General features: G+C 67.9%; 63 protein-coding genes (1 of these 63 cut by a window edge). 33 read left to right on the forward strand and 30 right to left on the reverse strand.

Annotation, left to right across the window (positions count from 1 at the left end; all coding sequences use genetic code 11):
- Positions 1-156 precede the first annotated feature (156 nt).
- The 4 genes from NQ204_RS08080 to NQ204_RS08095 all read right to left on the reverse strand — a co-directional run bounded on the left by NQ204_RS08080 (position 157) and on the right by NQ204_RS08095 (position 3,285).
- Complete coding sequence (locus tag NQ204_RS08080) at positions 157-762, reverse strand: HutD/Ves family protein (protein ID WP_256643545.1); 606 nt, start codon at positions 760-762, stop codon at positions 157-159.
- 34 nt (positions 763-796) lie between these two features.
- Entirely contained in the window at positions 797-1,519 is a 723-nt protein-coding gene (locus NQ204_RS08085) for a murein L,D-transpeptidase catalytic domain family protein (protein WP_116862993.1), read from the reverse strand.
- Between the two features lie 17 nt (positions 1,520-1,536).
- Positions 1,537-2,604: a L,D-transpeptidase gene (locus NQ204_RS08090; RefSeq protein WP_116862992.1), complete on the reverse strand. Its 1,068-nt coding sequence runs from the start codon at positions 2,602-2,604 to the stop codon at positions 1,537-1,539.
- Positions 2,605-2,958: 354 nt separating this feature from the next.
- Complete coding sequence (locus NQ204_RS08095) at positions 2,959-3,285, reverse strand: ComEA family DNA-binding protein (protein ID WP_256643546.1); 327 nt, start codon at positions 3,283-3,285, stop codon at positions 2,959-2,961.
- Between the two features lie 202 nt (positions 3,286-3,487).
- Here NQ204_RS08095 and NQ204_RS08100 point away from each other — a divergent pair, with 202 nt between their 5' ends.
- The 4 genes from NQ204_RS08100 (at position 3,488) to murU (ending at position 7,115) form a co-directional block, all read left to right on the forward strand.
- The gene (locus NQ204_RS08100; protein WP_116862990.1) at positions 3,488-4,981 is read left to right on the forward strand and encodes a M20 family metallopeptidase; all 1,494 of its coding nucleotides are present in this window, start codon (positions 3,488-3,490) and stop codon (positions 4,979-4,981) included.
- A gap of 68 nt (positions 4,982-5,049) precedes the next feature.
- The gene (locus NQ204_RS08105) at positions 5,050-5,319 is read left to right on the forward strand and encodes a GlsB/YeaQ/YmgE family stress response membrane protein (protein ID WP_079220926.1); all 270 of its coding nucleotides are present in this window, start codon (positions 5,050-5,052) and stop codon (positions 5,317-5,319) included.
- A 60-nt stretch (positions 5,320-5,379) separates the two neighbouring features.
- Positions 5,380-6,405: an aminoglycoside phosphotransferase family protein gene (locus tag NQ204_RS08110; protein ID WP_116862989.1), complete on the forward strand. Its 1,026-nt coding sequence runs from the start codon at positions 5,380-5,382 to the stop codon at positions 6,403-6,405.
- Positions 6,405-7,115 carry an N-acetylmuramate alpha-1-phosphate uridylyltransferase MurU gene (murU, locus tag NQ204_RS08115; protein WP_116862988.1) on the forward strand — a complete coding sequence of 237 codons (711 nt, stop codon included), beginning with the start codon at positions 6,405-6,407 and terminating at the stop codon, positions 7,113-7,115. Before NQ204_RS08110 ends, murU begins: the two co-directional genes overlap by 1 nt.
- A 549-nt stretch (positions 7,116-7,664) precedes the next feature.
- On the opposite strand, the gene hda is transcribed toward murU, so the two are convergent.
- The 3 genes from hda to NQ204_RS08130 are packed head-to-tail and all read right to left on the reverse strand — an operon-like array spanning position 7,665 to position 10,668.
- The gene (gene hda, locus NQ204_RS08120; protein ID WP_116863017.1) at positions 7,665-8,372 is read right to left on the reverse strand and encodes a DnaA regulatory inactivator Hda; all 708 of its coding nucleotides are present in this window, start codon (positions 8,370-8,372) and stop codon (positions 7,665-7,667) included.
- A complete protein-coding gene (locus NQ204_RS08125; protein ID WP_256643547.1) occupies positions 8,372-9,544 on the reverse strand; it encodes an AI-2E family transporter in 1,173 nt (390 codons plus the stop codon). Before NQ204_RS08125 ends, hda begins: the two co-directional genes overlap by 1 nt.
- Positions 9,541-10,668, reverse strand: coding sequence for a DUF2066 domain-containing protein (locus tag NQ204_RS08130; protein ID WP_243402659.1), 1,128 nt, complete (start codon positions 10,666-10,668; stop codon positions 9,541-9,543). Before NQ204_RS08130 ends, NQ204_RS08125 begins: the two co-directional genes overlap by 4 nt.
- A 112-nt stretch (positions 10,669-10,780) precedes the next feature.
- Here NQ204_RS08130 and purM point away from each other — a divergent pair, with 112 nt between their 5' ends.
- The 5 genes from purM to NQ204_RS08155 all read left to right on the forward strand — a co-directional run bounded on the left by purM (position 10,781) and on the right by NQ204_RS08155 (position 14,591).
- Positions 10,781-11,839, forward strand: a complete 1,059-nt coding sequence (purM, locus tag NQ204_RS08135; protein ID WP_108768048.1) for a phosphoribosylformylglycinamidine cyclo-ligase — start codon at positions 10,781-10,783, stop codon at positions 11,837-11,839.
- A gap of 20 nt (positions 11,840-11,859) precedes the next feature.
- Positions 11,860-12,351 carry a hypothetical protein gene (locus NQ204_RS08140; protein ID WP_116862985.1) on the forward strand — a complete coding sequence of 164 codons (492 nt, stop codon included), beginning with the start codon at positions 11,860-11,862 and terminating at the stop codon, positions 12,349-12,351.
- Positions 12,352-12,370: 19 nt separating this feature from the next.
- The gene (gene purN / locus NQ204_RS08145) at positions 12,371-13,024 is read left to right on the forward strand and encodes a phosphoribosylglycinamide formyltransferase (RefSeq protein ID WP_116862984.1); all 654 of its coding nucleotides are present in this window, start codon (positions 12,371-12,373) and stop codon (positions 13,022-13,024) included.
- Between the two features lie 68 nt (positions 13,025-13,092).
- Positions 13,093-13,905 (forward strand): DUF3108 domain-containing protein, encoded by an 813-nt coding sequence (locus NQ204_RS08150; protein ID WP_116862983.1) that lies wholly within the window; start codon positions 13,093-13,095, stop codon positions 13,903-13,905.
- Between the two features lie 2 nt (positions 13,906-13,907).
- Positions 13,908-14,591, forward strand: coding sequence for a DUF3108 domain-containing protein (locus NQ204_RS08155; RefSeq protein WP_116862982.1), 684 nt, complete (start codon positions 13,908-13,910; stop codon positions 14,589-14,591).
- Between the two features lie 128 nt (positions 14,592-14,719).
- Here NQ204_RS08155 and NQ204_RS08160 read toward each other — a convergent pair whose 3' ends face one another.
- The 3 genes from NQ204_RS08160 to NQ204_RS08170 are packed head-to-tail and all read right to left on the reverse strand — an operon-like array spanning position 14,720 to position 16,557.
- A complete protein-coding gene (locus tag NQ204_RS08160; RefSeq protein ID WP_256643548.1) occupies positions 14,720-15,037 on the reverse strand; it encodes an EF-hand domain-containing protein in 318 nt (105 codons plus the stop codon).
- Positions 15,034-16,305, reverse strand: coding sequence for a UDP-N-acetylglucosamine 1-carboxyvinyltransferase (murA, locus tag NQ204_RS08165; protein WP_256643549.1), 1,272 nt, complete (start codon positions 16,303-16,305; stop codon positions 15,034-15,036). Before murA ends, NQ204_RS08160 begins: the two co-directional genes overlap by 4 nt.
- Before the next feature lie 21 nt (positions 16,306-16,326).
- Positions 16,327-16,557, reverse strand: a complete 231-nt coding sequence (locus tag NQ204_RS08170; RefSeq protein ID WP_053519423.1) for a BolA family protein — start codon at positions 16,555-16,557, stop codon at positions 16,327-16,329.
- A 54-nt stretch (positions 16,558-16,611) separates the two neighbouring features.
- Between NQ204_RS08170 and NQ204_RS08175 the strand changes: the two genes are divergently transcribed.
- From NQ204_RS08175 to NQ204_RS08255, 17 genes are all read left to right on the forward strand, one after another.
- Positions 16,612-17,613, forward strand: a complete 1,002-nt coding sequence (locus tag NQ204_RS08175; RefSeq protein WP_256643550.1) for a KpsF/GutQ family sugar-phosphate isomerase — start codon at positions 16,612-16,614, stop codon at positions 17,611-17,613.
- Between the two features lie 65 nt (positions 17,614-17,678).
- Positions 17,679-18,227 carry a KdsC family phosphatase gene (locus NQ204_RS08180; RefSeq protein ID WP_108746100.1) on the forward strand — a complete coding sequence of 183 codons (549 nt, stop codon included), beginning with the start codon at positions 17,679-17,681 and terminating at the stop codon, positions 18,225-18,227.
- Positions 18,224-18,799, forward strand: coding sequence for an LPS export ABC transporter periplasmic protein LptC (gene lptC / locus NQ204_RS08185; RefSeq protein WP_116862978.1), 576 nt, complete (start codon positions 18,224-18,226; stop codon positions 18,797-18,799). The genes NQ204_RS08180 and lptC overlap by 4 nt, the downstream gene beginning before the upstream one ends.
- Positions 18,800-18,903: 104 nt before the next feature.
- The gene (lptA, locus tag NQ204_RS08190) at positions 18,904-19,422 is read left to right on the forward strand and encodes a lipopolysaccharide transport periplasmic protein LptA (protein WP_108768038.1); all 519 of its coding nucleotides are present in this window, start codon (positions 18,904-18,906) and stop codon (positions 19,420-19,422) included.
- On the forward strand, positions 19,422-20,141 hold the full coding sequence (gene lptB, locus NQ204_RS08195) for an LPS export ABC transporter ATP-binding protein (protein WP_108768037.1): 720 nt from the start codon (positions 19,422-19,424) through the stop codon (positions 20,139-20,141). The genes lptA and lptB overlap by 1 nt, the downstream gene beginning before the upstream one ends.
- A gap of 40 nt (positions 20,142-20,181) precedes the next feature.
- Positions 20,182-21,618: an RNA polymerase factor sigma-54 gene (locus tag NQ204_RS08200; RefSeq protein WP_116862977.1), complete on the forward strand. Its 1,437-nt coding sequence runs from the start codon at positions 20,182-20,184 to the stop codon at positions 21,616-21,618.
- A 58-nt stretch (positions 21,619-21,676) separates the two neighbouring features.
- Entirely contained in the window at positions 21,677-21,994 is a 318-nt protein-coding gene (gene hpf, locus NQ204_RS08205) for a ribosome hibernation-promoting factor, HPF/YfiA family (protein WP_079220898.1), read from the forward strand.
- A gap of 21 nt (positions 21,995-22,015) precedes the next feature.
- Positions 22,016-22,468 carry a PTS sugar transporter subunit IIA gene (locus NQ204_RS08210; RefSeq protein WP_116862976.1) on the forward strand — a complete coding sequence of 151 codons (453 nt, stop codon included), beginning with the start codon at positions 22,016-22,018 and terminating at the stop codon, positions 22,466-22,468.
- A complete protein-coding gene (gene hprK / locus NQ204_RS08215) occupies positions 22,465-23,415 on the forward strand; it encodes an HPr(Ser) kinase/phosphatase (protein ID WP_108764291.1) in 951 nt (316 codons plus the stop codon). Before NQ204_RS08210 ends, hprK begins: the two co-directional genes overlap by 4 nt.
- A 23-nt stretch (positions 23,416-23,438) precedes the next feature.
- The gene (rapZ, locus tag NQ204_RS08220) at positions 23,439-24,323 is read left to right on the forward strand and encodes an RNase adapter RapZ (RefSeq protein WP_256643551.1); all 885 of its coding nucleotides are present in this window, start codon (positions 23,439-23,441) and stop codon (positions 24,321-24,323) included.
- Between the two features lie 123 nt (positions 24,324-24,446).
- A complete protein-coding gene (locus NQ204_RS08225; RefSeq protein WP_010483657.1) occupies positions 24,447-24,839 on the forward strand; it encodes a PTS sugar transporter subunit IIA in 393 nt (130 codons plus the stop codon).
- On the forward strand, positions 24,832-25,101 hold the full coding sequence (locus tag NQ204_RS08230; protein ID WP_079220894.1) for an HPr family phosphocarrier protein: 270 nt from the start codon (positions 24,832-24,834) through the stop codon (positions 25,099-25,101). The genes NQ204_RS08225 and NQ204_RS08230 overlap by 8 nt, the downstream gene beginning before the upstream one ends.
- A 2-nt stretch (positions 25,102-25,103) precedes the next feature.
- Positions 25,104-26,873: a phosphoenolpyruvate--protein phosphotransferase gene (gene ptsP / locus NQ204_RS08235; protein ID WP_256643552.1), complete on the forward strand. Its 1,770-nt coding sequence runs from the start codon at positions 25,104-25,106 to the stop codon at positions 26,871-26,873.
- A gap of 137 nt (positions 26,874-27,010) precedes the next feature.
- Positions 27,011-28,372 carry a magnesium transporter gene (gene mgtE, locus NQ204_RS08240; RefSeq protein WP_116862974.1) on the forward strand — a complete coding sequence of 454 codons (1,362 nt, stop codon included), beginning with the start codon at positions 27,011-27,013 and terminating at the stop codon, positions 28,370-28,372.
- Positions 28,373-28,443: 71 nt separating this feature from the next.
- A complete protein-coding gene (locus NQ204_RS08245) occupies positions 28,444-28,710 on the forward strand; it encodes a hypothetical protein (RefSeq protein ID WP_116862973.1) in 267 nt (88 codons plus the stop codon).
- A gap of 70 nt (positions 28,711-28,780) precedes the next feature.
- On the forward strand, positions 28,781-29,578 hold the full coding sequence (locus tag NQ204_RS08250) for a carboxylesterase family protein (protein ID WP_256643553.1): 798 nt from the start codon (positions 28,781-28,783) through the stop codon (positions 29,576-29,578).
- Between the two features lie 191 nt (positions 29,579-29,769).
- Positions 29,770-30,102 (forward strand): hypothetical protein, encoded by a 333-nt coding sequence (locus NQ204_RS08255; protein WP_343238470.1) that lies wholly within the window; start codon positions 29,770-29,772, stop codon positions 30,100-30,102.
- A 203-nt stretch (positions 30,103-30,305) separates the two neighbouring features.
- On the opposite strand, the gene NQ204_RS08260 is transcribed toward NQ204_RS08255, so the two are convergent.
- From NQ204_RS08260 to NQ204_RS08270, 3 genes are read right to left on the reverse strand one after another with little or no spacing between them, the layout of a single operon-like run.
- Complete coding sequence (locus NQ204_RS08260) at positions 30,306-31,256, reverse strand: aspartate carbamoyltransferase catalytic subunit (RefSeq protein WP_256643554.1); 951 nt, start codon at positions 31,254-31,256, stop codon at positions 30,306-30,308.
- 15 nt (positions 31,257-31,271) lie between these two features.
- Entirely contained in the window at positions 31,272-31,766 is a 495-nt protein-coding gene (gene ruvX, locus NQ204_RS08265; RefSeq protein ID WP_256643555.1) for a Holliday junction resolvase RuvX, read from the reverse strand.
- Positions 31,759-32,325, reverse strand: a complete 567-nt coding sequence (locus NQ204_RS08270; protein ID WP_116862969.1) for a YqgE/AlgH family protein — start codon at positions 32,323-32,325, stop codon at positions 31,759-31,761. Before NQ204_RS08270 ends, ruvX begins: the two co-directional genes overlap by 8 nt.
- A 78-nt stretch (positions 32,326-32,403) precedes the next feature.
- On the opposite strand from NQ204_RS08270, the gene NQ204_RS08275 reads away from it, so the two are divergent.
- Positions 32,404-32,949: a DNA-3-methyladenine glycosylase I gene (locus tag NQ204_RS08275; protein ID WP_116862968.1), complete on the forward strand. Its 546-nt coding sequence runs from the start codon at positions 32,404-32,406 to the stop codon at positions 32,947-32,949.
- 60 nt (positions 32,950-33,009) lie between these two features.
- On the opposite strand, the gene NQ204_RS08280 is transcribed toward NQ204_RS08275, so the two are convergent.
- On the reverse strand, positions 33,010-33,717 hold the full coding sequence (locus NQ204_RS08280) for a YitT family protein (RefSeq protein ID WP_108768023.1): 708 nt from the start codon (positions 33,715-33,717) through the stop codon (positions 33,010-33,012).
- A gap of 350 nt (positions 33,718-34,067) precedes the next feature.
- Complete coding sequence (locus NQ204_RS08285) at positions 34,068-34,280, reverse strand: DUF4287 domain-containing protein (protein ID WP_256643556.1); 213 nt, start codon at positions 34,278-34,280, stop codon at positions 34,068-34,070.
- A gap of 329 nt (positions 34,281-34,609) precedes the next feature.
- Between NQ204_RS08285 and NQ204_RS08290 the strand changes: the two genes are divergently transcribed.
- Positions 34,610-35,506 (forward strand): LysR family transcriptional regulator, encoded by an 897-nt coding sequence (locus tag NQ204_RS08290; protein WP_116864783.1) that lies wholly within the window; start codon positions 34,610-34,612, stop codon positions 35,504-35,506.
- A 71-nt stretch (positions 35,507-35,577) separates the two neighbouring features.
- On the opposite strand, the gene NQ204_RS08295 is transcribed toward NQ204_RS08290, so the two are convergent.
- The 5 genes from NQ204_RS08295 to NQ204_RS08315 form a co-directional block, all read right to left on the reverse strand.
- Entirely contained in the window at positions 35,578-36,561 is a 984-nt protein-coding gene (locus NQ204_RS08295) for an aldo/keto reductase (protein WP_116864782.1), read from the reverse strand.
- 91 nt (positions 36,562-36,652) lie between these two features.
- Complete coding sequence (locus tag NQ204_RS08300; protein ID WP_133249440.1) at positions 36,653-37,231, reverse strand: hypothetical protein; 579 nt, start codon at positions 37,229-37,231, stop codon at positions 36,653-36,655.
- A 106-nt stretch (positions 37,232-37,337) separates the two neighbouring features.
- Positions 37,338-37,541 carry a hypothetical protein gene (locus NQ204_RS08305; protein ID WP_133249439.1) on the reverse strand — a complete coding sequence of 68 codons (204 nt, stop codon included), beginning with the start codon at positions 37,539-37,541 and terminating at the stop codon, positions 37,338-37,340.
- Between the two features lie 301 nt (positions 37,542-37,842).
- Positions 37,843-38,994 (reverse strand): PilT/PilU family type 4a pilus ATPase, encoded by a 1,152-nt coding sequence (locus tag NQ204_RS08310; protein WP_116864779.1) that lies wholly within the window; start codon positions 38,992-38,994, stop codon positions 37,843-37,845.
- Positions 38,995-39,090: 96 nt separating this feature from the next.
- Positions 39,091-40,128: a type IV pilus twitching motility protein PilT gene (locus NQ204_RS08315; RefSeq protein WP_004147099.1), complete on the reverse strand. Its 1,038-nt coding sequence runs from the start codon at positions 40,126-40,128 to the stop codon at positions 39,091-39,093.
- Between the two features lie 87 nt (positions 40,129-40,215).
- Here NQ204_RS08315 and NQ204_RS08320 point away from each other — a divergent pair, with 87 nt between their 5' ends.
- Positions 40,216-40,893, forward strand: a complete 678-nt coding sequence (locus tag NQ204_RS08320; RefSeq protein ID WP_256643557.1) for a YggS family pyridoxal phosphate-dependent enzyme — start codon at positions 40,216-40,218, stop codon at positions 40,891-40,893.
- A gap of 16 nt (positions 40,894-40,909) precedes the next feature.
- Positions 40,910-41,731, forward strand: a complete 822-nt coding sequence (gene proC, locus NQ204_RS08325) for a pyrroline-5-carboxylate reductase (RefSeq protein ID WP_116864777.1) — start codon at positions 40,910-40,912, stop codon at positions 41,729-41,731.
- Between the two features lie 54 nt (positions 41,732-41,785).
- Here proC and NQ204_RS08330 read toward each other — a convergent pair whose 3' ends face one another.
- Positions 41,786-42,661: a LysR family transcriptional regulator gene (locus NQ204_RS08330; RefSeq protein ID WP_116864776.1), complete on the reverse strand. Its 876-nt coding sequence runs from the start codon at positions 42,659-42,661 to the stop codon at positions 41,786-41,788.
- A gap of 96 nt (positions 42,662-42,757) precedes the next feature.
- Here NQ204_RS08330 and NQ204_RS08335 point away from each other — a divergent pair, with 96 nt between their 5' ends.
- Positions 42,758-43,360, forward strand: coding sequence for a short chain dehydrogenase (locus NQ204_RS08335; protein ID WP_116864775.1), 603 nt, complete (start codon positions 42,758-42,760; stop codon positions 43,358-43,360).
- 46 nt (positions 43,361-43,406) lie between these two features.
- Here NQ204_RS08335 and soxR read toward each other — a convergent pair whose 3' ends face one another.
- The gene (gene soxR / locus NQ204_RS08340; protein WP_116864774.1) at positions 43,407-43,841 is read right to left on the reverse strand and encodes a redox-sensitive transcriptional activator SoxR; all 435 of its coding nucleotides are present in this window, start codon (positions 43,839-43,841) and stop codon (positions 43,407-43,409) included.
- Positions 43,842-43,870: 29 nt separating this feature from the next.
- Between soxR and NQ204_RS08345 the strand changes: the two genes are divergently transcribed.
- A complete protein-coding gene (locus tag NQ204_RS08345) occupies positions 43,871-45,292 on the forward strand; it encodes an MFS transporter (RefSeq protein WP_116864773.1) in 1,422 nt (473 codons plus the stop codon).
- 33 nt (positions 45,293-45,325) lie between these two features.
- Here the strand turns inward: NQ204_RS08345 and NQ204_RS08350 are convergent, their stop codons facing one another.
- Together NQ204_RS08350 and NQ204_RS08355 are read right to left on the reverse strand one after the other, a co-directional pair.
- Complete coding sequence (locus NQ204_RS08350) at positions 45,326-47,347, reverse strand: esterase/lipase family protein (protein ID WP_256643558.1); 2,022 nt, start codon at positions 47,345-47,347, stop codon at positions 45,326-45,328.
- A complete protein-coding gene (locus NQ204_RS08355; protein WP_256643559.1) occupies positions 47,344-48,321 on the reverse strand; it encodes an Lnb N-terminal periplasmic domain-containing protein in 978 nt (325 codons plus the stop codon). Before NQ204_RS08355 ends, NQ204_RS08350 begins: the two co-directional genes overlap by 4 nt.
- A 172-nt stretch (positions 48,322-48,493) precedes the next feature.
- Here NQ204_RS08355 and NQ204_RS08360 point away from each other — a divergent pair, with 172 nt between their 5' ends.
- Positions 48,494-48,898, forward strand: a complete 405-nt coding sequence (locus NQ204_RS08360) for a GFA family protein (protein WP_116864770.1) — start codon at positions 48,494-48,496, stop codon at positions 48,896-48,898.
- Here the strand turns inward: NQ204_RS08360 and NQ204_RS08365 are convergent.
- The 6 genes from NQ204_RS08365 to NQ204_RS08390 all read right to left on the reverse strand — a co-directional run.
- Positions 48,895-49,068, reverse strand: coding sequence for a hypothetical protein (locus NQ204_RS08365; RefSeq protein ID WP_164073627.1), 174 nt, complete (start codon positions 49,066-49,068; stop codon positions 48,895-48,897). The genes NQ204_RS08360 and NQ204_RS08365 overlap by 4 nt on opposite strands.
- Positions 49,069-49,166: 98 nt before the next feature.
- A complete protein-coding gene (locus NQ204_RS08370) occupies positions 49,167-49,292 on the reverse strand; it encodes a hypothetical protein (RefSeq protein ID WP_256643560.1) in 126 nt (41 codons plus the stop codon).
- A 532-nt stretch (positions 49,293-49,824) separates the two neighbouring features.
- Positions 49,825-50,712 (reverse strand): LysR family transcriptional regulator, encoded by an 888-nt coding sequence (locus NQ204_RS08375; RefSeq protein WP_116864769.1) that lies wholly within the window; start codon positions 50,710-50,712, stop codon positions 49,825-49,827.
- A gap of 37 nt (positions 50,713-50,749) precedes the next feature.
- Entirely contained in the window at positions 50,750-51,628 is an 879-nt protein-coding gene (locus NQ204_RS08380) for an SDR family NAD(P)-dependent oxidoreductase (protein WP_116864768.1), read from the reverse strand.
- A gap of 353 nt (positions 51,629-51,981) precedes the next feature.
- Positions 51,982-52,629, reverse strand: coding sequence for a SmQnr family pentapeptide repeat protein (gene smqnr, locus NQ204_RS08385; RefSeq protein WP_116864250.1), 648 nt, complete (start codon positions 52,627-52,629; stop codon positions 51,982-51,984).
- Between the two features lie 119 nt (positions 52,630-52,748).
- Positions 52,749-53,329, reverse strand: partial view of a PepSY domain-containing protein gene (locus NQ204_RS08390; protein WP_116864231.1) — the 3' portion only. The gene runs 925 nt beyond the window's last position; 581 of the gene's 1,506 nt are visible here — the last part of the coding sequence; its start codon lies off the right edge, out of view — the gene reads right to left on this strand; it ends in the stop codon at positions 52,749-52,751.

Here is a 53,329-nt window from a genome sequence, read left to right on the forward strand (position 1 = left end):
GGGCGGGGGGGGGGGGCGCCGGCCAGAGCGCGGGGGGGGTGGGGGGGGGTGTAGGCGGGGGTGGTTTTTTGCACCCCCGGGGGGGGGGGGGCGGGGGGGCGCGCCGCGGGGGCCCCCCCCCCCAACCGCATCCATCACGCCGGGCATGGCCCGGCGCTACCCGGCGGTCGTTACCCGTATGGCCAACAACTCGCCGCCGCCCTGCAATGCATGCCGCTGCCTTACACCGGCGGCCAACCATGCGGTATCTCCTGCCTGCATCGGCGGCAGCCCGCTGTCCGCGCCGAACTCTGCATGCCCGGCCAGCAGGTACAACGCCCAGGCCACGCCCGGTTCGCAGAAGAAGAACATCGACCCCACCAGCGGCCGGTGCAGCAGCTCGGCCTGCAGCTGCTCCCGCTTCCACATCAGGTTGAAATCGTGGGTGGTGCCATCGACGAGCTCGCCGTCCAGCGCTTCCTCGCCGGCAAAGCGCACGCGACCGTGTGGCGGCAGCACCTCGGCCACGCGGCCATCGGCGAAACGCAGGCGCACGCCATTGCCCTGCAGCAGCACCAGCTCGCGCTCCACGCCGGGGAACGCCGAAAACGCGGCGTCCTGTTCGATCTCGGCCACCGACAGGCGCAGCGCCCAGTCATCGCCCTGCGCGGGAAGGCGCAGGATCTCGCGGGTCCAGCCCAGGCCATTGCGCCAGCGTTCGCGGCGGTAGTCCAGGCTGGAAATCACCTGGCTCGGGGTGCGCAGCAGAGCTTCTATGTCCATGCGCGCATTGCATCATGCCGCGCGCGTTCGCGCATCACCGCGCAGCCACGCCTGCCTCACCGCACTGCGGCGCCAACAGCCTCGAATGCTGCAGCCATTGCGGATCAGGGTAATAGGCAAACACCAGGGTGCCGCCGCGCAGCGAATCGATCAGCGGCCGCGATACCGACAGGCGCACCGCCGGGCAGCCGAGGCTGCGGCCGAGCCGGCCCTGCAGCCGGGCCATGGTCGGGTTCACGTAGGCCGCGCCGTGAATGACGATGGCACGGCCGCGCGCCTTGTCGTTGAAGCCCGGCTCCAACCCGTCCAGGCGCAACGAATAGCCGTTGCCGCCCATGTAGGTTTCCTGCGCGGTGAACGCACCGATGCTGGACATGAAGCTGCCATCGCGGTTGGAGAAGTGCTCGGTGCGGTTGCCGCCACTATTGCGACCATGCGCCACCCATTCCTCGAACAACAGCCGCTGCCGTGCCAGGTCGAACACCCACAGGCGCTGCTCTGTGGACGGCCGCGAATAATCGATCACCCCCAGCCGCTCGGCCTTGATGCCCAGTTCCGGCCGCTGCAGGGCGCAGCGGAGTGCCGTAGCCGCCAGCTTCAAAACGTGGCGGTCGGCGTTGGGCGCCGTGCGCGCCAGCAGCGCGGTCAGGTCGTCGGTGCTGGCGGTGGCCGGCTGTGCCGCCGCCACCGCGCCACCTGCGGCAAGAAGTGCAAGCAGGCCCCAGGCGGCCTGCCAGCGCGTGCGTGAAGCAATCATGGGCACACGGTATTCACTCAGGACTTCTTCGAGGTGGGCGTGGCCGGCTCGGATTCCAAGACCGGCTGCAACCCCGATTCAGCCGCGCTTGGGCGCACCGCCGGCAGCGAGGTGACCAGCAGGGTCGTGCCCGGCACCAGCACCTGGTACAACTGGCGTGCGAAATCAGTCGGCAGCGCCATCGGCAGCGACGGCGTCGCCAGCAGGTCCGGGGTGGCCTGCGCGCGGTCCTGGCCCAGCAGCGGGTAGGCGGTCCACTGGTGCAGGCGCTGCTGGGTGTCCAGCGGGCTCGGCGTTTCGCTGAAGCCCTGCCCCATCACGAACAGGGTCGTGCCCTGGAACGCCGGCAGCGCATCGGCGCGCAGCGGCGATTCGCCGATCATCACGCCATCGCGCAGCACGTACAGGCGCTGGTCGTGCAGGCTGACCAGGATGCCGACCTGGCCGCTGGGCGCGGCCGCATCATCCCACCAGGCCTTGGCCGGGCTGGCGCCTTCGGTTTCCGGCAGCGCCTGGCCGCGCGCGTTCACCGGTGCCAGCACCGCCGGGTACGCCAGGGTCATCGGCGCGCTTTTGGCGTCGGCCACCACCACCGTATCGCCGCGCTGGGTTTCACTGAACAACTTCTGCGCGAAAGCCTGCGGCAGGCGCACGCAGCCGTGCGAGGCCGGGTGCCCGGGCAGGCTGCCGCCGTGCAGGGCGATGCCGTCCCAGGTCAGCCGCTGCATGTAGGGCATCGGCGCGCTGTTGTAGAGGTTGGATTTGTGGTCCTTGTCCTTCTGCAGGATCGTGAACACGCCGGTCGGCGTTTCATGGCCGGCCTTGCCCGAGCTGATCGTGCTCAGGCCGATGGCGATGCCGTTGCGGTACACGTAGGCGCGCTGCTCATCCAGGCTGACCACCAGCACGATCGGGCCGGCTGGCGACACTTCCGGGTGCCACAGGTATTCACCGGGTTTGAGATCGGTCGGGCCGCGCACTTCGGCGGTGGCGGTGGTGCTCTTGGCGGCAGGCGTCGCGGCCTGCGCCACCAGCGGCAGGGCCAGGGCAAGTGCGAGCATCAGGGGAAGACGGGGCAGGCGCATCCAGCAGATTCCAATCCGTGGGGAACCCTCAACCTACACCATCGGCGGTGAGGCGCCACGCCACATTCTGCATCTGCCAGAAAGAGAAATGCCCGGCGACACAGCCATGTGTCGTACCGGGCACTCGTTACGTCCTTGTCGGCCTGCTGCCACCCCCTCGCATCCTGCGCTGTGGGGGCGGCGTTGCATCCTGCACGCGGCCGCATTCGTCCTGTTTATATCTCAGCCCCTTCCACAGGTCTGTGATGCCACCATCCTGGTGATTGGTGCCGCATCCCTGCGACGGTCGGTGGGCACGGCCTTCCTGTCCGTGTCCGATGAACCAGCCTCCTGCCGGTCCCGACGATCCTGCTGTCAACGCCTGGGTACAGAGCGCACCGGTACCGATCCGGGTACCGGATCCGCTGGCAACATCGTGTTGCCGACGGTGATCCGCTGTCGATTCCGTTCGACGATTGCTGTCCCTATCCCCTTCACCTGCGTCAGGTCCTCGACGCGATGAAACGGGCCATGTCTGCGCCGGTGCTCGACGATTGCCGCGGCCTTTACGGCCCCGACCATCGCCAGTCCCTGCTGAAGCGCCTGGGCATCGGCCCGGTTGATGTCGATCGGCTCGGCGGCTTGCGCCCCCACCACCCACATCACCAGCACCAACGCCCTGAACACGACTGACCAAGGCACGACGTGTATCTCCTTGTGGTTCTGGCCGTCCCGACCGGCAATCCCGTCGGTCGAAACAGTGTCCGCCACCACATGTGCACAGCCTATCGGTTTCGGCGATTTCTAAAAGCCAGCCAAATACCCGACGTGCTGTAGGAAAAACCCTACCCCCGGCACAGGCGTAGAATGGCGGCATCACATGCCCATGCAACCGGAGTTTCAGATGGACAGCGCCAAGCTCGGCCAATTCGTCAATGACAAGTGGGACAGCGAGATCGTCCCGCAGTTGGTCGACTACATCCGCATCCCCAACAAGTCGCCGATGTTCGACGCCAATTGGGTACAGAACGGCTACATGGAACAGGCGGTCACCCTGATGGAAAACTGGGCCAAGGCCCAGCAGCTGCCCGGCCTGAAGGTCGAGGTGGTGCGCCTCGAAGGCCGCACCCCGCTGATTTTCCTGGAAATTCCCGCCACCGGCGCCGAGACCGGCGACGACACCATCCTGCTGTACGGGCATCTGGACAAGCAGCCGGAAATGACCGGCTGGGATGACGACCTCGGCCCGTGGACCCCGGTCCTGCGCGGCGACAAGCTGTATGGCCGCGGCGGCGCCGACGACGGTTACGCCATCTTCGGCTCGCTGGCCGCGGTGCTGGCCCTGCAGGCCCAGGGCCTGCCGCACGCCCGCTGCGTGGTCCTCATCGAAGCCTGTGAAGAGTCCGGCAGCTACGACCTGCCAGCCTACGTCGACCACCTGGCTGACCGCATCGGCAAGCCGTCGCTGGTGGTCTGCCTGGATTCGGGCTGCGCCAACTACGACCAGCTGTGGTGCACCACCTCCCTGCGTGGCCTGACCGGCGGCAACTTCACGGTCAAGGTGCTCAACGAAGGCGTGCATTCCGGCGATGCCTCCGGCGTGATCCCGTCCAGCTTCCGCCTGCTGCGGCAGATCCTGTCGCGCATCGAGGACCAGGAGACCGGCCGCATCCTGATCGACGGCATGAACGTGGAGATCCCGGCCGAGCGCCAGGCCCAGGCCAAGCGTGCCGCCGAAGTGGTTGATACCGAGATCTTCGAGAAGTTCCCGATGGTCGACGGCCTGCGCCCGATGAACGAGGACCTGACCGAGCTGGTGCTCAACCGCACCTGGCGCCCGGCGCTGTCGGTCACCGGCGTGGGCGGCATGCCGCCGCTGGAATCGGCCGGCAACGTGCTGCGCCCGCAGACCTCGGTAAAGCTGTCGCTGCGCCTGCCGCCGACCGCCGACGGCAAGACCTGCGGCGAACTGCTGAAGGAAGCACTGCTGCGCGATCCGCCGAACGGCGCCCAGGTCACCCTGGACCTGGAAAAGGCCTCCACCGGCTGGAATGCCCCGGCCATGGCGCCGTGGCTGACCCAGGCCATCGACGACGCCAGCCAGGCCTTCTTTGGCAAGCCGGCGATGTACATGGGCGAAGGCGGCTCGATCCCGTTCATGGGCATGCTGGGTGAGAAGTTCCCGGGCGCCCAGTTCATGATCACCGGCGTGCTCGGCCCGCACTCCAACGCGCACGGTCCGAACGAATTCCTGCACATCCCGATGGGCAAGAAGGTCACCGCCTGCGTGTCGAAGGTCATCAGCGAGCACTACGCCGCCAGCCTGCGTGGCGAGACCAGCGGCTCGCCGGTGGCTGCCGACAGCGGCACCCGCCACGGCGACCACGGCTGCTGCTGATCGCACACCCGTGACGGACGCAGCCTGGCCTTGCTAGGCTGCGTCCACCCCAAGCGGAACGCATGCACATGAATGGTCTGTTCGGCAGCAGCAGCTGGCTGTACATCCTGCTGGTCGGTTTCTTCGTCGGCCTGCTCGGGCGTTTCTTCATGCCCGGCAACAACCGCATGGGCTGCCTGCTGACCATCGTGCTCGGCATCGTCGGCGCCCTGGTGGCCGGCTGGTTCGGCCAGTACATGGGCTGGTATTCCCCCGGCGAGCCGGCGGGTTTCCTCGGCGCGGTGGTCGGCGCGGTGGCCGTGCTGGCGCTAATGCGGCTGTTCACCCCACGCCGCTGATACCCCTCTTCCCTCTTTCCCCCTGAGCTTGGCGCGTCCGTGGCGCCCGGAACTGCCTGCATGACCGAACCTGCTTCCGATCCCCAGCGCAGCGCGCAGCGCCTGCAGTGGGCCCGCACCCAGCTGGACGATGCCAACGCGGTGGTCGAACGCGCCTCGGTCGACGCCGGCCTGCGCAGCTACTGGCGCACCACCAGCACGCGCGGCAGCCACATCGTGATGGATGCCCCGCCCGCTCTGGAAGACCCGCAGCCGTGGCTGCGCATGCGCGGCCTGCTGCACGACCACGGCCTGCGCGTGCCTGCCCTGCTGGCCGGGGATCTCGAAGCCGGTTTCCTGCTGCTGGAAGATCTCGGTGGCCCGACCCTGGCCAAGGTGCTGGACGAGCGCAATGCCGATGCCTGGTTCAGCCGTTCCATCGACCAGCTGCTGCGCCTGCAGGCGATTCCGGTGCCCGACGATTTTGGCCGCTTCGGCGAAGCGCTGCTGCAGCGTGATGCCGGCCTGTTCGACGAATGGTTCCTGCAGCGCCACCTCGGCATCACCCTCGACGGCGCCGAGGCCGAGGGTCTGCAGCAGGCACAGCGCCTGCTGATGGACAACGCGCTGGGCCAGCCCCAGCTGATGACCCATCGCGACTACATGCCGCGCAACCTGATGCCGGTCGACGATGGTCCGGCCATCCTCGATTTCCAGGACCTGGTGCGTGGCCCGATCGCCTACGACGCGGTGAGCCTGTTCAAGGACGCGTTCCTGAGCTGGCCGCTGCCGCGCGTGGATGCCTGGCTGGCGCAGTACCACCAGCGCGCGCTCGACGCTGGCCTGCCGGTACCCGACCGTGCCACCTTCCTGCGCGATGCCGACTGGATGGGCATCCAGCGCCACCTGAAGTGCCTGGGCATCTTCAGCCGCCTGCGCTACCGCGACAACAAGGGCCACTATCTGGACGACGTGCCGCGCTTCATCGGCTACCTCGATGAAGTACTGCCACGCTACTCCGAACTGGCCGCGCTGCAGCAGCTGCTGGACGAACGCATCAAGCCGGCACTGGCCGACCTGGCCGCACCGATGCGCGTGGTGCGCTGATGAAAGCGCTGATCTTCGCCGCCGGCCTCGGCGAGCGCATGCGCCCGCTGACCCTGCACACGCCCAAGCCGCTGCTGGCAGTGGCCGGCAAGCCGCTGATCGTGTGGCACCTGGAGCGGCTGGCCGCGCTGGGCATACGCGAGGTGGTGGTCAATACCGCCTGGCTGGCCGAGCAGTTCCCGGCCACGCTGGGCGATGGCAACCAATGGGGCCTGCAGCTGCACTTCGTGCACGAAGGCGAAACCCCGCTGGAAACCGGCGGCGGCATCCTCAATGCCCTGCCGCTGCTGGGCGATGCGCCGTTCCTGGTGGTCAACGGCGATATCTGGACGGACTTCGATTTCGCCACCCTGCCCGCCGAACCGCAGGGCAAGGCGCATCTGGTACTGGTGGACAACCCGGCGCAGCACCCCGAGGGCGATTACCGCCTGGATGCGCAGGGCCTGCTGCACCACGACCGCACCGGGCCGTGCCTGACCTACGCTGGCATCGGCGTGTACCGGCCGTCGATCGTGGCGGACTGGCGCGCGGTGATCGGCGATGCGCCGGGCAGCGAACGCGTACCGCCGAAGTTTTCGGTGGTGCCGCTGCAGAAGCATTTCATGGCGCAGGGGTTGATGACCGGGCAGCACCATCGCGGGCGCTGGACCGATGTCGGGACAGTGGATCGGCTGCGCGCGCTGGATACGGAGTTGGCAGCGAACCGCTGAGCCCCTCGTGGCTGGATGCCTGATTGGTAGAGTCGAGCTTGCTCGACTGCAAAGCCGTGCTTGGCCGGGCAGGATGGGTACGGACAATTTCCGTGCGCGTCCAGCCACGGAAAAGAAAACGAAAAGCAAAAGCGGATCGCGTCGCTACGCTCGCTCACTTGCTCCTGTAGAGCCGAGCCCGCGCTCGGCTGCCTTTGGCCGTCCGCCAGAATTCAAGAAAGCCGAGCATAGGCTCGGCTCTACAGAAACAAATCATCCACGCATGGCGTGGATCTACTGTGTCGACCAAGGTCGACACCCACCAAGAGCGGAGCACATCAGATCCGAGGTCGAATTCCGAGGCCACCGGCCAACTGTCGAAGGCGGGGCGCTGTGGGCTTGCGGGTGTGAGCCGCATGGATGCGGCGATCAAGCCCCCGTGGATGGGTTTACGGCGTCCCCGCAAGCCCACAGCGCCCCACCTCCCCTCAGGAAGCCAGCACTTGATTTTGACGTTGCTCTGGCTTGCAGCGGGTGCAGGGCAGCAGCCCTGCAAAGAAAACCCCACCCTCAGTACCGGGGCCGGCCTTCTTCCAGCACCTGGCGCAGGAACGGCACCGTGATCCGCCGCTTCGCCGCCAGCGACTCCCGGTCCAGCCAGTCCAGCAGCGTGATCAGCCCACCCAGCTCGCGCCCGGTGTGCGACAGCAGCCACTCGATGGCCGCCTCGTCGATAGCCAGCCCGCGCCGCAGCGCGCGCTCGCGCAGCACCGCCGCCCGGCCTTCCTCGTCCAGCGGCTGCAGCAGCACCCGCACGCACTGGCCCAGCCGCGAACGCAGGTCCGGCAGCACCAGGCCCAGTTCGCCCGGCGCGTGCTGCGCCGTGTACAGCACTGCTACCCCCGCCGCGCGCGCGCGGTTGTGGAAGTCGAACAGCGCGATCTCGTCCTCGCGGTGGCCCGCCACCGCATCCAGGCCGTCCAGCGCCACCAGCTCGCGCTGCTCCAGGCCATCCAGCGCCGCCGCCACCCGGCCGACCGCGCCGGCCAGCGGCACGTAGGTCGGCAGGCGCCCGGCCTGCTGCGCGCTGGAACACATCGCCAGCGCCTGGTGGGTCTTGCCAGTGCCCGCCGCACCTTCCAGGTAGACCCAGTCATGGCTGGCGCCCACCGCGATCGCACGCAGCTGCGCCAGCGCGCCATCCGGCGCGCCGATGAAGGTCTCCAGGCGCTGGTCCCGCGGGTAATGCAGGGCCAGCGGAAGTTGCGGCACACCAATCACTTCGGGTCCGGGCCGTGCTCGTAGGGGTCGAGGATGATATGGGGTGCGTCGATCACGCCATCAAGCACGATGGCCGGCTTTTCGCCGACGTACAGCTCGCTCTGCCGGTAGCGCTGGTGCGCATAGCGCAGCAGCACGTTGCTGACCGCCGCTACCGGCAGCGCCAGCAGCATGCCGAGGAAGCCGAACAGCTGGCCACCGGCCATCACCGCGAAGATCACCGCCACCGGGTGCAGGCCGATCTTGTCGCCGACGATGCGCGGGGTCAGGACGTAGCTTTCCAGCAGCTGGCCCACGGTGAACACCACGCCCACCAGCAGCAGCAGCTTCAGGTCGATGCCCTGCGCCTGCACCAGCGCCGCCACCACCGCCATCACGATGCCGGTGGTCGCGCCCAGGTACGGGATGAAGCTGATCAGGCCGGCCACCAGGCCGATCAACAGGCCCAGCTTCAGGCCGACCAGCGACAGGCCGGCAGCGTAGATCACGCCCAGCGCCACCATCACCAGGAACTGGCCACGGATGAACGCACCCAGCACCTCGTTGGATTCGCGCGCCAGGTTGGTGATCGTGCCGATGTGGTTGCGCGGGATCACCGAGGCGACGCGCTCGACCAGCTTGTCCCAGTCACGCAGGAAGTAGAACGCCAGGATCGGCAGCAGCGCCAGGTTGACCATCCAGGTCACTACGGTGAAGCCCGAGCGCGAGACGTAGCCCATGAAGGTCGTGGCGAAGCCGCCGGCCTGCTGCCAGTGGCTGCGCACCCACTCGATCAGCCGGTCCGGGTCCATCCACTGCATCACTTCCAGGCCGGTCTTCTGCTCGAACCACGGGATGGCGGTCTGCATCAGCCAGGCCTGCGCCTGCGGCACGGCGGCCATCAACGTGGTGATCTGGCGCTCGATCATCGGCACCAGCACCAGCAGCAGCGCGGTCACCACCAGCACCATCGCCACGAACACCAGCACCACGCCGGTGTTGCGCGAGCGGCCGGTGGCCTCGATGCGGTCGACCAGCGGGTCACCCAGCCAGGCCAGCGCCAGGGCCAGCACGAACGGGGTCAGTATGGGGGCCAGCAGCCCCACCACCCAGCCGATCAGCAGGGCGACGGCCACGTACTTCAGCCGTCGCAGGAACTGCGCGATTTCCGCCTCCGGGGATTGGATCATCGCAGTCTGTACTCGTTGCTGACCTGGGCCGGCTGCGGTGCGCCGGTGCTGTCATCGATCGGCGCCGGCAAGGCCGGCAGGGTTGCCGACGGCACCAGCACGCCGTTGTCGCCCAGCATGCGGTTGAAGCCGGCCAGACCGGTGGTCATTTCCAGGTTCAGCTCCAGGTGGTCGGCCGTCGCCCGCAGCGGGGTGACGTTGCGCACCACCGGCACCTCGCGCAGGCCGGCGGCCAGGCGCAGGTATTCATCGGTGCTGTTGATGCCGGTCACCACCACACGGTAGGTACCGGCCGCACCGGTGGCCGCGCCCGCCTTCGCGTAGCGCTTGACCAGGGCATCGGCGGCGCCGTCGGCACCGGCGGCCATGGCGCGCATGGCGTTGGCGTCCTTGGTGGTCCACTTGTTCAGCTCGCGGCCGTTGTCGACGAACACCCAGTCCGCCTGCCAGCCGCCATTGGCGCGGTACAACTTGCCGATCAGCTGCATCGGCGGCGAGTAGCGCGACGAAGCACGGGACACCGCTGCGCTGTCCTGGCGCCAGATGGCCCCGGCCAGCGCCTGTTCGGCGGCACCACCGCTGGGCAGGCCCAGCTTGTAGCCACGCTCGATGGCGCGGTTCAGCAGCGGACGGGCCGCATTGGCCTGCTGCACGCTGACCAGGCGCGGGCCACTGCCGTCATCCACGGCCAGCCAGACCACCGGCTTCGGCCGCGGCTGCGGCCACAGCGGCAGGCCCAGGGCCGAGGCCAGCGCATCGACGTCATCCTCGCGGAAGCGGGCGACCAGCAGGGTCCGGTAACTGGGGGCGCCACTGGCGCCGACGCTCTGGTCCTGCTTGAAGTCGTAGCTGGCCACGTAATCCTTGGCGTTGCGCAGGGCCTGCACGACGCCCGGGCGCGCGGTCACGTTGCGGTCGCCGGACAACTTGCCCAGAACCACGCTCAGGGCACGGGCCAGGCCACCGTTGCGGTCGGCCTCGGCCTGGCTGTTGACGGGCACTTCGGCCTCGTAGGCACCACTGGCGGTGGCGACATCTCCCTCGGTGCGAAGGGCGCTCTGGGCCATCGTGGCCACCGGCAGGCACAACGCAAGGAGCAGGGCGGGAATAAGGCTGCGGCGCATCAGGACATCCATTGGCTCGACGTATCCGGGGGGAATTGTTGCCCGAATACGGACTTTGCGCCAATGCGGCCTGTTAAAATCGTCCATTCAACCCCTGCCAGCGCCGACGCCCGTGACCAACACCCCGTCTTCCGCCCCCTCCCCCCTCACCTACCGTGACGCGGGTGTCGACATCGACGCCGGCAACGAGCTGGTCGAGCGGATCAAGCCCCTGGTCAAGCGCAGCTTCCGTCCGGAAGTGATGGGCGGCCTGGGCGGCTTCGGCGCCCTCTTCGACCTGTCCAACAAGTACCGCGAGCCGGTGCTGGTGTCGGGCACCGACGGCGTCGGCACCAAGCTGAAGCTGGCCCACCAGCTGAACCGCCACGATACGATCGGCATCGACCTGGTCGCCATGTGCGTCAACGACGTGCTGGTGCAGGGCGCCGAGCCGCTGTTCTTCCTGGACTACTTCGCCACCGGCAAGCTGGACATCGACACCGCCGCGGCGGTCGTGGGCGGCATCGCCAACGGCTGCACCGAGGCCGGCTGCGCGCTGATCGGCGGCGAAACCGCTGAAATGCCCGACATGTACGCCCCGGGCGAGTACGACCTGGCCGGCTTCACCGTCGCCGCGGTCGAAAAGAGCGAACTGAAGGACGGCGCCAGCGTGGCCGCCGGCGACGTGCTGATCGGCATCGCCTCCTCCGGCCCGCACTCCAACGGCTACTCGCTGGTGCGCCGCATCTACGACCGCGCCGGCCAGCCGGCCGACCTGGAGCTGGAAGACGGCGTCAAGCTGGTCGACGCGCTGATGGCGCCGACCCGCCTGTACGTCAAGCCGATCCTGTCGCTGCTGAAGTCGCACGGCGCCGCCATCCACGGCATGGCCCACATCACCGGTGGCGGCCTGACCGAGAACATCATCCGCGTGGTGCCCGACGGCCTCGGCCTGGACATCCAGGCCTCGGCCTGGCCGCTGCCGCCGGTGTTCCAGTGGCTGCAGAAGGAAGGCGCGGTGGTCGACAGCGAGATGTGGCGCACCTTCAACTGCGGCATCGGCTTCGTGCTGATCGTCGCCCCGGAGCAGGTCGCCGCGGTGTCCGAAGCCGTGCAGGCGCAGGGCCTGGACCACTGGCCGATCGGCCAGGTGGTCACCGCCAGCGGCGCCGAACGCGTCCGCATCGCCTGATCGGCACCCCAGGAGCCCGCATGGACGCTACGCCCCCGTTGTCCGCCGCACCGGTGCCGCCCCCGGCAGCGGTGGTGCCCGCACTGACCGCACAGGACATCGACCACCTGCGCCTGCTGTCGATCTTCCATTACGTGGTGGCCGGCCTGGCCGCTGTGTTCGGGCTGATCTTCTGCATGCACATCGTGATGGGCATCGCCATGCTCAGCGGCGCCCTGCCGATGAACTCCAACGGCCAGGCCACGCCGCTGCACGAGCAGCAGTTCATGGGCTGGATGTTCATCATCATGGGCGGCTGCGCGGTGTCCTTCGGGCTGGGCCTGGCGGGCTTCATCGCCTATGCCGGGCGCTGCCTGAAGCAGCGGCGCCGGCACCTGCTGTGCATGGTGGTGGCTGCCATCGCCTGCCTGTTCACCCCGTTCGGCACTGTGCTGGGCGTGTTCACCCTGGTCGTGCTGCTGCGCCCCCAGGTGAAGGCGGCCTTCGAAGCCAACGCGCCTTCCCACCTCTGAGACACCCGATGGCCGCCGCATGACCGCACGCATCGCCGTACTGGCCTCCGGCCGTGGCAGCAACCTGCAGGCGATCCTTGATGCGATCGACGCCGGGCGCCTGCCGGCCGAGGTGGCAGGGGTCTTCTCCGACCGCCCCGACGCAGCGGCACTACAGCGCGTCGAGCCCGGCCAGCGCTGGGCACACGCGCCGAAGACCTTCAGCGACCGCGCCGCGTACGAACAGGCGCTGGGCGATGCCGTGCAGGCGGCGGCCCCGGACTGGATCGTCTGCGCCGGCTACATGCGCATCCTCGGCGCCGACTTCGTGCAGCGCTTCAACGGCCGCCTGATCAACATCCATCCGTCGCTGCTGCCGCTGCACAAGGGCCTGCACACCCACGCCCGCGCGCTGGAAGCCGGCGATGTCGAGCACGGCGCCAGCGTGCACCTGGTCGTGCCGGAGCTGGATGCCGGCACCGTGCTGGCCCAGGCACGCGTGCCGGTGCTGGCCGGCGATGACGCAGACAGCCTCGCAAATCGGGTGCTGGCGGTCGAACATCCGCTGCTGATCGCCACCCTGCAGCTGCTGTGCGGCGGTCGCCTGGCTGAACGGGAGGGTCAGCCGACACTCGACGGTCACCCCCTGTTTAGCCCGTTGGCTCTAGATTCCGCCGGGAACCTGAACCGGTAACGCCCGTGCACACGCCCCGCTGACTGCGGGGCTGGCATCCTGCCTCCCTCCTGCGGTTCCTGCCCGCCATGAAGAACACGCCTCCGTTGCGCAAATTCCTGCTGCTGCCGTTCGCCGCGCTCGCTTTCGCCGCCTGGGCACAGACCCCGCCGCCGGCCGGGCGCGCGCCTGTGAGCCAGGCACCGCCGGAACCGGCCGTGCCCGCGTTGCCGGCGATGGCCTGGGAGCCGCCGCCGCTGCAGCCGTTCAGCGCCACCTACCAGGCCTTCTACAAGGGCAAGGAAGCGGGCGATGCGACCATGCAGGTCAGCCACACCGGCGGCAACCAGTGGCGGGTGGACATGCAGGTGGTCGGCCGTCGCGGCTTCGCCAGCGTGCTCGGCCTGAACCTGGAGCAGAGCACCGTGTTCGAGGAGCGCAATGGCGTCTACGCGCCCTTGAGCCAGAGCACCGTGCGCAAGGGCCTGTTCCTGGGCAAGAAGGCGGTGGGCACCTACAACTGGGAAGCCGGCACCGCGCAGTGGACCGGTGACGTGAAGAAGGACCGCGCCCAGCCCATCCCGCTGCAGCCCGGCGACCAGAGCGCGCTGCTGCTGAACCTGTCGCTGATGCGCGATGCCCGCCCCGGCGCGGTGATGCACTACCGCTACGTCGAACTGGGCAAGGTGCGCCAGCACGATTACCAGGCCGCCGCACAGACCGAGAACGTCGAGGTCGGCGACCTGTCCTACAACGCACTGAAGGTGTACCGCACCAACGGCGGCAAGAACGAAACCATTCTGTGGATCGCCAACGGTGTCCCCACCCCGGTACGCATCCTGCAACGCGAAGATGGCGAGGACCGTGTCGACCTGCGCCTGATCGAATACCAAGGAGTATGAGCATGACGACCCTGACCCGCCCGCTGACCTGGATCGCTGCTGCCGCACTGTCGGTGGCCAGCCTGCCGGCCATGGCCCTGCAGCCGTTCAAGGCCGATTACCTGGCCAGCTACATGGGCATGCAGGCCAACGGCACCATGACCCTGGCCAACGAAGGCACCGGCAAGTGGCGCTACAACCTGCAGGTGAAGAACCAGCTGGCCGACCTCAGCCAGAGCACCGTGTTCGAGGAAGTGCGTGGCCAGCTGCGCCCGCTCAGCAGCCAGGACCGCTCGGCGCTGCTGGTGAAGAAGCGCAACGTGCAGGCCAACTACAACTGGACCAGCAACCAGGCCACCTGGACCGGCGACATCAAGCCGGACCGCGCCGGCCCGGTCGCGCTGAAGGCCGGTGACATGGATGCGCTGCTGATCAACCTGGCGATCGCCCGCGACCTGGCCGCCGGCAAGCCGCTGACCTATCGCATGGTGGACGAAGGCCGCATCAAGAACCTGACCTACAAGGTCGTGGGCAAGGAAGCGGTGACCGTGGGCGGCAAGAGCTACCAGGCCACCAAGGTCTCGCGCGTGGACGGCGACAAGGAACAGATCGCCTGGATCGTACCCGAGTTCCCGGTGCCGACCCGCATCCTGCAGCGCGAAGGCGGACGCGACGCGCTGGACCTGACCATCAAGGCGTTGAACTGACGCGCGCGGGGTCGGATCCCTTTCCATCGGAAAGGGCTCTGACCCCATTCATGCTTCCGCGCTGCGCGTTCGCCGGGCATGGCCCGGCGCTACCGTAAGAAAAACGCCCGCTTGCGCGGGCGTTTTTCTTACTTCTTCTCTTCGGCTGCGGCCGGCGTGAACTCGGTACGGCAGTCCACCCGGATCTGCTGGCCACTGCTGCGCCAGACGAAGGTGCGGCAATGGCGGTTGCCTTCCTGGCTGTCGTTCACCGCAACGGCATGGAACGACTGGATGATCTCGTCACGGGTGACCGTGCCATCGCCATTCCAGTCCATGTCCTTCTGCTCGATGCCCTTGGTGATGGCCAGGTTGGCGTACCAGGCATAGCCCAGCCACGCCAGCACGATCAGCACCAGGGCCAGCAGCGCCTTGCGGCGGGGGCTGAAGCGGCCGCGCAGGATCACGGCACGCGCCGGATGGTGGCACCGAGCGAAGACAGCTTCTCTTCGATGTTCTCGTAGCCACGGTCGAGGTGGTAGATGCGGTCGATGGTGGTGTCACCGTCGGCCATCAGGCCGGCCAGGATCAGCGACGCCGACGCGCGCAGATCGGTCGCCATCACCGGCGCACCGCTCAGGCGCTCGTGGCCGCGGGCGATCGCCGTGTGGCCTTCCACCTGGATGTCCGCGCCCAGGCGCAGCAGTTCGTTGACGTGCATGAAACGGTTCTCGAAGATCGTTTCGTTGATCACGCCGACGCCGTCGGCCACGCAGTTGAGCGCCATGAACTGCGCCTGCATGTCGGTCGGGAACGCCGGGTACGGCGCGGTGGTCAGGTTGACCGCCTTCGGCCGCTTGCCCTGCATGTCCAGGGTGATGCTGTCTTCGGTGGTCTCGATGGTCGCACCGGCCTCGACCAGCTTGGACAGCACGGCGTCCATGGTGTTCGGGCGCGCGCGGTTCACGGTCACCTTGCCGCCGGTCATCGCCGCAGCCACCAGGAAGGTGCCGGTCTCGATGCGGTCGGGCAGCACTTCATGGCGGCCACCGGACAGGCGCTCGACGCCTTCGATGACCAGGCGGGCGGTGCCCAGGCCTTCGATCTTCGCGCCCAGGGCGATCAGGCAGTGCGCCAGGTCGGTCACTTCCGGTTCCATCGCCGCGTTGTCGAGGACGGTGGTGCCTTCGGCCAGCACGGCGGCCATCAGCACGTTCTCGGTGCCGGTGACGCTGACCATGTCGAAGGTGAAGTGGCCCCCCTTCAGGCGCTTGGCGGTGGCCTTGATGAAGCCGTTCTCGACCACGATGTCCGCACCCAGCGCCTGCAGGCCCTTGATGTGCTGGTCGACCGGGCGCGAACCGATGGCGCAGCCACCGGGCAGCGACACTTCGGCCGCGCCGAAGCGGGCCAGCAGCGGGCCCAGCACCAGGATCGAGGCGCGCATGGTCTTGACCAGCTCATACGGTGCCACGTGCTGGTTGACCGGACGCGGGTCGACCACGATCGCGCTGCCGCGCGACAGGGTGCCCTGGTCGATGGTGACCCTGGCCCCCAGTTCGCCCAGCAGCTTCACCGTGGTGACCACGTCGTGCAGGTGCGGCACGTTGGTGATCTCCACCGGCGCATCGGCCAGCAGGGTCGCGCAGAGGATGGGGAGGACGGCGTTCTTCGCGCCGGAGATGCTCACTTCACCGTGCAGCGCAGCGCCGCCGGTCACAACGATCTTGGCCATGTATTGGGAATCTTCTGCGGTTCAGCCGGCTTCGGCCGGGGTCACGGTTTTCAGCGCCAATGCGTGGATCGCGCCGCCCATCAGGTCGCCCAGGGTGGCATAGACCATCCGGTGGCGGGCCAGCGGCATCTTGCCGGCGAAGGCATCACAGACCACGGTCGCTTCGAAATGCACGCCGTCGTCGCCACGCACGTCGGCGCGGGCGCCGGGCAGGCCGGTTTCGATCAGGTTGCGGATGGTGTCAGCGTCCAACGGGCTTTCCTAATAAAATGAACCCTCATTCTACTTCCGCTGCGTGGCGTCCGCATGGCCGAGTCCTCCCTGCCCCCCCGTTCCGTCGATCCCGCCGCCCTGGTGGCCAGCGGCCGCCGCGTGTTCGAGATCGAGCAGCAGGCGCTGCAGGCCGTCGCCAACGGGCTGGGCGAGGCGTTCCAACAGGCCTGCCAGACCATCCTGGGCAGCCGCGGCCGGGTGGTCGCCACTGGCATGGGCAAGTCCGGCCATGTCGCCCGCAAGATCGCCGCCACCCTGGCCTCGACCGGCACCCCGGCCTTCTACGTGCACCCGGGCGAGGCCGGCCACGGCGACCTGGGCATGATCACCGAGGACGACGTGGTGCTGGCCCTGTCCTATTCGGGTGAATCGGACGAGGTGCTGATGCTGCTGCCGGTGCTCAAGCGCCAGGGTAACGTGTTGATTTCCATGACCGGCCGCCCGCAATCCAGCCTGGCCAAGGCCGCCGACGTGCACCTGGACGTCAGCGTGCCGGCGGAGGCCTGCCCGCTGGCGCTGGCACCGACCTCCAGCACCACCGCCTCACTGGCGATGGGCGATGCGCTGGCCGTGGCCCTGCTCGACGCGCGCGGCTTCACCGCCGACGATTTCGCCCGCTCGCACCCGGCCGGCAGCCTCGGCCGCCGCCTGCTGCTGCACATCACCGACGTGATGCACAGCGGCGAGGACCTGCCCAAGGTCGATGCCGAGGCCAGCCTCAGCCAGGCCCTGGTCGAGATGAGTCGCAAGCGGCTGGGCATGACCGCCGTGGTCGATGCCCAAGGCGTGCTGATCGGCCTGTTCACCGACGGCGACCTTCGCCGCGCGCTGGATACCGAGCTGGACGTGCGCACGGCGAAGATCGCCGAGGTGATGACCCGCAACCCGCGCACCATCGGCGCCGACCAGCTGGCGGTGGAAGCCGCGCGGCTGATGGAGACCCACAAGATCAACGGCCTGATCGTGGTCGATGGCCAGGGCCGCGCGGTCGGCGCGCTGAACATTCATGACCTGTTGCGGGCCCGGGTGGTTTAACCGAGAGTCGGTAGACCCCATTCAGACTGTACCCCGCACCCGCCCCAATCGAGCCTGATGCCCTGATGCCCTGGTCCCCCCTGCCCGCCTTCCCCGCCCACCTGCATGCCACCGCGGCCCGTATCCGCCTGGCCTGCTTCGACGTGGACGGCACCCTCACCGACGGTCGGCTGTACTACGACAAGGACGGCAACGAGAGCAAGGCGTACTTCGTGCAGGATGGTCTGGGTCTGAAACTGCTGCAGCAGCATGGCATCCACCCCGTGCTGATCACCGCGCGCAACAGCCAGTCGGCGCTGCGCCGCGGTGCCGACCTGGGCATCGACACCCAGATCGCGGTGGGCGACAAGCTGGCCAGCGTGCAGGCGCTGTGCGCCCAGCACGGCATCGGCCTGGACCAGGTGGCGTTCATGGGCGACGACCTGCCGGACCTGGCGCCGCTGGGCGCGGTCGGCCTGGCCGTGGCCCCGGCCAACGCCCACCCGTGGATCGCCGAGCGCGTGCACTGGACCACCCGCAGCGACGGCGGCCGTGGCGCCGCCCGTGAGCTCTGCGACGTGCTGCTGGCCGCGCAGGGGCACATCGATGCGGTGCTGGCGAGGTTCGGCGCATGAATGCTCCGACGCTGAACTGGCGCACCGTGCTCGGCATCGGCCTGCTGCTGGCGGCCCTGCTGAGCAGCTGGGCCGCCCTGCGCAACCGCGACAAGGGCCCGGTGCAGACCGGCCAGGACGTCGGCGTGGATTACATCCTGCACGACTTCCAGATCGTGGCGCTGGACGAACAGGGCAAGGAATCGACCACCCTGCGCGCACCGCTGCTGGAGCGCCAGCGCGGCGACCAGACCATCAACATCACCACCCCGCTGTTCGAGATGCCCGACAAGGACGGCCAGCACTGGACCCTGCGCTCGCAGACCGGCTGGCTCAGCGCCAAGGGCGACCAGATGAAGCTGCGCGGTGACGTTTCCGGCGACAGCCCGGCCGCCCCCGGCGTGGTGCCCACCACCTTCCGTACCGACCACCTGGACGTGTTCCCGAAGGAAAGCCGCGCCCGTACCGATGCCCGGGTCACCATGACCCGCCCGGGCATGGAACAGTCCGGCGTCGGGTTCGAGGTGGATTCGAAGAACAACACGTATCATTTCCTCAGCCAGTCCAAGGGCCGCTACACGCCCCAACGCTGATTCCGCCGCTGGCCCGCGACGTCGCCATTGCGACTGGCGCAGGGCCGCAGCCCCCACCCGCCGCCCGGCCTGACCGGGCAGCCTCACCGGTAGAACGGACCCCGATGAAGATTCCCTTTGCTGCCGTGCTCGCCCTTGGTCTCCTGGTCCCCGCCTTCGCGCAGGCCAAGTCCACCGACCGCAACGAGCCCATGAACATCGATGCCGGCGCACAGGCCGGCAACCTCACCGGCGACGGCAAGACCACGCTGTCGCAGGGGGTCGTCATCACCCAAGGCTCGCTGGACCTGCGTTCGTCCGAGGCCGAGATCTACATGAAGGACGGCGAGGCCGTGCGTGCCGTGTTCACCGGCAAGCAGGCCAAGATGAAGCAGCAACTCGATGACGGCACCTGGATGGACGCGGTGGCCGACAAGATCGACTATGACATCAAGACCGAGATCATCACCCTCACCGGCAACTACAAGGTGACCAGCGCGCGCGGTACCAATGCCGGCCAGCGCATGGTCTACAACACCCGTACCGGCGAGATGAATTCCGGTGGCGACGGCAGCCGCGTGCGTACCGTCATTCCGCCCAAGAACAAGACGCCTGCAGCGCCGGCGGCCGGGAGCAAGAAGTAATGCTTGTCGCCAAGGGCCTGCGCAAGAAGTACAAGCAGCGCGAAGTCGTCAAGGACTTCGGGCTGACCCTCGATGCCGGTGAAGTGGTCGGCCTGCTCGGCCCCAACGGCGCCGGCAAGACCACCTGCTTCTACATGATCGTGGGCCTGGTGGAGGCCGATGCCGGCAGCATCGTGCTCGATGGCCAGGACATCACCGGCGACCCCATGTACACGCGCGCCAAGCAGGGCGTGGGCTACCTGCCGCAGGAACCGTCGGTGTTCCGCAAGCTGACCGTGGCTGACAACCTCCGCCTGGTGCTGGAGCTGCGCGACGATCTGGATTCGGCCGGCCGCGAGCGCGAACTCAGCGGCCTGCTCGACGAACTGCAGCTGGGCCACGTGGCCGACCAGCTCGGCGCCAGCCTGTCCGGCGGTGAACGCCGTCGCTGCGAGATCGCCCGCGCACTGGCCGCCAAGCCGCGCCTGATCCTGCTCGATGAACCCTTCGCCGGCGTCGATCCGATCTCGGTCGGCGAGATCCAGCGCATCGTCACCCATCTCAAGCAGCGCGGCATCGGTGTGCTCATCACCGACCACAACGTGCGCGAAACCTTGGGAATCTGCGACCGCGCGTATATCCTCGCCGAGGGCACCGTCCTCGCCCAGGGCTCGCCGGAAGCGATCCTGGACAACGCCGACGTCCGTCGCGTCTACCTTGGAGATTCCTTCAAGCTGTGACCGCGGACGCCGGGCCCATCCCCTCCGTTTCGGCATAGGCATGAAAACTCGGCTGCAGACATCGTTGGGACAGCAGCTGGTGTTGACACCACAGCTGCAGCAGGCGATCAAGCTGCTGCAGATGTCCACCACCGAGCTGGAGCTGGAAATCGCCCAGGCGGTGGAAAGCAACCCGCTGCTGGACTGGGCCGACAGCAGCGATGCCGGTGCCGGTGCCAGCGGCGACAGCGCCGATGACGGCGGTGCCGACAGCGATGCGCCGCCGGAACCGGCCGCGCCCAGCGGCGACGACTGGGCCCCGGCCGAGCTGGACTGGAACAACCCCGGCAGCAGCGGCAGTTTTGACGACGATGAAGACACCGGCAGCGCCGCCGAGCGCGTGGCCGAGGTCGAGACCCTGGCCGACCACCTGCTGTGGCAGCTGCACCTGTCGCATCTGTCGATGCGCGACCGCAGCATCGGCGCGGCGCTGATCGATGCGCTGGAAGAAGACGGCTACCTGCGCGAGCCGCTGGCGACCATCGCCGAAACCCTGCTGCCGGCCATCCATGCCGGCGAAGACGAGATCCTCACCGTGCTGCACCAGGTGCAGCGCTTCGACCCGGTGGGCGTGGCCGCGCGCTGCCTGGGCGAATGCCTGCAGCTGCAGCTGGACGTGCTGCCCGCCGACACCCCCGGCCTGGCGCTGGCCCGGCAGGTCGCCGCCGGCCCGCTGGAGCGCCTGCCGCGCAGCGGCGTGGCCGGCCTGGCCCAGGAACTGAAGCAGCCGCTGGCCGAGGTCGAGACCGCGGTCGCCCTGCTGCGCTCGCTGGACCCGCGCCCCGGCATCCAGATCGCACCGCTGGCGCAGGACACCTACGTGGTGCCGGACGTGGTGGTGTGGCGGCAGAACGGCCTGTGGCGCGCCGCCCTGGCCGCCCACGCCGGGCCCAAGGTGATCATCCACCGCGGCTACGAACAGATGATCCGCCGCTGCGGCGACGCCGACGCCGGTTACCTGCGCGCGCAGCTGCAGGAAGCGCGCTGGCTGCTCAAGGGCCTGCAGGCGCGCGGCGAGACCCTGCTGCGGGTGGTGCGCAGCCTGATCCAGCAGCAGGCCGGCTTCCTCGAATTCGGTGAACAGGCACTGCGCCCGCTGACCCTGCGCGAGATCGCCGCCGAACTGGGCCTGCACGAATCCACCGTGTCGCGGGCGATCGCCCGCAAGCACGTGCGCACGCCGCGCGGCACCCTGCCACTGCGCGCGTTCTTTGCATCCGGCATCGACACCGAAGGCGGTGGCGAAGCATCCAGTACCGCCATCCAGGCGATGATCCGCCGCCTGATCGATGACGAAAACCCACGCAAGCCGCTTTCTGACGCCAAGCTGGCTGACCTGCTCAAAACGTCGGGAATCCCAGTAGCGCGGCGCACCGTGGCGAAGTATCGTGAGGCCATGAACATCTCCGCCTCGCACGAAAGGGTCAGAATCGCTTGACGCGCCGCCGCGCCCGGCGGAGAGGTTCATTGGCACATCCGAACACAGGAGAAACCCGATGCGCATCGAAACGTTTGGCAAAGATGTCGAAGTCACCCCGGCCCTGCAGTCGTATGTTGAAGAAAAGCTGGCCCGGGTCGGAAAGCACTTCGACCAGCACTGCGAAGCGCGGGTAACCCTCAAGCTGCAGAAGACCGAACACCACGTCGACGCCAGCCTCAATATTCCCGGCCAGACCCTGCACGCCGAAGCCGGCGGCCAGACCATGTATGCCGCCATCGACGTGCTGGCAGACAAGCTCGACCGTCTGGTGATCAAGCACAAGGAGAAAAAACAGCAGCACGCACCGCTGCCGGTGGGCGACAATGGCGGCTGATCGCCACCGCTCCCCGCAGACATGCCACTGACTGACCTCCTGGCGGCCGTGCAGACCCAGCTCTGCACGGCCACCGACCGCGACAGCGTCCTGCAGGCCGCCGCCGGGTTGCTGGCCTGCCGCCAGGCCAACGCCGAACAGATCTACCTCAACCTGTGCCAGCGCGAAGCCCTGGGCAGTACGGTGATCGGTTGCGGCATCGCCATTCCCCACGGCCGGGCCCCTGCCCTGGACCGTCCCCGCGGCGCCCTGCTGCGGTTGCAGACCCCGGTCGATTTCGGCGGCGATGAACCGGTGGACCTGGTGTTCGCCATGGCCGTCCCCGCCCATTACACCCACCAGCACCTGATGCTGCTGTCCGAACTGGCCGAACTGTTCTCGACGCCGTCGATCCGCGACGCCCTGCGCGCGGCCGGCGACGCAGGGGAACTCCGCGAGGCCCTGGACCTTCCTCCATCGGCGAGCGCCGCATGAATACCAGCATCACCGCACGCGAACTGTTCGACCAGCAGCGCGAGCGGCTGGGCCTGCGCTGGGCCGCCGGGAAGGCCGGCGAGAAACGCGAGCTGGAAGCCGGCAACACGGTCTCCCGCCGCCCCTCGCTGGCTGGCTACCTCAATGCGATCTATCCCAACAAGGTGCAGATCCTCGGGACCGAGGAATTGTCCTGGCTGGACGCGCTGGAACCGCGCCAGCGCTGGGAGACCATCGAGAAGATCATGCAGTCGCACCCGCTGGCACTGGTGCTGACCCGCAACCAGCCCTGCCCGGAAGACCTGCGCGCGGCCGCCGATGAATCCGGCACGCCGCTGTGGCTGTCGCCCAAGCGCGGCCATGAACTGCTCAACCACCTGTCCTACCACCTGGCGCGCACGCTGGCGCCGCGGGTGATCCTGCATGGCGTGTTCATGGAGATCTACTCCATCGGCGTGCTGATCACCGGCGAGGCTGGGTCGGGCAAGAGCGAGCTGGCACTGGAACTGCTCAGCCGCGGCCACCGCCTGGTGGCCGACGATGCCCCCGAATTCACCCAGATCGCCCCCGACGTGCTCGATGGCACCTGCCCGGAACTGCTGCAGGACCTGCTGGAAGTGCGCGGCCTGGGCGTGCTGAACGTGCGCGAGATGTTCGGTGATACGGCGGTAAAGAAGAACAAGTACCTTCGGCTGATCGTCCACCTGACCAAGCCGATGACCGAACCCACCCCGCACGGTTACGAGCGCCTGACCGGCGATTCGGGCACCCGCCACGTGCTGGACCTGGACGTGCCGCTGATCACCCTGCCGGTGATGCCCGGCCGCAACCTGGCGGTCCTGACCGAGGCGGCCACCCGCCTGCACATTCTGCGTACCAAGGGTATCGACCCGGCGGCGATGTTCATCGCCCGCCACAGCAACCTGCTGGAACGGCGAACGCCCTGAGCCCCACCACCAAGAGCCTGTCCATGAGCACCCCCACCCCCACCGCCCCGACCCTGATCATCGTCAGCGGCCTGTCCGGCTCGGGTAAGTCCGTCGCCCTGAAGACCTTCGAGGACCAGGACTACTACTGTTCGGACAACCTGCCGATCCAGCTGCTGCCGGCTTTCGTCCGCAGCGTGCTGGAGAACCATGATGGTGGCGCGCCGCGCCGGCTGGCGGTGGGCATCGACGTCCGCGGCCAGGCCGACCTGAGCCAGCTGGGCAACTGGCGCACGCTGGCCACCGATGCCGGCGTGGAAACGAAGGTGCTGTACTTCGAGGCCAGCGACGAGACGATGCTCAAGCGCTATGCCGACACCCGTCGCCGGCACCCGCTGAGCCAGCTCGGCCTGTCGCTGCCCGAAGCCATCGCCCGCGAGCGCGAGCTGATCGCACCGCTGCGCCGCGAGGCCGACGTGGTGATCGACACCAGTGCATTGAACGTGCACCAGCTGCGCCGGCGCATCATCACCGAGTTCGCGATGGGCCACGCCACGCGCCTGTCGCTGCTGTTCGAATCGTTTGCCTACAAGCGCGGCGTGCCGGCCGAGGCCGACTTCGTGTTCGATGCGCGCGTGCTGCCCAACCCGCACTGGGACCCGGACCTGCGTGCACTCAGCGGCCGCGAGCCCGGCGTGCGTGACTACCTGGAAGCGCAGCCGGACGTGCAGCGCTACCTGACCCAGCTGATGGATTTCCTGGACACCTGGCTGCCCAAGCTGGGCGATGGCACGCGCAGCTACGTGACCGTGGCCTTCGGCTGCACCGGCGGCAAGCATCGCTCGGTGTACCTGGCCGAGCGCATGGCACGGCACGCCCGCGAGATGGGCTGGGATGACGTGGCCACGTACCACCGCGAACAGGATTGAGGGATGGGGTGGGATCCCTTTTTCAACGAAAAAGGGCTCTGACCCCGGCAACGCTGAATACGGGACACAGTGCCCCTCTCCTGCTGCTATCGCCAATTCACCTCGACCTGTTAACGTGCAGTAATGACCTGTGGCATTCTCCTCGTAACACATCCCGGGGTCGGGACCGCCCTGCTTGACGTGGCGACCCGGCTCCTGCGGCAATTGCCGCTGAAAACCGAAGCTTTCGAAGTACCGTTCGACGCAGACCTGGATGCCCTTCTCCCGCTCGCCTCGGCTGCTCTGCGCCGGGTCGATGGTGGCGAAGGCGTGCTGATCCTGACCGACCTGTACGGCGCCAGCCCCGCCAACCTTGCCGGGCAGCTGGCCCGGTTGGGGACCCCGGTTCGCCGGGTGTCGGCGCTGAGTCTGCCGATGTTGCTGCGGGTGATGAATTATCCGGAACAGGGACTGGATCAACTGCCCGCCACAGCCGCGGCGGGCACCCGTAATGGAGCGATAGTCGACGATGCTTGAACGAGAACTCACCGTGAGCAACCGCCTGGGCCTGCATGCCCGGGCCACCGCCAAGCTGGTGCAGACGCTGGCCCCATTCCGCTGCAACGTGACCATGGCCGCCAAGGGCCGTGAGATCAACGCCAAGAGCATCATGGGCGTAATGCTGCTGGCCGCCGCCCAAGGCACCCCGGTCACCATCCGCATCAACGGCGAGGATGAAGCCGCGGCGATGGATGCCGTGGTCGACCTGTTCGAGCGCCGCTTCGACGAGGACAGCTGAGCGTGCCACGCGCACGCGCCGGCCAATCTGCCACCGGCCAACGGCCGGTACAGCTGCTGGCCGGCCACGGCGCCGCACGCGGTTCGGCGATGGGACGGGCGCGGGTGCGCCTGCCGCACGCGCTTGAGGTCGCCGAACAACGCGTCGCGCCACATCAGGTGGAGGCCGAGCTGGCACGCCTGCACCGCGCACTGGATGCCGCACGCGCGGAAATGCATGACCTGCGCCAGCGCCTGCACGGTGCACTGAGCCACGATGTCGGCGAGTTCCTCGACCTGCACGCGCTGCTGCTGGACGACCCCGAACTGCTGTATGGCCTGGACGAACTGATCCGCAGCGGTCCCTACAGTGCCGGCTACGCGCTGCGCCTGCAGCGCGACCGCCTGGCCAAGGTCTTCGATGGCATGGACGATGCCTACCTGAAGAGCCGCATGGACGATCTGGACCATGTGATCGGCCGCATCCATGCCTTCCTGCAGCCCGACCGCCCGCCGGTGGTGAAGGGCCTGGCCGGCGAGATCCTGGTCTGCGACAACATCGCCCCGTCCGAGCTGGCCCAGCTGCAGGCGCAGGGTGTGGTCGGCATCGTCACCGCCGCCGGCAGCGCGCTGTCGCACAGCGCGATCCTTGCCCGCAGCCTGCACCTGCCGCTCATCGTCAACGTGCAGCAGGTGCTCAGCCGCATCGCCGACGGCGACGTGCTCATCATCGATGGTGCCGACGGCAGCATTACCGTCAACCCGCAAGCCGACAACCTGCGCGATTACCGCGTGCGCCTGAAGGAGCACGCGCGCGAGCAGCGCGAGCTTGGCCGCCTGCGCAGCAAACCCAGCCGTACCCGCGACCAGGTCGACATCGCCCTGCTGGCCAACGCCGAATCGCTGGAGGACGTGACCCAGGCGCATGCGCTGGGCGCGCAGGGGCTGGGCCTGTACCGCACCGAATTCCTGTTCCTGCAGCGCAACGAGCTGCCGGACGAAGAAGAACAGTTCCAGACCTACCGCGATGCCGCTCTGGGCATGAGCGGGCGACCGGTCACCATCCGCACCCTCGACCTGGGCGCGGACAAGGCCGACCGCACCGGGCTGACCCTTAGCAACGAGGAAAACCCGGCACTGGGCCTGCGCGGCGTGCGCCTGTCGCTGGCGCGGCCGAAGGTCTCCGATACCCAGATGCGCGCGATCCTGCGCGCGTCGGCCTACGGCAAGCTGCGCGTGCTGATCCCCATGGTCAGCACCCGCGAGGAACTGCTGGCGGTACGCCGGCGCATGCTCAAGCTGACCGAACAGCTGCGCGGCGAAGGCCACGTGGTGGCCGAGCACGTGCCGCTGGGCGCGATGATCGAAGTGCCCGCCGCTGCGCTGGCGCTGGAGAGCTTCATCGACCTGGTCGACTTCCTGTCGATCGGCACCAACGACCTGGTGCAGTACCTGCTGGCCGCCGACCGCAACAACGAGGCGCTGGGCGAGCTGTATTCGCCGCTGCACCCGGCGGTGCTGCGCCTGCTGCAGATGGTCATCGACACCGGCGCACGCCATCGCATCCCGGTGGCGGTGTGTGGCGAGATGGCCGGCGACGCGCGCATGACCCCGTTGCTGCTGGCACTTGGGTTGAGCGAGTTCAGCCTGCACCCGGGCACCCTGCTGGAAGTGCGTCGTGCGATCCGCGAGGCCGACCTGGCCACCTTGCGCGCGCGCGCGCCGAAGCTGCTGGCCGCGCGCGACCGCCGCGGCATCGAGCGCTGGCTGGCGCTGGTGGCCGAGACTCCCTGACTGCCGCGCTACACGCTCGCCGGGCACGGCCCGGCGGCTATGCGTTGAAACATCTGCTTGCGATAATGACGCGCTGAACACCCCTCTTGCCGCATCCTTGCCGGGATCGCGGCTTTTCTCTTCCCGCGGGAGCTGTGATGGCTGAAGCCGTACGCCACGACAAGACTGCACGCCAACTGCGGATGCTGTCCGATGCACTGGACAGCGGCCGGCTGGGGCCGGTGCGTCGGCTCGTCAACACGCTGGCGCCGGCCGAGATCGGCAACCTGCTCGAATCGCTGCCCCCGGGCAAGCGCGAAGTGGTGTGGGGGCTGGTCGATCCCGAGGACGATGGCGAGGTGCTGGTCCACGTCGGCGAGGAAGTGCGCGAGAGCCTGCTCGCGGACATGGACCCCGACGAAATCATCGCCGCGGTCGAAGACCTGGACATCGATGACCTGGCTGACCTGGTCGAGGACCTGCCCGATACGGTCATCGACGAGGTCCTCAAGTCGATGGACCGCGAGAACCGCGAGCGCCTGGAACAGGTGCTGTCGTATCCCGAGGACAGTGCCGGCCGACTGATGAACCCGGACGTGGTGACCGTGCGCGCCGACGTCAACGTCGACGTGGTGCTGCGCTACCTGCGCCTGCGTGGCGAACTTCCCGACCACACCGATCACCTGTTCGTGGTCAGCCGACGCCACCAGTACCTCGGCCGCGTGTCACTGGCCGCACTGGTCACCCACGAAGACACCACGCCGATCAACCGCCTGATCGACGACGAACAGCCAGCCATCGACGTCGGCGAGAGCGACCAGGAAGTCGCCCGGCAGTTCTCCGATCATGACTGGGTGTCCGCGCCGGTGGTGGACGACAACAACATCCTGCTCGGCCGCATCACCATCGATGACGTGGTGGACATCATCCGTTCGCAGGCCGAGCACCAGGCACTGGGCGCGGCCGGCCTGGACGAGGAAGAGGATCTGTTCTCGCCGATCAAGCGTGCCGTGCGCGGCCGTGTGGTCTGGCTGGGTATCAACCTGTGCACGGCGTTCCTCGCCGCCAGCGTGATCGGCCAGTTCGAACTGACCCTGCAGAAGGTGGTGGCGCTGGCAGTGCTGATGCCGATCGTCGCCGGCGTCGGCGGCAACGCGGCGGTGCAGGTGCTGACCCTGATGGTGCGCGGCATTGCGCTGGGCCAGGTGGGCCAGAGCAATGCGCGCATCCTGCTGTGGAAGGAAGCGCGCGTGGCGCTGATCAACGGCACGCTGATCGGCCTGCTGGTCGGGCTCATCGCGTTCGTGTGGTTCCACAGCATGCTGCTGTCACTGGTGATCACCCTGGCGCTGATCATCAACTTCCTGGCCGCGGCGCTGGCCGGCGTGCTGCTTCCGCTGCTGCTCAAGCGTATGAACGTGGATCCGGCTGTGGCGGGCACCGTGGTGGTGACTGCGGTGACCGACGTGATGGGCTTCTTCAGCTTCCTCGGCCTGGCCACCCTCATCCTGCTGCACTGATTCCCCGCATGGGGTCGGATCCCTGCGCAACAGGGCTCCGACCCCAGCTGCATGACCTTCCGGACGCCACCATGGCAACGACTATTGAAAACTACTTCCAGCCCGGCTGGCGCGAGCAGATGCATACCTGTGCCGCCTGCGAATGGAAAGGCAACGCGCGGGCGATGGTGATGGAGCTGGACGAGGATGCCACCGAGTACGATTGCCCGGTGTGCGAGAACCCGCTGCTGGTGGTGATGCACCCGGACATGGCGCAGGTGCAGGCCGCCGCTGCCGAGGGCAATGCCGAGGCGCAGGAGCAGCTGGACATCATCGCCAGTTTCCCGCGCCCGCAGTGACGCGCTGCACGATGCCCGGCGCACGCCGACGCACTACCATGAAAACGCTTCCAACCCTTGAGGAAACGTCATGGTCCGTCCTTTGCTGCGCTTGCTGCCGCTGCTGTCCCTGCTGATGCTGGCCGCCTGCGCCAGCACGCCCCACAGCGCGCGTGGCCACTTCGAATCCCGTGCGGTGAAGGTGGACGGGCAGACGGCCTACTATCAGGTCTTCATTCCGGCGGTGGCGGCACGCACGCCCGGCTCGCTGCCGGTGGTGCTGTTCCTGCACGGCTCGGGTGAGCGCGGTCGCGATGGCGTCAAGCAGACCCATGCCGGGCTGGGCCCGTACCTGCGCGAACATGCGACCGACTTCCCGGCGCTGGCGGTGTTCCCGCAGGTGCCCGGCGACGAGGAATGGAACGGCCACAACAACCGTGTGGCCGTGGCCGCGCTGGATGCAGCGATCGCTGAGTTCGGTGCCGACCCCGCGCGGCAGTACCTGACCGGCATGTCGATGGGCGGCTACGGCAGCTGGAACATCGCGCTGGACGAACCGCAGCGCTTTGCGGCCATCGTGCCGGTATGCGGTGCGGTGCTTGCTCCGCGCGCGGTACGCCCGACCCTGTTCGTCGAACAGGTGGCGCACGAAGCTGATCCCTATGCGGCGATCGCGCAGCGCCTGCGACAGACGCCGATCTGGATCTTCCACGGCGCGCAGGACGACGTGGTGCACCCGGCCGACGACCGCCGCCTGCACGCTGCGTTCCAGGCAGCCGGCGCGCTCGACGTGCGCTATACCGAATACCCCGACGGCAACCACAACGCGTGGGACGCGACCTACGCCGACCCGGCGATGTGGGCATGGCTGTTCGCGCAGAAGCGCTGACGGCTCGACTACACCCCGGCTGATCTCGTGCCACCATGGTAGATGCCAGCCTTGGTTGGCACGCAGGTGCCCGTGCTGCTCCGCGCACCGCCTTGGTAGATGCCAACCTCGGTTGGCACTGGCCTACCAGAAACAGCGTTGTTCCCTGATATTGCAGACAAGCTGGCCCGGTCATGCTTGTTCAATGCAGAATGTCCGCCTTCTTATCGGTCGCCATTCAAGCGTCGGCTTCTTCTACCTACTCACCACCGTCGTGGACGGCCGCACAAAGGTGTTCCAACGACGCTACGGCAGCGGTCGCTATCCGCGAGTTTCAGAGGCTCGATCAGGAAGGCTTCACCCGCTCCGTTGCCTACGTGGTCATGCCCGACCATATCCACTGGCTGGTCGAACTACGTGCAGGAACGCTTGAGAACGTGATGAAGCGTTTCAAGTCGCGGACCCGCCCAGCAGGTAAACCGATTGCTGGGACGGATCGGGCGCTTGTGGCAAGCCTGCTATCACGATCACGCGATCCGCTCTGATGAATCGCTGTTTCGTCACGCGATGTACGTGATGGGGAATCCGATCAGAGCAGGAATGACCACGCAGCTTGACGGGTATCCCCACGCGTGGTGCGAGTGGGACCTTGCGGGTTCGTGCGACCGGCAGAGATCGATCGTCACGGACCAGTAGTGCCAACCAAGGTTGGCATCTACCAGAGCATTTTGCCGACCCGAGCAGGCGATCAGCCCAGCAGGGTTTCCAGCACGGCCATGCGCACGGCGACGCCGTTGGCGACCTGGCGCAGCACCCACGACTGCGGGCCATCGGCCACGTCGTCGGTCACTTCCACGCCACGGTTGATCGGGCCCGGGTGCAGCACGGCTGCATCCTTGCCGGCGCGGGCCAGGCGTTCGGCATTCAGGCCGTACTGCGCGTGGTACTGCTCCAGCGACGGCACCAGGCCTTCTTCCATGCGCTCGCGCTGCAGGCGCAGCATCATCAGCGCGTCGACGCCTTCCAACATCCCGTCGAAATCATCGCCGACCACGCAGCCCTTCAGGGTCTCGTCGTCGGGCAGCAGCGACTGCGGACCGCACACGCGGATCTCGCCCACGCCCAGCGTGCGCAGTGCATGCAGGTCGGTGCGGGCCACGCGCGAGTGCTTCACGTCGCCGACGATCACGACCTTCAGCCTGGAGAAATCCGGGCCCTTGGCCTGGCGCAGGGTCAGCATGTCCAGCAGGCCCTGGGTCGGGTGCGAGCTGCGGCCGTCGCCGGCATTGACCAGCGCGGTGCCCTCGCCGGCCGCTGCGGCCAGTGCGGCGACCGCGCCGTCATCGGGGTGGCGCACCACGAAGCCGCGCACGCCCATCGCTTCCAGGTTCTTCAGCGTGTCGCAGGCGGTTTCGCCCTTGCGCGTCGACGAGGTGGAGGCATCGAAGTTCAGCACGTCCGCGCCCAGGCGCTGCGCGGCCAGCTGGAACGAGCTGCGGGTGCGGGTGGAAGGTTCGAAGAACAGCGTGCACACCGCCGAGCCGGCCAGCACCTGGCGCTTGTTGCCGACGCGGCCGACGGCGGCATCGCGGATCTGCCCTGCCCGGTCGAGCAGCTGCAGCAGGGTTTCGCGCGGCAGGCCCTCAAGGGTCAGCAGGTGGCGCAGGCGTCCGGAAGCATCGAGTTGCTGGGCAGTCATGGCAGGAGTCGGCAGTCAGGGAATGGGGGTGGCGTCGTCGGGGGACGACAGCCAGCGGTCGATGATCACCGCCGCGGCCACGGCGTCGAGGGCGGCCGCATCACGGCGGCGCTTGCGCCCTTCGGCGCGCTCGACGGCGAAGCGGCGGGCGGCCTCGACCGAGCTGGAACGCTCGTCGATCATCGCCACCGGCAGCTTGAAGCGTTCCCGCAGCTGGCGGGCGAAGCCCTGCGCGCGCTTGCGGTTGGGCTGGTCCTGGCCATCCAGGGTGAGCGGATCGCCCACCACCAGGCCGTCGGGCTTCCATTCCTTGAGCAGGCGCTCGATCGCGGCCCAGTCCGGGCCGTTGCCGTGCACATCGACCACGGCCACCGCGCGCGCATGCGCAGCGAAGGCACTGCCGATGGCCACGCCAATGCGTCGCGAGCCCACGTCGAACCCCAGCACGGTGCCATCGCGGCGGATGGCCGGGGCGGCAGGAACCGGGGCGGGCGCGGCGGGCTCAGACATGGCCGCTGTAATCGGTCAGCCGGAACAGGTCCACGCCGATGCGCGAGGCCGCGCCCTGCCAGCGCTGCTCAAGCGGCAGCTGGAACACCAGCTCGGCATCGGCCGGCACGGTCAGCCAGCTGTTCTCGGCCAGTTCGCTTTCCAGCTGCCCTGCCCCCCAGCCGGCACAGCCCAGGGTGACCACGGCATTGGCCGGGCCCTCACCGCGGGCCATCGCTTCGAGGATGTCGCGCGAGGTGGTCAGGTACAGCCCCTCGCTCACGCGCAGGCTGGAATCCCAGTCGCGCGCGTCGTCGTGGATGACGAAACCGCGCTCGGGATGCACCGGACCGCCGTTGAGGACCACGCGCGCCTGCAGCTCACCATCACCGGTGGTGATGTCCATCTGCGAAAGCACCTCGCCCAGCGTGTATTCGGAAGGCTGGTTGACCAGCACGCCCATGGCCCCGTTCTCGTCATGCTGGCAGATCAGTGCGACGCTGCGGGCAAAGGTCGCGTCGATCAGCGACGGCAGCGCGACGAGCAGGTGATCGGCAAGGGAGGTAGGCATTACAGACATGGCGCCATTCTAGCCGGTGGGCGCCTCCGGCGCCTGCACGCCGCGCATAATGGGACGCCCGCCCGCCAGGAGAACACCTTGTCCGGATACTGCCGCATCGCCCCGGGCCACCCGGTGCATGAGTTCTACCACGCCAATGAATACGGCTTCCCGCAGCGCGACGAGCGCGAGCTGTTCGAGCGGCTGGTGCTGGAAATCAACCAGGCCGGGCTGAGCTGGGAAACCATCCTGAAGAAGCGCGAGGGCTTCCGCGCGGCCTACGATGGCTTCGACGTGGACCGCGTGGCGGCCTATGCCGAGCAGGACATCGAGCGCCTGCTGTCCGACGCCGGCATCATCCGCAACCGTCTGAAGGTGCTGGCCGCCATCCACAACGCGCAGGTGATCCAGCAGCTGCGGGCCAGCCATGGCAGCTTCGCCGCGTGGCTGGACGCGCATCACCCGCGCAGCAAGGCCGACTGGGTGAAGCTGTTCAAGAAGACGTTCCGCTTCACCGGCGGCGAGATCACCGGCGAGTTCCTGATGAGCTTGGGCTACCTGCCCGGCGCGCATGCCGAGGATTGCCCGGTGCATGCGCAGCTGCTGAAGCTTGCCCCACCGTGGGTGCAGGCGGCGGGCCGCTGACGCACATCCGCAGCGGGTCCGGTAGCGCCGGGCCATGCCCGGCGAACGCCGTGTGTGGATTTACACGCCCATGTAACGGCCGGGGCGATGGTTGAACATCAGCACCAGGCTGAGCACCACCGCGCCGATGGCCGAGTACATCACCTTCGACGGCGACAGCACGAAGAACGCGGCCACCATCAGGCAGGCGTCGAAGGACATCTGCACCTTGCCGGCGCTCCAGCCGCGGGTGCGCTGCAGGTACACCGCCAGGATGCCGATACCGCCGAGGCTGGCGCGATGGCGGATGAAGAACAGGATGCCCAGGCCGGACAGCGCGCCACCGACCAGCGCCGAGTACAGCGGCGCGATGTGCGCAAAATCAGCCCAGCGCGGCAGGATGTCGGTGAGCACGCCGCAGGCGGTGACCGCGGCAAAGGTCTTGAGAGTGAATTCCCAGCCCATGCGGCGCACGGCCACCCAGTAGAACGGCAGGTTGACCAGCACGAACACCAGGCCGAAGTTCCAGCCCATGGCGTAGTGCAGCAGGAAGGCCGCGCCGGCCATGCCGCCGATCATCAGCCCGCCCTTGGCGAAGATGGCCAGGCCCAGCGAGGCCACCAGCGTGGCCAGGACCATGCCCTGCACGTCCTCGGCGACCGAGTGGCGCAGCGCTTTTTCGTCGGCGGGGGTGCCGGCGCTGTCCGGGGGCGGGGTCAGCGGACCGGCGGTGACGAGGTGGCCGTCAGCGTCGTCGCACGGCGCCGGGCCATGGGATTGGAGGGACATTCGGGTGGGGACCGCAGGTGGGGAGCGGTATTAGACACGATCCGGGTGACAGTTGCAGATGAAATCGTTCAGTTGGGTTGCCCGCGAACGGCGCAGCCCCTCGTGGCTGGGCGCGACTGCGTAGAGTCGAGCTTGCTCGACTGCGGGTATCCGCGCTTGGCCGGGCAGGGTGGGACCGCGGGACACGCCGTGAACCCATCCATGGGGGCTCGTAGGCGCCATCCATGGCGCCTGCGGTCCCGCGCCCCCACCCCGCCCGGCCTTGGACAGGTTCCTTGCTCGTCCAGCCACGTAAGAGAAAAAGAAGAGCAAGAGCAGAAGCGGGTCGCTGCGCTCGTTGGAGCGGTGGGTCAGCGTTGGGCGTTGAGGTGGTGGGCAACCAGGGCATTGGCATGGCCGTGGCCCAGGCCGTGCCCGGCCTTCAGGTAGCCGACCAGTTCCATGTGTTTGAGGCCCGGCTTCTTCGCGAGCAGGCCCAGCCAGTACGCCACCGGCTGGCCGTAGGTCTTCTCGATGGAGAGGAAATACGAGGCCGGGCCTTTCGGCTGGGTGTCAGTGCTCATGTGCAGCTCCCGTTGAACGTCATTCATTCGACGAACCACAGACACAGGAATCGACATCTCACACGTCCACACAGAATGGGGTCGGAGCCCGTTGCGCAGCAACGGGATCCGACCCCGAGCCGTTCCAGCAGCTCGCGTGAACCTGTCGAAGGCGGGGTGGGTCCGGTTGAGGGGGCGTGAGCCGCATGGATGCGGCGACCGAGCTTACAGGGACGTACTTGCAGCGTCCCCCTCAACCGGACCCACCCCGCCATCCCACGGAAAGCACGCATTTGACGTTGACGTTGCTTCGGCAGGTGCCGGGCGCAGCCCGGCCGTATCATCCCCTCATGCCCCGCGAAAACCTCAACGACCTGCAGGCCTTCGTCCACGTTGCCCGCCAGGGCAGCTTCACCAAGGCCGCCGCCCAGCTCGGCGTCTCCCAGTCCGCCCTCAGCCACGCCATGCGCGGCCTGGAAGAACGCCTCGGCGTGCGCCTTCTCACCCGCACCACCCGCAGCGTGTCCACCACCGAAGCCGGCGCCCGCCTGCTCGATACCCTCGCCCCGCGCCTGGATGAGATCGAGAACGAACTGGCCGCGCTGGCCGAATACCGCGAGCGCCCCGCCGGCACCATCCGCATCAACGCCACCGGACACGCCGCCGAATACCTGGCCTGGCCACGGCTGGCGCCGCTGCTGCAGCAGTACCCCGATCTGAACGTCGAACTGACCGCCGACTACGCACTGGCCGACATCGTTGCCGAGCGCTATGACATCGGCATCCGCCTCGGCGAACGGCTGGCCCGCGACATGGTGGCGGTGCCGATCAGCCCGCCGCTGCGCATGCGCGTGGTCGGTGCGCCCAGCTACTTCCGCCAGCACACCGCGCCGCGGCATCCGCAGGAGCTGGCGGCGCACAACTGCATCACCCTGCGCCTGCCCACCCACGGCGGGCTGATGCCGTGGGATTTCGGCCAGGATGGCAACGAACTGAGCGTGCGCGTCAGCGGCCAGTGGACCTTCAACACCATGGGCATGACCCGCGAAGCCGCACTGGCCGGCAGCGGCCTGGCCTGGCTGCCCGAGGACCAGGTGCTGGCGCTGCTGGAACAGGGCCGCCTGCAGTCAGTGCTGGATGACTGGTGCCCGACCTTCGACGGCTACTACGCCTACTACCCGTCGCGCCGCCACATCAGTGTGGCCATGCGCACGGTGCTGGACGCGCTGCGCGGGCCGATGGGGTGAGGGTCAAGGAGTGCGGACCAACGGTCCGCACCCACCACCACCGGTCCGCACCCACCACAGCACAGATCAGATCAGCCCTTGGCCTGCGCCGCGCGCTGCGCGTTGTAGCGCTCGCCGACGATCGACACTTCTTCCAGCACCTGGGCGATGCGCTGCAGCTCGTCCGTGGACAGCACCAGCTCGGTCGCGGCCAGGTTTTCTTCCAGGCGATGGACCTTGGTGGTACCCGGAATCGGCACGATCCACGGTGCCTGCGCCAGCAGCCAGGCCAGTGCCACCTGCGCCGGGGTCGCGCCACGGGCCGCAGCAATCGTGCCGATGCGATCCACCAGCGCCTGGTTCGCACGGCGCGCTTCCACTTCGAAACGCGGCACGCTGTTGCGGAAATCGTTGTCGCTGAAGGTCGTATCGGCGGTGATGGTGCCGGTCAGGAAGCCGCGGCCGAGCGGACTGAACGGCACGAAGCCGATGCCCAGTTCCTGCAGCGTCGGCAGCAGTTCGCGCTCCGGTTCGCGCCACCACAGCGAGTACTCGCTCTGCACCGCGGCCACCGGCTGCACCGCATGCGCACGGCGCACCGTCGCGGCACTGGCCTCGGACAGGCCGAAGTGGCCGACCTTGCCTTCGGCGATCAGGTCGCGCACGGTGCCGGCCACGTCCTCGATCGGCACGTTCGGGTCCACGCGGTGCTGGTAAAACAGATCGATGTGGTCGGTGCGCAGGCGCTTGAGGCTGGCCTCGGCCACCGCGCGGATGTTTTCCGGGCGGCTGTCCAGGCCGGTATCGGTGCGGGCGTCCTTGAAGCCGAACTTGGTGGCGATCACCAGCTTGTCGCGGTACGGCGCCAGTGACTCGCCCACCAGTGCTTCATTGGTGTACGGACCGTAGACCTCGGCGGTATCGAAAAAGGTCACGCCGCGTTCGACGGCGGCATGCAGCAGGGCGATGCCCTGGCCGTGCTCGACCGGCGGGCCATAGCTGTGGCTCAGGCCCATGCAGCCCAGGCCAAGGGCGGAAACCTTCAGACCACTGCGGCCGAGTTCACGTGTCTGCATCGTCATGCTCCAGAGCGGGAACGACGACGATACGCCCCTACCCCCGCTGGATTGAACGACCTGGATGGCAGTCGGTCATGACTGGATTTCATCAATCCGCGTTACCCATCGCGTAGCCCAGCACGGCCAGCAGCAACACCGCACCACCGGCCAGGGTCAGCAGGATGTGCCAGACACCGAAGCGATCCATGCGCTGCATGTCCACTTTTTCATCATGGTGGTACTGCCGCAGCAGGCTGTTGACCGGCAGTAGCGGCACGAAGCCGAAGAGTGCGATCAAGGCGGCGCCGTTGGGCAGGCGACCGGCGAGGTTGAGCACGAAGAACAGCACGCCCAGCACCGCCGGCGCGAAGGCCAGCTGCCGGCGCCGCGACTGCGCCACGTCGCGCAGGTCACTGAAGCAGAGGAACGACCAGAGCGGCGAAAACAGCGCGCGCGCCCACGGCCACTGCGTCCCACCGGTCTCGCGCTTGATCGCGCGCCAGTTCTGCCAGAACCAGTACATCGGATACAAGCCCATCGACGCCATCGACAGCGCGGCGATCTTCAGGGTGGACGGTGAGTAGTACACCGCTGTGGTGGATGCAGAAAAGCTGACCGGCGCGGTTGGCAACGTCGGTGGACGCGCAGGCACGGCTGCCGGCGCGCGATACGGATCGTGCAAGTCCATGTGCGAATCCTGAGTTGTCGCGCCGGCAGGGTGCCGGCTCCCCCTGTCCCGCGAACGCGGTGACGGTGCGACTATCGCAGAGGCGCAGGAGCGGCGCCAGTGCCACTCAGGCGCGCATGGCCGCCAACTGGTAACGGACCGTGTTGCCCTCCAGCACTATCCACTTTTTCTGTTGCAACTGCTGCACCAGCGCGGCGACTTCAGTGGCAGCCAAGGTCTTCTGGAAGAGGTTGGCGATGGAGTTCTGCAGGGCCACCCTGGAGGCAGGCCGGGCTTTGTCCTGTCGCACCAGCCAATCGCGCACGTGCATCAACCGCGCATCCGGCAGCACCGTTTTCGCTGCGGGCAACGCAGGTACGCCAGCGCTCTGCCGCGCTTGGCGAAACGCCCCTGGCTGCCAACCCCTGCATGGCCTCGGCCACATCCATGCTGATGCGCGCCTGCGATGCACCAACAAACACCAGAACCGTGAACCCCGGTGCCGCCAGTTCCTTCAGGGATGGCGGCTGCATGTTCTCGAAACCAATCAGCACCACGTTGCGGGCCAACGGCATGTCCATATGCAATCCCCTGTAACAGTCCCCCTAGCCGGGAGCCCATGCGGCTGTAGGTCAACGAACCTCTGAAATCTCCACGCCATCCAGCCCCTGCGACAGGGTGCGCGCATCGCCGCCCTGGCTGAGCTTGATGCGCAGGCGCACTTCGTTCTGCGAATCGGCGTAACGCAGCGCGTCCTCGTAGCTGATCTCACCGGCCTGGTACAGCTCGAACAGGCTCTGGTCGAAGGTCTTCATGCCCAGCTCGACGGACTCCTTCATCAGTTCCTTGAGCTTGTGGATCTCGCCGTCGCGGATGTAGTCCTGCACCAGCGGCGTGCCCAGCAGGATCTCCATCGCGACCTTGCGCGAACGGCCATCGGGCGAAGGAACGAGCTGCTGCGCGACCACGCCCTTGAGGTTCAGCGACAGATCCATCAGCAGCTGGTTGCGGCGGTCTTCCGGGAAGAAGTTGATGATGCGGTCCATCGCCTGGTTGGCGTTGTTGGCATGCAGGGTACACAGCACCAGGTGGCCGGTTTCGGCGAAGGCGATGGCGTGGTCCATGCCCTCGCGGGTACGCACCTCGCCGATCATGATCACGTCCGGCGCCTGGCGCAGGGTGTTCTTCAGGGCGGCTTCCCAGCTGTCGGTATCGATGCCGACTTCACGCTGGGTGATGATGCAGCCCTCGTGCTTGTGCACGAACTCGATCGGGTCTTCGATGGTGATGATGTGGCCGGTCGAGTTCTGGTTGCGGTAACCGATCATTGCCGCCAGCGAGGTCGACTTGCCGGTACCGGTGGCACCGACGAAGAGGATGATGCCGCGCTTGGTCATCGCCAGCGTCTTGATGATCGGCGGCAGGCTCAGTTCTTCCACAGTGGGGATGCGCGTTTCAATACGGCGCAGCACCATGCCGACCTGGTTGCGCTGGTAGAAGCAGCTCACGCGGAAACGGCCGACACCGGACAGACCGATGGCGAAGTTGCACTCGTGGGTCTTCTCGAATTCCTCGCGCTGCGCCGGGGTCATCACGTTGAGGACCAGGTCGCGGCTCTGCTGCGGGGTCAGCGGCGTCTGCGTGATCGGCGAGATCTTGCCGTTGACCTTGATCGCCGGCGGCATGCCCGCGGTGATGAACAGGTCCGAGGCGCGCTGGTGCGCCATAAGCTTGAGGAACGAGGTGAAATCGATGGTGCTGGCGGTACTGGCGGTGCTGTTCATGGCGGGCTCCCAATGGGCGTTTGCCAGAGATCGGTCGGTGGACAGGACATCGCGGGACAGCGGCATGCATGCGCACCGCCCCACCGTTGCCTCGCCTTACTCGAACAGACGCTTGTCCTTGGCGTACTCGCGGGCCTGGTTGCGGGTGATCAGGCTGCGCTTGACCAGGTCCTGCAGGTGCTGGTCCAGGGTCATCATTCCGTACTGCTGGCCGGTCTGGATGGCCGAGTACATCTGCGCGACCTTGTCCTCGCGGATCAGGTTGCGGATGGCCGGGGTGCCGACCATGATTTCCCACGCCGCGGTACGGCCGCCGCCGACCTTCTTCAGCAGCGCCTGCGAGATGACCGCGCGCAGCGATTCGGACAGCATCGAGCGCACCATCGGCTTTTCGCCGGCCGGGAACACGTCGATGATACGGTCGATGGTCTTGGCCGCCGAGCTGGTGTGCAGGGTGCCGAACACCAGGTGGCCGGTTTCCGCGGCGGTCAGCGCCAGGCGGATGGTTTCCAGGTCACGGAGTTCGCCCACCAGGATGATGTCCGGATCCTCACGCAGTGCCGAGCGCAGTGCTTCGTTGAAGCCGTGCGTATCGCGGTGCACTTCGCGCTGGTTGATCAGGCACTTCTGCGAGGTGTGCACGAATTCGATCGGATCCTCGACGGTGAGGATGTGGCCGTATTCGTTCTTGTTGATGTAGTCGATCATCGCCGCCAGCGTGGTCGACTTGCCCGAACCGGTCGGGCCGGTCACCAGGATCAGGCCCTGCGGCTGCTGGATCACCTCGCGGAACAGCGGCGGGCAGGCCAGGTCCTCCAGGGTCAGCACCTCGGACGGAATGGTACGGAACACCGCACCGGCGCCGCGGTTCTGGTTGAAGGCGTTGACACGGAAGCGAGCCAGCGACGGAATCTCGAAGGAGAAGTCGACTTCGAGGAATTCCTCGTAATCGCGCCGTTGCTTGTCGGACATGATGTCGTACACCAGCGCATGGACCTGCTTGTGGTCCAGGGCCGGGATGTTGATCCGGCGAACATCGCCGTCCACGCGGATCATCGGCGGCAGGCCTGCAGACAGGTGCAGGTCGGACGCTTTGTTCTTTACGGAAAACGCCAACAGCTCGGCGATATCCATGAGCGGCTACTCCCCAATAACGGCTTCGACTGGAAGGATCTTTCCCCTGGCGGCAGTATAGCCTCCTGTCACACTGGAACGCGTTACGTGGCCACTGCCCTGCCCGAGATCCTGAGCAACCTGCACAACGCCGCCGAGGCCGCCGGGCGGCCACCGCCGCGCCTGCTGGCGGTTTCCAAGACCCAGCCGGCCGAGGCCGTGGCCACCCTGGCCGCGCAGGGCCAGCGCGCCTTCGGCGAAAACTACGTGCAGGAAGCCCTGGCCAAGATGCAGGCGCTGCAGGCGCTGGGGCTGGAATGGCACCTGATCGGCCACCTGCAGTCGAACAAGGCCGAGGCCGTGGCCAGCCACTTCGACTGGGTGCAGAGCGTGGACCGGCCGAAGCTGGTAGCGGCCCTGGCCCGCCATCGCCCGGCCGGGCGTGCGCCGTTGAACGTGCTCATCCAGATCAACATCGATGATGAATCCAGCAAGCACGGGTGTGCGCCGCAGGACGTGGACGCGCTGGCCGCGGCCATCGGCGCCGAGCCCACGCTGTGCCTGCGCGGGCTGATGGCCATTCCCGCGCCGTGGCCGGAGGCCGAGCGCCGTCGCGATGCCTTCGTGCGCATGCGCACACTTTTTGACTCGTTGGCCGCGCGCCATCCGCAGGTGGACACCCTGTCGATGGGCATGAGCAGCGACTACGCCGAGGCCATCGCCGAAGGTGCCACCCTGGTGCGCATCGGCACCGCCCTGTTCGGTGCGCGTCCGCGCCCGGCCTGAACCAAGGAACTCCCGCATGACAGTTGAATCGATCACCTTCATCGGCGGCGGCAACATGGCCCGCAGCCTGATTGCCGGGCTGGTCCGCCAGGGCGTGCCGGCGGCGCAGATCCACGTGGCCGAGCCGGTGGCCGCGCTGCGCGAGTCACTGGCCGCCGATTTCGGCGTGCAGACCCACGAAACGGCCGCCGCTGCCGCCGCGCAGGGCCAGACCTGGCTGCTGGCAGTGAAACCGCAGGTGCTGCGCGAGGTCTGCCAGTCGCTGCAGGCGCTGGCCCAGGCGCAGGCACCGCTGGTGGTGTCGATTGCCGCGGGCATCACCAGCGCGCAGCTGCAGCGCTGGCTGGGCGGTGCGCTGCCGGTGGTGCGCGCGATGCCCAACACCCCTGCCCTGCTCGGCGCCGGCGTGACCGGCCTGTATGCAACGGCGGCGGTGGATGCGCAGCAGCGGGCGCAGGCTGATCGCGTGCTGGCCAGCGCCGGGCGCACGGTGTGGATTGATGACGAGGCGCTGATGGATTCGGTGACCGCCGTGTCCGGCAGCGGCCCGGCGTACGTGTTCCTGCTGGCCGAAGCGATGGAGGCGGCCGGCATTGCGCAGGGCCTGCCGGCCGACGCCGCCCGCGCGCTGGTGGTGCAGACCCTGCTGGGCGCGTCGCGGATGCTGGACGAAGCCGGCGAAAGCCCGGCCGAACTGCGGCGCCGGGTGACCTCGCCCAACGGCACCACCCAGGCGGCAATCGAGAGCTTCCAGGCCGATGGTTTCGAGGCGCTGGTGGACAAGGCACTGCAGGCGGCGCAGCAGCGCGGGCGGCAGTTATCGGCGGCCAATGATTGATCGCGATGTGTGATGTCGTGCCGACCAACGGTCGGCACCTACCGTAATGCGTCGTCAACGCGCCAATGTGGCCATGACGAAATCGATGAAGCACTGCAGTCGCGGGCGCGGGCGTCGGTCCGGCAGGTAGATCAGATGCATCGGCCGCGGCTCCGGCACGTATCCGCGCAACAGCGGCTTCAGGCGCCCGGCCGCGATGTCCGCCGCCAGCAACGCCGTCGGCTGCAGGATCAATCCGGCACCGGCCACCGCCGCTTCACGCAGCGCGTAGCCATCGTTGCTGGTCAACCGTGCATCCCAATCGACCTGTTCGCCATTGGCCAGCTGCCAGCCATGGCCGCCGCGCCAGGCCAGATGGCTCAGGCAGTCATGTCCGGCCAGGTCGGCCGGCGTCCGTGGCGTGCCGCGCCGGCGCAGGTAGGCCGGCGACGCACACAGGCTCATTGCATACGGCGGCAGCGGGCGCGCCACCAGTTCCTGCGAGGGCAGCGGCCCGACCCGGATCGCCGCATCGAAGCCATCTTCGATCAGGTCCACCCGGCGGTTGCTGAGGTCCAGTTCGATATCCAGCAGCGGCTGCGCGCGCAGCAGGCCCGACAGCAACGGCGCCAGCACGCAGCTGCCCCAGGTGGTGGGCGCACTGATCCGCAGCAGGCCCTGCGGTTGCCGCTGCAGTCCGGCGACATCGGCCTCGGCCTGCTGCACCTGTTCCAGCACCTGCCGGCAGCCGGCCAGGTAGGCCGCGCCCGCCTCGGTCAGCCGCTGGTGTCGGGTGTTCCGCTGCAGCAGCGCGGTGCCCAGGTGCGCCTCCAGCTGCTGGATGTATTTGCCGGCCATCACTGCCGACACCTGCAGCTGCACGGCAGCCGCCGCGAAGCTGCCGTGCTCGGCCACGGCCACGAAGGCCTGCATGCAGCGCAAGGTATCCATTACTAACTCTTGGTTAGGAATATGCGAATCATACGCCGCTTACCAAACCCATATCCGGCGGCGCAGACTGGAGCCCTTCCCCATGAGGACGCCACGATGAAGATCCTGCTTGTCGGTGCCAGCGGTACCCTTGGCCAGGCGGTCGCCCGCCACCTTGGCCAGCACCACGAGATTCTTGCCGCCGGCCGCCGCAGCGGCGCGCTGCGTGTGGACCTGGCCGACGATGCCAGCGTCTCGGCCCTGTTCGCGCAGGCCGGCCCGGTCGATGCAGTGATCTCCACCACCGGCAACGTGCATTTCGGCCCGCTGCAGACGATGACCGCCGCGCAGTTCAACAGCGGCCTGCAGGACAAGCTGCTTGGCCAGGTGCGGCTGGCGCTGGCGGCCCAGCATCATCTCAACCCGGGCGGCTCGATCACCCTCACCACCGGCATCATCAGCGCGCAGCCGATCCGCGACGGCGTCAACGCCACCGCGGTGAACCAGGCGCTGGAAGGCTTCGTGCGCGCCGCCGCGCTTGAACTGTTGCCGCGCGGCATGCGCATCAACGCCGTCAGCCCGAACGTGCTGGCCGAATCACTGGACTCTTACGGCCCTTACTTCCCTGGCTTTGAAGCCGTGCCCGCGCAGCGCGCGGCACTGGCCTTCCAGCGCGCCGTGGAAGGCATCCAGAGCGGCGAGACCCTCACCGTCTGGTAATTGCTGGAACCGCCGCCGGGCACGGCCCGGCGCTACCGGAGGCGGCTCAGCCCCAGCGCATGGGGCCGTCGCCGCGTTCTCCGAGCACGTCGTCGGGGTTGGCCAGGCGGCAACGCTTCAGCGACAGGCAGCCACAGCCGATGCAGCCGGTCAGTTCATCGCGCAGCAGCTGCAGCATGTGGATGCGCTCCTCCAGTTCCTGCTGCCAGCGCGCGGACAGCCGCGCCCAGTCGGCCTTGGTCGGCGCGCGGCCCTGCGGCAGGGTCTCGAACGCCCGGGCCACCGCTTCCAGTGGCATGCCCACGCGCTGTGCAACGCGGATCACCGCCAGGCGGCGCAGTACGTCGCGCGCATATCGCCGCTGGTTGCCCGCCGTGCGCAGGCTGCTGATCAGGCCCTTGCGCTCGTAGAAGTGCAGCGCCGATACCGCGACGCCGCTGCGGTGGGCCACGTCACCCACGCTCAGTTCCTGTTCCTGCATCGCTTGACCTCAACCATGGTTCAGGTGTCATGCTGCGTCCTTCGCCGCCGGATGACAAGCGCGGCCCCAGCATCCTCCCCCGCATGAACACCCCCACCGCAGCATCGGCGACGGCGACGTCCGCACCCGAGTCGATCCTTTCGCCCGCCCACCGCAGCACCACCATCGGCATGGTCGTGCTGGTCGCCCTGCTCGCTTTCGAAGCATTGGCCGTGGCCGCGGCGATGCCCACCGTGGCCGAGGCACTGGATGGCCTGCGCCTGTACGCGCTGGCCTTCGGCGGCACCCTGGCCACCAGCGTGGTCGGCATGACCGTGGCCGGGCGCTGGACCGACCGCAGCGGCCCGGCGCGACCGCTGTGGTGGGGCCTTGCGTGCTTCGTGCTGGGCCTGCTGCTGGCCGGCCTGGCCACGCGAATGGGCACGCTGGTGGCAGGGCGCCTGCTGCAGGGCCTGGGCAGCGGCGCGATCTCGGTGGCGCTGTACGTGATGGTCGGCCGCAACTATCCCGAGGCGCTGCGGCCGAAGGTCTTCGCTGCGTTTTCGGCCGGCTGGGTGGTGCCGTCGATGGTCGGCCCGGCGCTGAGCGGCCTGATCGTGCAGCACCTGGGCTGGCGCTGGGTGTTCCTGATCGTGCCACTGCTGGCGATTCCGGCGGCGTTGATGCTGCGCCCGGCACTGGCGCGGCAGGCGCCTATTGAAACCAGCGACGAGGACAACAGCGGCGATGCCGTGGGCTGGGCCATCGGTGCATCGCTGGCCGCGCTGCTGCTGTACTTCGGCGGCCAGCAGCAGGGCGTGCCGGCGCTGGCCTGCATGGGCGTGGCCGTGGCCGGCCTGCTGCTGTGCGGGCACCGCCTGCTGCCGCCGGGCACGCTACGCCTGCGCCGGGGCCTGCCCAGCGTGATTGCGTTGCGTGGTGTCGCCGCCGCGGCGTTCTTCGCCTGCGAGGCCTATCTGCCGCTGCTGCTGCAGCGTGAGCGCGGTCTGTCGCCGAGCTGGGCGGGCGCAGTGCTCAGCCTGGGTGCACTGGGCTGGTTCAGCGGCTCGTGGCTGCAGGGCCACCAGCAGCGTGGCTGGTCGCGGCAGCAGCTGCTGCGCGTGGGCACGGTGCTGATGACCATCGGCATCACTGCCACCCTGGCGGTGCTGTTCAATGCGGTGCCGCTGCCCGTCGCGCTGCTCGGCTGGACCGTCACCGGTTTCGGCATGGGCATGATCTACGCCAGCCTTTCGGTGCTGACGCTGTCGCTGTCCGCGCCGCAGGAACAGGGCCGCAACAGTTCGGCCCTGCAGTTGAGCGAGGCGCTGTGCGTGGCTACCGCGCTGGCGCTGTCTGGTGCGTTGTTCGCGCTGTTTGTCGAACAGGCACCGCACACCGGTTACGTTCTGTGCCTGGCGATCACGGTGGGCCTGGCGGTGCTGGGTGCGGTGGTGGCGCGGCGGGTTTGATGGTTGCCTGGGGTCTGCTCCGACCCCAGCGTGTCACGGCCGGATATCGGTCCCCACCTCGTCGATGTCACGGTGCAGGATGCGCCGCACTTCCAGCACCGCCTGCGGGCTTTCCTGCACGCTGTGCCCGGAGATGATCACCTTCTCCGACTGCGCGCCAGGCAGGTGCGCGCTCCAGTACGGCACCAGCCCATCGTCGGATTTCTCCGGCGGCAGTTCCGGTTTGCGCTGGGCGATGATCGAGTGGTACTTCAGCCCCGGCTCGATCGGCAGCTGCGCGGCGGCCTTCACGAACGGGTCGCTGGCTTTGAGGTTGTCGATGCTGTTGGGGATCTTCGGCTTGGCGGTGCCATCCACCTGCTGCTCGGCCTGGGCCAGCGCCAGGAACACATCCTCGAACTTGCCCAGGATGGTCAGCGGCAGGCGCACCAGCCGGCCGATCAGGCGGCCGACCTTGTTGCCGGCGATGTCGGTGCCCTGGTGCGGGGCCGCGATGAAGATCGCGCGCTCCACGTTCGGCTGCGCCTTGAAGTGCAGCAGCGGCCCCAGCTTTCCCTGCACGCGCTTCAGCCGCTCGCCCTTCAGATCGTAGTTGGCCAGCAGGTCGTTCCACAGCACATCACCGGAATCGCTGACCAGCAGCCGCGCCAGCACGCCACCCATGCTGTGGCCGATGTAGACCATGTCCTTCGATGCACGCGTGTTCCCGCTGGGGTCGAAGTGTTGCAACGTGTCGTTGAAGGCGTTGGCGATCTCGTAGCGGTTCAGCGCGATGGGCGCGTTGGTCGGGTAGTAGACCTGCCACACCTGGAACTGCCGGCGCAGCTCCGGGTCGCCCATGATCTCGTTGGCCAGGTTCACCCAGGCTTCCGGGCTGCTGGCCAGGCCGTGCAGCATGAAGATGATGCGGCGGTTCGGATCCCACGGCTGCATCAGGTAGATGTGCGGCTCGCCGATGCCCTCGCTCAGGCCAAACAGCGTGCGCAGCGACTGCGTGGCGAAGCCGCTCTGCGCCAACCACAGGCCGTAGGCCGCGGTGAAGTTGCCGGCCAGCGGCACCTGTTCGCCATGCAGGGTGATGCGCTCGGTCGCTTCCGGCGAATACGCATCCAGCTCGACCCGCCGCGTGCGCATCACATCGTCCAGGCTCTCGCCCTCGAAGCGCAGCAGCGCAGTCACGTTGACCGAGGACATCTCGCTGAACTCGGGCACGCTGTCGTCATGCCGATGGCGGCGACCGCGCGCGCCGTCATCTTCGTCCGGCGGGGTCTCGGCCTTGGGGCCGTCGGCAGCCACCACCGGCACCACCAGCTTCGGCGGGTCCATCACCATCACCAGCTCGGCACCGAAGCCATCGCGGCGGTAGATGCTGCGCAGGCCGACGAAGCTGACCGAACCGGCCGGCACCAGCTGGGAGGGAATGCTCTTCAGCGCCAACTGCTGGTAGTTGGCGGCAAGCGTCCAGCTGCCGGCGGACATCGGCCGGGTGTAATCCTCGCCGGCCAGCGCCGCCGCACGTGCACGCGCGAACAGCACCACGGCCGCCTTTTCCGCCGCGTAGTTGTAGTAATCGCGCACCTGCGTCTGCCGGTCCTCGAACGCACGGTCCGAGGGCGAGCGACCGCTGAAGAACAGGTAGGCATAGCCGTACCGCGCGGCCTCCAGCCACGCATCGAGTGCGGCATCGCTCATCGGCGGCTCGCCGGCGGCGTGCTTCTTCGGGGTCAGCGCCAGCGCGGCCTTCACCCACAGTTCGGACAGGGTCGACAGCCGCTGCTCGACATTCAGGTCATCGGTCATCAGCAGCGTGCTGCGGCAGACCAGGAAGTCCTTCTCGCACTGCGATTCGTCCAGGCCGGCGGCACTGAGTGTCTCGCGCGAGGCCGGGCTGAGCTTGCCGGTGTTGAGCACGTCGGCGCGCTTGTTCACCAGCGAATCGCTGGACGCCACCTGCTTGACGGTGACCATGGCGCAGCCGCTGCCCCCCAGCAGGACGAACGCAGCCAGCAGCGCCGGCAGCACGCGCTGCCAGCGGATCGGGAAATCGAGGATCATTGCTGCGGGTCCTGCTCGGTGCCGGGAATGCCGCGGCGGATCACGGTGGAATAATTTTCGCCCGCTGCCATGTGCAGCGCGCGCTGGGTGATGCGGCCCTTGACGTGCAGCTCGGCATACGGCACGCCGGGCACCAGCGCCCCAACCTCCTGTGCGTACTCGGCCAGGTAACCGGACAGCAGCAGGCGATAGTCCAGAGGCAGGCCAGGGGCGATATGCCGGGCCAGGTCGAAGACGATCGTAGTGCAGTTGCTGGTAGCCGTGTTGTAGAAGGCCGGTGCGGCATCCAGCTGCTTCGCCTCATCGAGATAGGCAGCGAACAGCGCCTTCAGCTGACCGCGATCCAGCCCATGCAGGCGGTACAGGTAGACGTCCTCGCCGCGCGCGTTGGTACGCGTGCGCAGGATATCGGTCTCTTCCGAGGCGACCAGGGTCATCTCGAAGCGACGGAAGAAACCACCCAGCGCCGAGAACGATTCGCCCTGCTCCTTGCGGATTTCCAGCGAGAACACCAGGTGGCGGCCATCGTCGAAACCGAACGAGACCAGGGTGTGGGCGATGGCCGGGCCCATCCAGTACGACAGCACCAGATCGGCCGAACGCAGCTGGTCCAGGTCGTATTCGCGGCGCACCCAGCGCGCGTCATGGTCGGTCTCCGTGCGCCAGGTGAAGTCACGCACGTTGTCCAGCACCACGTGGCGCCCATCGAAGGATTCAACGTGCAGGCGCTGGGCCACGTCGTCAGCCCAGTCGCGATCCTGGCGCGGGGTCAGCAGCAGCCACCACAGGCCCGCCAGCGCCACCGACGCCACGTAGAAGCCGGTCCAGCGCTTCGTGCGTTTCCCGCGCGCCACCGTCAACGCCGTCCACAGCGCGGCCAGCAGCCAGAGCACGGCCACGCCCGCCGACAGCCAGCCCGGCCCGGGCAGCTGGTAGGCGAACAAACCGGCCACCCACAGCGCCAGCAGCGCCATGGCACATCCTGTCATCCAACGTCCTGCGGCTCTCACGGGCATCCTGTCGCGTACGGGGGGCGGCATAGTTAGCCACAAGCCGGCTGACGCTGGCATCACCGACCCATTCAGCAATGGGCGCGGGCCGGCCTGTCAGCGCATACTGGCCGGGTCACCACAGCGGGGAACAACGATGGGAATCACCTCCGTAGCCGGCGTGGCCGTGCAGCCCCGGCACCGCGCCAGCTGCCATTGCGGCGCGGTCGAGCTGCTGCTGGACCTGCCCGACGGCATCGTCGACCCGCGCCGCTGCGACTGCTCGATGTGCCGGCGCCGCGGTGCCATCGCCGCCAGCGTCACCCGCGAAGGGCTGCAGGTGCTGCGCGGCCAAGACCAGCTGCGCCTGTACCAGTTCAACACCCATGTGGCGGAACACTACTTCTGCGGCGTCTGCGGCATCTACACCCATCACCGGCGCCGCTCCAACCCGGACCAGTACGGCTACAACGTCGCCTGCCTGGAAGGCATCGATCCCTTCGCGCTGGGCATCATCCCGGTCAATGACGGGGTCAACCACCCCGCCGACCGCATGGCCTAGTGGCGCGTGCGGCGCGTGGCCGGAGCAACCTTCTGCCACGGTGCCATGCCGCTGCGCCCGGCCCGTGCGGGGCGCTTCAGCCACGGCCTGCGCGGTGGCAACGGCGGTTCGAGGGCCATCGGCGGCGGCAACGGACGGCGGCTGGGCCAGAGATGATCAAGCAGCCACATGGCAGGTCTCCGTGGGGGACGGGGATGACCGACTCTAGGCGTGCGGCGGCATAGGCCGCGTGAGTCCTTGCCTACACGGCGATGACATTGCGCGCGGCTTACGCCGAATCGACCACGCCTTCATGCGACGTGGCGTTGCGCCCCAGCAGCAGCTGCTGCAGCAGCAGCGCGCAGGGCCCGGACAGCACGCATCTTGCGCGGCACTCCGGCCTGTACGCGGTCACCGATGTTTTCCGCATGACGCGCGACCTGCTGCCTTAGGCCAGCGCCAGCCGCCACACCCGCGATAAATGCACCGCCCGCCGCCACCCCCCAAGTTGAGGAGCGCCCTGCCTGCGCAGGGCTGCCGCACTCACACCCACACAATGGCGTGGATGGGCGGCGGGCGATGCGGGTTGGCGTACCGGCAACTCTGGAGCGGACCGGCGGATCGCGGTGATCCCCACGCATCACCCACCACGGACCAGCGGGCCGCGTCATCCGGGAAACGCCCTCTTGGACATCTTTCCGGACACGCGCCAGAGTTGTTTGTGGGACGCCAATCCCAGCCAGCCATGACAGCCGGCGAAGAGATGCTGACTGCCTGCACCGACGCTGGCTGTAGGGCTTACCCGCAGGCACCGATCAGAAATCTACGGATCGCCAACGTGGCGCCCTGAAACCCTTGCCCTGGGGTGCCCGCACGGCGGCGCAGCAGCGTGCTGCAGCCCGCGTATCAGGTGCTGCGTGGCCGGCGAACACACGCCAAGATGTCGATCACGACACATCCGGCTCGGCAGCCATCGCCAGAAAGTGCTGCAGCACCGGCCCCGCCACGCCTGGCCGCGTGCAGAACTGCAGTTCGAAACCGGCTTCGGTGCCATCGATCACGCGGTACACCACTTCCTGCGGACGGAAGCTGGCCATGCTGGCCGGCACGATCGCCACGCCGGCGTCCACCGCCACCAGCGACAGCACCGCGTGCATGCCCTGCGCTTCCTGCACCACGCGCGGGGTGAATCCGGCCGAGGTACACAGGCCCAGCACCTGCGCATGGAAGCCGATGCCCTCGCCTGCCGGCCAGGATATGAAGGGTTCGTCCACCAGCATCGCCACGCTGAGCGGCTCACATGCGGCCGAAGTGTGGCTGCGCGGCAACGCAATGGCCAGGCGATCGTGGTCGAATGCCTGCAACGCCAGCTCAGTCGATGGAATGGGCGGGATCAGCACGCCGAGGTCGATGCGCTCCTCGCGCAGCCATTGCTGCTGCTGGCGCGAGGTGGCCTCATGCAGGTGCAGCTGCACCTGCGGGAATGCCTGGCGGAACCTGCGGATCAGATCCGGCAGGCGACCGTACAGGGCGCTGCCCACATACCCCACGCGCAGGCTGCCGATCTGTCCGGCGGCCGCTTCGCGGGTTCGCTGCAGGGCGTGCCCGGCCTGCTGCAGCGTGGCACGCGCTTCCACCAGCAGGGTCTGCCCGGCGGCGGTCAGCCCCAGCGTGCGGTTGCCGCGCACGATCAGGCGGGTACCGACCTCATCTTCCAGCCGTCGCATCGCCGCCGTCAGCGGTGGCTGCGACATGTGCAGGCGCGCGGCGGCGCGATGGAAATGCAGTTCTTCGGCCACCGCCACGAACTGGCGGAGCAGGCGCAGATCGATCATGTCGGCACGGGCAGCGGGGGCTGCCTAGGGTACGCGCTCAGCCGCGTGCGTCGACACTGGGCCGGGCGATCACCGGCCACTGCAGGGCCACCGATTCGATGCTGTCCGCGACGACCGCACGCAGGTCGCGCGGGTAGCCCACGTGTTCGGCTTCCTGCAGGCGCAACGCGTGGAACTGCCCATTGCTCGCACGCAGCACCCAGCCGCCTTCGCGACAGCGCGTCGATGCGAGGAAGGCCACGCCGTTGGCCACCGCGTCCGGGTGCAGCTCGTCAGGCTCGCCTTCGATGCCCCACATGCGGGTCTTGGCCACCGGCGAAACCGCATTGACCACGATACCGTGCTCGGCGCCCTCCAGCGCCAGCACATTGGCCAGCCCCAACGCGGCCATCTTCGCCATCGCGTAACCGGCCAGGCCCTTCTGCGCGTACTGCGGATACAGCGCGCGGTCGGAGGTGGTCACCACGATGCGGCCACCACCGGCCTCGCGCATCGCCGGCCAGGCGGCCTGGGCCAGCCACAGCGGCGTCTTGGCTGCCACCCGCAGCATCTGCTCCAGCGCATCGTCATCCACCGCCTCGAGCAGTTCGTATGCCACCCAGCCGGCGTTGTGCACGATGAAATCGATGCGACCGTGCCGCTGCAGCACGTCGCGGACCAGTGCGTGGCAGCACGCACGCTCGTTGATCGCACCCGACGCCGCCTCTACCGACAGGCCCTGCGCCTGCAGTGCGGCCACCGCGTCGCCGATGCGGCGGGCGTCGCTGCCGCGACCGTCCAGGCCGGCACCCACGTCATGCATCACCACGTGCGCGCCGCGCTGGGCCATCAAGCGGCTGTAGGCCAGACCGAGACCGCCGGCCGCGCCGGTCACCAGGCCGACCTGGGCTGCAAAGGAAATGGGGGAAGGTTTCATCCGCCGCAGCATGGGCGATGCGCCCACGCTACGGCCAATACCGATTTCCCCCGCGCACGATATGCGCTGCGTATCGACCATGGACGCTGGCATCGCGGACGGCCAGGAGACATCTTTCGATCCAAGCACTGCTGGACCTGAAGCTGGCCACGCGTTCCGGCGGCGGCCAACTGGCCGCGCACCGGATGCATTGCGCGCTGACCGACGGGATCTCCCGCCGGCATACAGGCCATCCACCCGCGCTTGGCTGGTGCCCGAAGGCACGGTGGTGGCGAGGGGACTTTCATAGAGTCGAGCTTGCTCGACTGATGGCAGGAGCAGTCGAGCAAGCTCGACTCTACGGCGCAATCAAGTCACGGCACCACGGTGATGCCGATGCGCTGCATCAACAGCGCCGTCTGCTGCACGTCCAGGCGTGCACCACGCAGGTTGACCACACGCAGGTCCAGGTCGCCAAGCTCCGAACCGGTCAGGTCGCAGTCGGTGAAGTTGGCACTGCTCCAGTCGATGCCCTCGAACTGGCCGGCCGACAGATCCGAACCGGCGAAGCTGGCACCGCTGAGGTTGGCGCCGTCCCAGCGGTTCTCCCACAGCTCGCACTTTTCCAGCGTCACCCGCGAGAAGTTGGCGTAGCGCAGGTTCGATTTCTTGAAGAAGGCACTGCAGAACCAGGTGCGCGTGGTGATCTGGTTCATGAAGCTGGCGTTGCTGAAATCTGCGCCCTGCGCGCGACATTCGCTGATTTCCAGGCCCAGCGCCTTGATGAAGTTGAAATGGCACATGCTGATGTCGCAGCCACGGAAGCTGGCCTCCTTCAGCGTGGCGCCATTGAAGCGGCAGCCGGTGCGGCTTTCGGCATCGTAGAAGCTGCAGTTCACGAACTCGGTGGCGGTCAGGTCGGCACCTGAGAAGTCACATTCGTGGAACTGCTGGTCGACCACTTTCTGGCCGGCGTACTGGTCGCCGGTAATGCGCAGCGCGCGGTGGATGCTGGGGGACATCTGGATTTCCATGTCACGGTTGCCCGACATGATGCCGGGCAAACGTGGTCTACCGTAAGCGGGCGTGCCGCGGGGTTCACCGGCAGTCCAGCCGTGCTGTGCACAAAGCGCGGCCGACGTCAGTGCCGACGGCGCCGGAACTTCATCCGCAGGCGACGGTAGCCGATCACCGCACCGGTGGCGCACAGGCCCGCACCCACCACGCTCAACAGCAGCAGCACGCCCAGCCGCGTGTTCTCCTGCCGCAGCATGCCCGGCAGGTCCCAGCTGTGCAGGAAGTAGAACAGCCAGCGGCCGACCCGCTCGCGATGGCCCAGGGTCAGCAGCGGATCGCCGGTGGCCAGATCGAAGTAGACGCGCGTGGCGTGCGCATCGCCGAAATCGGCCACCGCCACCGGAAAGCGCCGCACGGCCGCACCGTTCATCGCCTCGGGGGCGCGAGGGTAGAAATACGCATCGGGCGTGCGCAGGATCGAGAACCCACGTAGTGATGCCGAACCCATCGCCTGCGCGTGCTGCTGCAGCCACGCGGTCGGCAGGGTCTGGGCGACCTGCAACTGCCCCTCTGACTGCGAAACGATGCGGGTACCGCCCTGCCCGTCCAGCAGCACCGCGAACAGTTCGCCACCGATGCGCCGCCACTGGATTTCCACCGGCGCGAAGCCTTCCCTCGACGCTGCCGCGAGCAAGGCCTGCGGCT

Origin of the sequence: Stenotrophomonas testudinis, from assembly GCF_024499815.1 — a bacterium.
Classification (GTDB): domain Bacteria; phylum Pseudomonadota; class Gammaproteobacteria; order Xanthomonadales; family Xanthomonadaceae; genus Stenotrophomonas.

Excerpts from the sequence above, each read along its gene's own strand:
- NQ204_RS08080 (WP_256643545.1), bottom strand. The coding sequence starts at position 762 with ATGGACATAGAAGCTCTGCTGCGCACCCCGAGCCAGGTGATTTCCAGC.
- NQ204_RS08085 (WP_116862993.1), bottom strand. The coding sequence starts at position 1,519 with ATGATTGCTTCACGCACGCGCTGGCAGGCCGCCTGGGGCCTGCTTGCA.
- NQ204_RS08090 (WP_116862992.1), bottom strand. The coding sequence starts at position 2,604 with ATGCGCCTGCCCCGTCTTCCCCTGATGCTCGCACTTGCCCTGGCCCTG.
- NQ204_RS08100 (WP_116862990.1), top strand. The coding sequence starts at position 3,488 with ATGGACAGCGCCAAGCTCGGCCAATTCGTCAATGACAAGTGGGACAGC.
- NQ204_RS08105 (WP_079220926.1), top strand. The coding sequence starts at position 5,050 with ATGAATGGTCTGTTCGGCAGCAGCAGCTGGCTGTACATCCTGCTGGTC.
- NQ204_RS08110 (WP_116862989.1), top strand. The coding sequence starts at position 5,380 with ATGACCGAACCTGCTTCCGATCCCCAGCGCAGCGCGCAGCGCCTGCAG.
- murU (WP_116862988.1), top strand. The coding sequence starts at position 6,405 with ATGAAAGCGCTGATCTTCGCCGCCGGCCTCGGCGAGCGCATGCGCCCG.
- NQ204_RS08125 (WP_256643547.1), bottom strand. The coding sequence starts at position 9,544 with ATGATCCAATCCCCGGAGGCGGAAATCGCGCAGTTCCTGCGACGGCTG.
- NQ204_RS08130 (WP_243402659.1), bottom strand. The coding sequence starts at position 10,668 with ATGCGCCGCAGCCTTATTCCCGCCCTGCTCCTTGCGTTGTGCCTGCCG.
- NQ204_RS08140 (WP_116862985.1), top strand. The coding sequence starts at position 11,860 with ATGGACGCTACGCCCCCGTTGTCCGCCGCACCGGTGCCGCCCCCGGCA.
- purN (WP_116862984.1), top strand. The coding sequence starts at position 12,371 with ATGACCGCACGCATCGCCGTACTGGCCTCCGGCCGTGGCAGCAACCTG.
- NQ204_RS08150 (WP_116862983.1), top strand. The coding sequence starts at position 13,093 with ATGAAGAACACGCCTCCGTTGCGCAAATTCCTGCTGCTGCCGTTCGCC.
- NQ204_RS08155 (WP_116862982.1), top strand. The coding sequence starts at position 13,908 with ATGACGACCCTGACCCGCCCGCTGACCTGGATCGCTGCTGCCGCACTG.
- murA (WP_256643549.1), bottom strand. The coding sequence starts at position 16,305 with ATGGCCAAGATCGTTGTGACCGGCGGCGCTGCGCTGCACGGTGAAGTG.
- NQ204_RS08175 (WP_256643550.1), top strand. The coding sequence starts at position 16,612 with ATGGCCGAGTCCTCCCTGCCCCCCCGTTCCGTCGATCCCGCCGCCCTG.
- NQ204_RS08180 (WP_108746100.1), top strand. The coding sequence starts at position 17,679 with ATGCCCTGGTCCCCCCTGCCCGCCTTCCCCGCCCACCTGCATGCCACC.
- lptC (WP_116862978.1), top strand. The coding sequence starts at position 18,224 with ATGAATGCTCCGACGCTGAACTGGCGCACCGTGCTCGGCATCGGCCTG.
- lptA (WP_108768038.1), top strand. The coding sequence starts at position 18,904 with ATGAAGATTCCCTTTGCTGCCGTGCTCGCCCTTGGTCTCCTGGTCCCC.
- lptB (WP_108768037.1), top strand. The coding sequence starts at position 19,422 with ATGCTTGTCGCCAAGGGCCTGCGCAAGAAGTACAAGCAGCGCGAAGTC.
- NQ204_RS08200 (WP_116862977.1), top strand. The coding sequence starts at position 20,182 with ATGAAAACTCGGCTGCAGACATCGTTGGGACAGCAGCTGGTGTTGACA.
- hpf (WP_079220898.1), top strand. The coding sequence starts at position 21,677 with ATGCGCATCGAAACGTTTGGCAAAGATGTCGAAGTCACCCCGGCCCTG.
- NQ204_RS08210 (WP_116862976.1), top strand. The coding sequence starts at position 22,016 with ATGCCACTGACTGACCTCCTGGCGGCCGTGCAGACCCAGCTCTGCACG.
- hprK (WP_108764291.1), top strand. The coding sequence starts at position 22,465 with ATGAATACCAGCATCACCGCACGCGAACTGTTCGACCAGCAGCGCGAG.
- rapZ (WP_256643551.1), top strand. The coding sequence starts at position 23,439 with ATGAGCACCCCCACCCCCACCGCCCCGACCCTGATCATCGTCAGCGGC.
- NQ204_RS08225 (WP_010483657.1), top strand. The coding sequence starts at position 24,447 with ATGACCTGTGGCATTCTCCTCGTAACACATCCCGGGGTCGGGACCGCC.
- NQ204_RS08230 (WP_079220894.1), top strand. The coding sequence starts at position 24,832 with ATGCTTGAACGAGAACTCACCGTGAGCAACCGCCTGGGCCTGCATGCC.
- mgtE (WP_116862974.1), top strand. The coding sequence starts at position 27,011 with ATGGCTGAAGCCGTACGCCACGACAAGACTGCACGCCAACTGCGGATG.
- NQ204_RS08245 (WP_116862973.1), top strand. The coding sequence starts at position 28,444 with ATGGCAACGACTATTGAAAACTACTTCCAGCCCGGCTGGCGCGAGCAG.
- NQ204_RS08250 (WP_256643553.1), top strand. The coding sequence starts at position 28,781 with ATGGTCCGTCCTTTGCTGCGCTTGCTGCCGCTGCTGTCCCTGCTGATG.
- NQ204_RS08255 (WP_343238470.1), top strand. The coding sequence starts at position 29,770 with ATGTCCGCCTTCTTATCGGTCGCCATTCAAGCGTCGGCTTCTTCTACC.
- NQ204_RS08260 (WP_256643554.1), bottom strand. The coding sequence starts at position 31,256 with ATGACTGCCCAGCAACTCGATGCTTCCGGACGCCTGCGCCACCTGCTG.
- ruvX (WP_256643555.1), bottom strand. The coding sequence starts at position 31,766 with ATGTCTGAGCCCGCCGCGCCCGCCCCGGTTCCTGCCGCCCCGGCCATC.
- NQ204_RS08270 (WP_116862969.1), bottom strand. The coding sequence starts at position 32,325 with ATGTCTGTAATGCCTACCTCCCTTGCCGATCACCTGCTCGTCGCGCTG.
- NQ204_RS08280 (WP_108768023.1), bottom strand. The coding sequence starts at position 33,717 with ATGTCCCTCCAATCCCATGGCCCGGCGCCGTGCGACGACGCTGACGGC.
- NQ204_RS08285 (WP_256643556.1), bottom strand. The coding sequence starts at position 34,280 with ATGAGCACTGACACCCAGCCGAAAGGCCCGGCCTCGTATTTCCTCTCC.
- NQ204_RS08290 (WP_116864783.1), top strand. The coding sequence starts at position 34,610 with ATGCCCCGCGAAAACCTCAACGACCTGCAGGCCTTCGTCCACGTTGCC.
- NQ204_RS08295 (WP_116864782.1), bottom strand. The coding sequence starts at position 36,561 with ATGCAGACACGTGAACTCGGCCGCAGTGGTCTGAAGGTTTCCGCCCTT.
- NQ204_RS08300 (WP_133249440.1), bottom strand. The coding sequence starts at position 37,231 with ATGGACTTGCACGATCCGTATCGCGCGCCGGCAGCCGTGCCTGCGCGT.
- NQ204_RS08305 (WP_133249439.1), bottom strand. The coding sequence starts at position 37,541 with ATGCACGTGCGCGATTGGCTGGTGCGACAGGACAAAGCCCGGCCTGCC.
- NQ204_RS08310 (WP_116864779.1), bottom strand. The coding sequence starts at position 38,994 with ATGAACAGCACCGCCAGTACCGCCAGCACCATCGATTTCACCTCGTTC.
- NQ204_RS08315 (WP_004147099.1), bottom strand. The coding sequence starts at position 40,128 with ATGGATATCGCCGAGCTGTTGGCGTTTTCCGTAAAGAACAAAGCGTCC.
- proC (WP_116864777.1), top strand. The coding sequence starts at position 40,910 with ATGACAGTTGAATCGATCACCTTCATCGGCGGCGGCAACATGGCCCGC.
- NQ204_RS08330 (WP_116864776.1), bottom strand. The coding sequence starts at position 42,661 with ATGGATACCTTGCGCTGCATGCAGGCCTTCGTGGCCGTGGCCGAGCAC.
- NQ204_RS08335 (WP_116864775.1), top strand. The coding sequence starts at position 42,758 with ATGAAGATCCTGCTTGTCGGTGCCAGCGGTACCCTTGGCCAGGCGGTC.
- soxR (WP_116864774.1), bottom strand. The coding sequence starts at position 43,841 with ATGCAGGAACAGGAACTGAGCGTGGGTGACGTGGCCCACCGCAGCGGC.
- NQ204_RS08345 (WP_116864773.1), top strand. The coding sequence starts at position 43,871 with ATGCTGCGTCCTTCGCCGCCGGATGACAAGCGCGGCCCCAGCATCCTC.
- NQ204_RS08350 (WP_256643558.1), bottom strand. The coding sequence starts at position 47,347 with ATGATCCTCGATTTCCCGATCCGCTGGCAGCGCGTGCTGCCGGCGCTG.
- NQ204_RS08355 (WP_256643559.1), bottom strand. The coding sequence starts at position 48,321 with ATGGCGCTGCTGGCGCTGTGGGTGGCCGGTTTGTTCGCCTACCAGCTG.
- NQ204_RS08360 (WP_116864770.1), top strand. The coding sequence starts at position 48,494 with ATGGGAATCACCTCCGTAGCCGGCGTGGCCGTGCAGCCCCGGCACCGC.
- NQ204_RS08365 (WP_164073627.1), bottom strand. The coding sequence starts at position 49,068 with ATGTGGCTGCTTGATCATCTCTGGCCCAGCCGCCGTCCGTTGCCGCCG.
- NQ204_RS08375 (WP_116864769.1), bottom strand. The coding sequence starts at position 50,712 with ATGATCGATCTGCGCCTGCTCCGCCAGTTCGTGGCGGTGGCCGAAGAA.
- NQ204_RS08380 (WP_116864768.1), bottom strand. The coding sequence starts at position 51,628 with ATGAAACCTTCCCCCATTTCCTTTGCAGCCCAGGTCGGCCTGGTGACC.
- smqnr (WP_116864250.1), bottom strand. The coding sequence starts at position 52,629 with ATGTCCCCCAGCATCCACCGCGCGCTGCGCATTACCGGCGACCAGTAC.